The organism is Arthrobacter sp. C152, assembly GCF_054890965.1.
Genome location: NZ_JBTZSU010000038.1, coordinates 1 through 41,133, shown reverse-complemented (window position 1 = coordinate 41,133; position 41,133 = coordinate 1). Strand labels below are relative to the sequence as shown.

Sequence of the window (41,133 nt, the reverse complement as noted above, 5' to 3'; positions counted from 1 at the left end):
TCGCCTTGATCCATTCCGGCTTGCGTTCCACCGGGATCGCAGCGTTGCGCTGCTCGATCCGCAGCATCTTCCGGCCCTCAGGTGCCAATGTCACAGTAGAGCTCCTTCAGGGCTCGAAACCAATGCTTCTTCGTGCTTGCGGAATTCCTCCACAAACCGGTCCACGATATGGGCCGGCTGGATGTCCCGGCCTGTCTCCAGGGACATGGTGGTCACCCCGGCATCGGTGATGCCGCAGGCGATGATCTGCCCGTACGGGGCGAGGTCGTTGCTGCAGTTGATGGCAACGCCATGCATGGTGACCCCGTTCAGGACACGGATGCCGATGGCGGCGATCTTGCGGTCCGGGCCCTTGGCATCAGCCTTGATCCAGACGCCGGCTCGGCCCTTGATGCGTTCAGCCTGAATGCCGTAGTCCGCCATGACGGAGATCATGATCTCTTCGAGCCGCTCGACATAGTCGCGGATGCCCGAGCGGTTCTTCAGTTTCACGATGGGGTAGGCAATCAACTGGCCGGGTCCGTGCCAGGTCAGCTTTCCGCCGCGGTCGACCGGGACGACGGGCGTCCCGTCAAACGGCCTTTCGTGCTCCTCCGTGAGCTTGCCGGCCGTGTAGACGGCGGCGTGCTCCAAAAGCAGGACGGTGCTGGGGGCAACGCCTGCGACGACTTCGTCGTGGAGTTCGCGCTGGGCATCCCAGCCGTCCATGTAATCGACGAAGTCGGGGGCAAGACCCAGCTGTGAAAACTCAAGAGTCATGGCATCCAGCTTAGTCCCCGAAGCCGCACGCTCCCGGTTTAGTGTCCAAGCTCACCGCCGGCACCCGGACGGGGGAGGCGCAGCGCCCCTGTGGATAACTTCTGCAGGCCGGGCGCGTTTCGGCTAGACATGGAGCATGGACGATTCGCAGGCCCCCGGAATTGCCGGTTACGACGTCGGGCGGCTGCTGGGCCGCGGCGGCAGCGCAGACGTGTGGCTGGCCACCGAGCAGCGGACAGGGAAGCGCGTCGCGGTGAAGTGCTTCCGGGCCGGGGCCGATGAAACGGGCAATCCCGCCGTCGGCGAGGAAGAGCTGCGGCGGGAGCTCCGGATCCTGTCGGTCCTGGACCACCCGCACCTCATCAGGGCGCACGACGCGGTCCGCGTGGACGGGCCCGGCAACGGTTTGGCACTGACCATGGATTACGCCGCCGGCGGATCGCTGGCCCAGCTGGTGCGTGCGCGCGGCAGCCTCAGCGTGGGGGAGACCGTCACTGTCCTGACTCCCATTGCCCAGGCACTTGGCTACCTCCACGGGAAGGGCTTCACGCATTCGGATGTCGCCCCCGGGAACGTGCTGTTCACCGGGCAGGGCAAACCGATGCTCTCCGATGTGGGCGTCGCCCGGATGATCGGGGACCCGGGCAGCACACTGCCCCCGGGGACCCGCGGCTTCCTGGACCCGGCGCCGGTGGATGCCGTGCGCGCCGGGCTCCAGCCCGAACGGGATGTTTACGCAGCGGCCGCCCTGGGGTGGTTCTGCCTGACGGGCGCTGCGCCCGGGCGGACCGCTGGACGGCCGCCGCTTTCCCTGCTGGTTCCCGGCGTCCCCAGGGAACTCGCCCTTGCCCTGGAAGCCGGGCTTCATGAGGACTGGCGGCAGCGTCCCACAGCCATGGCCCTGGCCACGGCCGTGTACCGCAGCGCCGCGCCGCTGCCGGTGGACCTGGCCGATGCCGTGCACCCCACAGTCATCCCCGAGCTGCTGACCCGCCGCCGCGATCGCGGGCACGAGGCTGCCGGCGGGCGCAGGGCGAAACTGCGGGGCCTGGTGCGGCGGGCTGCGACCTCCCGCCTGTCCCGGCTGGGACCGCCGGCGCGCAGCATGCCTTTTCCGCAGCCGGAACCGCCGTCTCCGCGGCCCGAAGGCATCGCCCCGGTTCGTGGAAAGCATGCTGTCTCTTACGCCCGGGTCTCCGGCGGGTCCGCAGCGCGTGCCAGGCTCCTCGCCGCCGTGCCCGTCGTGGCCGCGGCCGGGGCTGCGGTGTCGTGGCTCCTCGCGGCGCCCGGCGGTGGACCGGGGTTTCCCGCAGCGGGTCCCGGCCCTGCGCCGGCCACCACACTGGTTGCCGGTCCCGGCGGTGATGGGGAAACAGGCACCCACGGAAGACAGTCAGACGCGGCGCGTACGGATGCCGCCCTGCAGCAGGCCCGCTCGGCTGACCCGCTGCTGGCCGTGGCCGGCCTTGCCGCCCTGCGGGACCAGGCCTTCAGCAGCGGGAAGGCGGAGTTGCTGGACGCCGTGAACGCGGCCGGATCACCGGCAGCGGCGGCGGACCAGCGCATCTCCGCCGGGCTGGACAACGCGGGGCTGCGGCTGGACGGATTCGCCAGTTCGGTTTCGGCGGCAACCGTCGAGGACGGTGCAACCGGCGCCAGGGCAGTGGTCGCGCTGACCTCGGCCACCTCCGGCTACCGGACGCTGGACGCCGACGGCGCCGCCGTGGCCACAGGTGCACCCGGCCCCGCCCAACGGCTCCGGCTGGTCCTGGTGCGGGTGGACGGCCAGTGGTTGATCAGCGAGATCCATCCGGGCGCCTGAGCCGGGCCAGGATCGCCGGCCGCGCCCAGACCGCTAGCCGCGTCCGCCGTGATGCCCGGCCACCCAGCGTGCGCCGTCGTCCAGGCGATGGTGCTGCCACTGGAAACCGGCGGCGGAAAGGACGGCCGGCTCCATGCGCTGGCTGTACAGCAGGAGCTCCTCGGCCAGGCCCGGCAGCACCGTGCGGAGGACGGGGGCGGGAACACGGAACGCGGCGGGCCGGTGCAGGGCCCGGGCCAGCGCCGCCACCGTGGTGTTCACGTCCGCTTGTTCCGGGGCGGACAGGTTGACCGGGCCGGAGACCGCGGAATCGAGCAGGAAGAGGAAGGCGGCTGAAACATCGGGAAGCGTCACCCATGGCCAGAATTGGCGCCCGTTGCCGAACGGACCGCCGACCCCCAACCGCAGCAGTGGCAGCAGCCGTCCCAGGGCACCGCCGGAACGGCTGAAAACGATCCCGGTACGCGGCGTGACAACGCGCACGCCGGCGGGCGCCGCCAGCGCGGCCTGCTCCCACTCGACACAGATCTGCGCGAGGATGCCCGCGCCGGGCGGTGCGTCCTCCCGCAGGACCGTATTGCCGGCGTCACCGTAGTAGCCCGAACCGGACTGGCTGATGAACGTCTTCGGCGGCGAGTCCAGGTGCGCCATGGCCCGCACCAGGGTCCGGGTCGGCCCCAGCCGCGAACTGAACAGCTCCTCAACCCGCCTCCGGGTCCAGGGCCGGTCCCCGATCCCGGCGCCGGAAAGATTCACGACGGCGTCCGCCCCGGCAAGTGCGACCGGGTCCAGGGTTCCGGCCGCCGGGTCCCAGCGGACTTCGGCGGCGTGGGCAGGTGCCCGCCGGACCAGCCTCACCACGGAATGGCCGGCCTCGTGGAAGGCTTTGGACAGGGAACTGCCGATGAGCCCGGAGGCGCCGGCCATGACGATGCGCATGGTCCATCTCACCACGGCCGCGGCGTCCCGGCACCTCCCGCGGCGCGGGGGAGGGGTTGACTATGATCAAACGATGACCTCTTCGAGCTACCTCCGTTTTCCGCATCTGCACGGCGATCTGGTCACCTTCGTGGCCGAGGACGACGTGTGGATTGCGCCCCTGGACGGCGGGCGGGCCTGGCGCGTTTCCTCGCTCCAGCTTCCCGCCCGCAACCCCCGCTTCACCCCTGACGGCAAACGCCTGGTGTGGACAGTGGTGCAGGGAACGGCTCCGGAGGTCGTCTCAGCGCAGGTCGACGGCGGCGGCTACCGGCAGCTGACCTACTTCGGCCACAGCACCACCAGGGTGAAGGGGTTCACCGCGGCCGGCTCGGTGGTGGTCACCAGTGCTTTCCGCCAGGCGGAGAGCCGGCACACCTACGCATACAGCGTGCCGCTCGACGGCGGCTGGGCCCAGGAGCTGCCCTACGGGCCGGTGGAATCGGTGGCTTTCGGGCCGGAGGTGGGCGATGAGCGCCCCGTCGTCCTGGGAAGCGTGCTGTCCCGGGAACCGGCGTGGTGGAAGCGGTACCGCGGCGGCACCGCAGGAAAGCTGTGGATCGACTCTGACGGTAACGGCGAGTTCGAGCGCCTCCTGCCGGACCTTGACGGCAACCTCACCGACCCCCTCTGGGTGGATGGCAGGATCGCCTTCCTGTCCGATCACGAAGGCTACGGCAACCTCTACTCTGTCCTGCCCAGCGGCAAAGACCTGCGCCGCCACACCGACCACCAGGACTTTTACGTGCGGCACGCCGCCACCGACGGCAAACGGATCATCTTCGAAGCCGCGGGTGAACTGTGGGTGCTCCATGACCTCGGCTCCGACGCGGTGAAGCTGGAGATCACCCTCGGCTCTGCCTCGCAGTCCCGCCGCCCCGCGCTCCTCGACGCCGCCAAGCACCTCGGGTCGGTGGTGCCGGACGGCACCGGGGCCGCCAGCGCCGTCGAGTCCCACGGCACCATCCACTGGCTGCGGCACAAGGACGGCCCGTCCCGCATCATCGAGGCTACGCCGGGCGTGCGGGGCCGGCTGCCACGGCCGCTGGGGGACGGGCGCATTGCCTATGTGGCCGACCACGACGGCGTGGAAGCGCTGCACATCAAGGATATCGCGGCCCCTGTCCCTGCCGGCCCTGCAGCCGGCCAAGAGGCACTTGGCCGGGAGCCCGTCCCTGCCGGGACGGACCCTGCGAAGGGACCGGAAACGGTCAGGCTGCCGCAGCCGGTTCCGGCCTCGGGGGCTGCGGTGCTGCCGGGGCATAGCAGCCACGCCCCGACAGACGACGAGCAGCAGGCAGACGTGGCTCCCGAAGCGTCGGCGTCCGTTGCCGAGGCGCAGTCCGGCGCGGCGTCAGGGGGCATCAGCGTGCCCACGCCCGCGCGCGCCAGTTCGCTGGAAGCAAGCCCGGACGGCCGGTGGATAGCCATGGGCACCTCATTCGGCGACGTGCACGTGGTGGACACGCACAGCGGGGACTTCTCGCTCGTTGCGAGCATCGGTGAAGGCAGCATCGCCGAACTGGCATGGTCGGCCGACTCACGCTGGCTCGCCTGGTCGGAGCCGGTGACCTCCTTCGGTTCCCGTAGCCGGCTTCGGCTGGCCACGGTGGACAACCTGGAGGCCGACCCCGTGGACGTCACCGACGGACGGTTCCGCGACGCCTCCCCATCCTTCACCCCGGACGGAAAATTCCTGGCCTTCCTGTCCAACCGCAGCTTCGATCCCGTCTACGACGGCCACTCGTTCGATCTCTCCTTCCCCAGCCCCATCAAGCCTTACCTGGTGGCACTCGCCGCCGGCACGCCGTCGCCCTTTGGCCCGTCGGTGGATCCCGCCGGCGCCGGACCCGCGGCTGAAGCGGAGACCGGCAGCAGCGGCACGGGCGGCAGCCGGGACGACGCCGTACCCGCCGTCCAGGTGGATCCGGAGGGCCTGGCCCACCGCGTGATCACCGTTCCGGTGCCGCAGGGCAACTACAGCTCGCTGAAGACCGCCGACGGAGCCCTCCTGTGGCTCGACTCCGTCCTGGCCGGTGTCACCGGCGACGGCAAAGCCGACCAGGAGGACAAGGATGCGCGCCCCAGCCTGGTGCGCTACGACCTCACACAGCGGAAGAAGGCCACCCTGGTGGACTCGCTGGACAGCTACCGGCTCTCCGGTGACCGCAAAAAAGTGGCCGTGGTCTGCGACAAGCAGGTCACCGTGGTTCCTGCGGACGCCAAGGCCGATGAGGACTCGGGCAAGGTGGTCACGGTGGACCTCGCCCGCATCCGCGTCCTGCTGGACCCGCCCAGCGTCTGGGGCCAGGCGTTCGACGAAGCGTGGCGCCTGCAGCGCGACTTCTTCTGGACCGAGGACATGGCCGGCCAGGACTGGGAATCCATCCACGCCCGCTACCGCCCCCTGGTGGACAGGCTCGGGTCCCATGATGATCTGGTGGACCTGCTGTGGGAACTGCACGGTGAACTGGGAACGTCGCACGCCTACGTCCGCCCGGCCGCCGTGACCGAACGGGGCAGCCGGGGCCAGGGCCGGCTCGGCGCCGACCTCGCGCACACCGCCGCGGGCTGGGAAATCACCCGCATCCTGGCCGGCGAGTCCTCCGACCCCCTGGCGACCTCACCGCTGACCCGGCCGGGCGTCGGTGCCAAGGCGGGGGACATCCTGCTGGCCATCGACGGCGTCCCGCTCTCCGCCGGCGTCACGCCGGCGATGCAGCTGGTCGGCGCCGCCGGCCGCGCCGTGGAACTGACCCTCCTCAACGGCCCGGCACACGGCCCGGCCGCGGGCACCCAGCGCAGGGTCGCCGTCGTGCCCGTTAAGGATGAGGAACGGCTGCGCTACCAGGAGTGGGTGGCCGGCAACCGGCGGACTGTCCGGGAGGCCTCCAACGGCACCTTCGGCTACCTGCACATCCCGGACATGATGGCCAACGGCTGGGCGCAGCTGCACCGTGACCTTGACACAGAGACGGCACTGGACGGCCTCATTGTCGACGTCCGGCGCAACCGCGGGGGCCACACGTCCCAGCTCGTGGCCGAGCTGATCGGCCGGAAAGTGACCGGCTGGAGCATGCCCCGCGGCGAGAAGCCCCGGACGTACCCGCACCACGCACCGCGCGGACCGGTGGTCATCCTTGCCGATGAATTTGCCGGCTCGGACGGGGACATCATCACGCAGGTCTCGAAGCTGCGGGGGATCGGCCCGGTCATCGGCACCCGTACCTGGGGCGGTGTGGTGGGCATCGACAACCGCTTCGCCCTGGCCGACGGCACCGGCGTCACCCAGCCCCGCTACGCCACCTGGTTCGGCGGCGGCGTCGGCTGGAGCGTGGAGAACTACGGCGTGGATCCGGACATCGAGGTGGCGTTCCCGCCGCACGCCTATGCTGCGGGCCGGGACCCCCAGCTGGAGTACGGCATCGGGGCGCTGAAGGAAATGATCCAGGAACTGCCGACTGACCGTCCGCCGGCCCGTGAGGGTTACCGCCGCCTGCGGCCGGCCCCCCTTCCCGCGCGCCGGCAGGGAAACTGACCGGAGGGACCACAAAGGGCCCTGCCGCGCCGGAACGATCCGGCGTGGCAGGGCCCTATCTGCTGCTGACGGGTGCCGGGTCAGGACTCCAGCGTGGCGTCCATCGTGATGTCGATGCTTGCCAGTGCGCCGGAAACCGGGCAGCCCACCTTGGCTTCGCCGGCGATCTTCTGGAATTCGTCCTCCGAAATGCCCGGGACCCTGGCCGAAACGGTCAGGTGGCTGCCCGTGATGCCCGTGCCGGGAACGAACGTGACATCGGCCTTGGCGCGGACTTCCTCAGGGGTGTGCCCTGCCTTGGCGAGCTCGTTGCTGAACGCCATGGAGAAGCACGCCGCGTGGGCGGCCGCGATCAGCTCTTCCGGGCTGGTCTTGCCGTTGGCCGCTTCCGTGCGCGCCTTCCAGGTGACATCAAACGTGCCCAGGCCCGAGGTGGCCAGCGACGTGGTTCCCGCGCCCTCCGTCAGGTTGCCGTTCCATACCGCATTTGCTGAACGGGTTGCTGCCATGTTCACTCCTCACATCGATTGTCCTGGGGCCGCCATTTTCGGCTGACTGCCGGGGCCCCACCGTTGTCCATCCTAGGGATCATGCCCCACCGGCGCACGGGGTGTCCGCTGTCAGAGGATTATGACCGCAGGGATCCGTATTACTGCCAGAGGGTGGCGATGGCGACGTTCACCAGCGCCAGGCCGCCCACACCGTGCGCCAGGCCCGTGGAAACCGGCTGCCCGGTCTTGACCTTGCGGGTTCCGACGACGGCCAGGACTGCCACCACTATGGCGATGACCAGCTTGATGCCCAGCTTCGCGTAGTTGGGGTGTGCATCGGGCAGGAACGGGAGCAGGCCCATCATGGCGACACCCGTCAGGAGCTGCAGGAAGGCACCGTCACGCTGGCGCGGGTGCACGGTGGGTTCGCGCATGGTGGCGATCCAGTAGCCCACGATCATGGCCGCGCCGACGATGTGCAGGAACACCAGGAAATTGAACAGAATAGTCATGTCTCCAGCTTAGCCAGTCAGTTCTACAGCCCGTAGCACAACCACGCGGGCGACAGGACGGCCGGGATGCCTCCCCCACCGCTTAAACCACGACGGCGGCGCGGGCCGCAGGTGGGATTTCCACCGCAGGCCCGCACCGCCGTCGTCGCTGGTGCTTCGCTTAGAGACCGAGGTCCGCTTCGAAGGCGCCTTCTTCAAGGCGTGCCTTCAGGGTCTGGAGGAAGCGGCCCGCGTCCGCGCCGTCAACCAGGCGGTGGTCGTACGTCAGGGACAGGTACATCATTGAGCGGATGGCGATCGAGTCGTCACCGTTTTCGTCGGCAACAACCACTGCGCGCTTGACGATCGCGCCGGTGCCCAGGATGCCTACCTGCGGCTGGTTGATGATCGGGGTGTCGAACAGGGCCCCCACCGAACCGATGTTGGTGATGCTGAAGGTGCCGCCGGACAGTTCGTCCGGGCCGATCTTGCCGTCGCGGGTGCGGGAGGCGACGTCGGCGATCTTGCCAGCCAGGCCGGCCAGGTTCAGGTTGCCTGCGTCGGCGATGACGGGAACCAGGAGGCCCTTGTCGGTGTCGACGGCGATCGCCAGGTGCTCGGCGTTGTGGTAGGTGATCTCCTGCTTGTCCTCGTCGTACGCAGCGTTGAGCTTGGGGTGCTGCTTGAGGGCTTCGGCCACAGCCTTGGCGATGAACGGCAGGAAGGTGAGCTTGACGCCGTTCTGGGCCTGGAAGGAGTTCTTGGCCCGGGCGCGCAGCTTGGCCACCTTGGTCATGTCGACCTCGTGGACCTGGGTCAGCTGGGTGGAGACTTCCAGGGACTCGCGCATGCGGCGGGCGATGACCTGGCGGATGCGGGGAGCCTTCTGGGTGGTGCCTCGCAGCGAGGAGGCAGCCGCGCCGGACGCTGCCGGTGCGGAAGCGGCAGGTGCTGCCGCCGGGGCGGCTGCGGGTGCCGTCTTGGCCTCCGCGGCGGCGATGACGTCCTGCTTGCGGATGCGGCCGCCGACGCCGGTGCCGGAGAGGGAGGAAATGTCCACGCCGTGCTGGTTGGCGAGCTTGCGGACCAGCGGGGTGACGTAACCGGATTCGGAGCCGCCGGCCGGTGCCGCTTCCTGGGCTGCAGGCGCGGCCGGTGCCGCCGCAGGTGCCGGAGCTTCCTGCTTGGGTGCTTCCTGCTTGGGAGCTTCGGGAGCGGCGGCCGGAGCGGGAGCTTCCTGCTTGGGAGCCTCGGGAGCCGGTGCGGCCTTCGGAGCCTCGGCCGGTGCGGCGGCAGCGCCGGAGCCGATGACGGCGAGCACGGAGCCCACCTCAGCGGTTTCGTCCTCGTTGACCCGGATCTCCTGGAGGGTGCCGGCTACGGGGGACGGGATCTCGGTGTCCACCTTGTCGGTGGAAACTTCCAGCAGCGGCTCGTCGACCTCGACCGAGTCGCCGACAGCCTTGAGCCAGCGGGTCACGGTGCCTTCGGTCACGCTCTCGCCCAGTGCAGGCAGGGTGACCTCGTGGCCTTCGCCGCCGCCGGCAGCCGGGGCCTCCTGGGCGGGTGCCTCCTGGGCAGGTGCTTCCTGGGCAGGGGCTGCAGGTGCCTCTTCGGCGGGTGCTCCTTCAGCCTGTGCAGCGGGTGCCTCCTGGGCGGGAGCTGCCTCTTCGGCGGGCGCGGAGCCGCCGCCGGAGCCGTCGCCGATGCGCACCAGGGGCGCGCCGACCTCGGCGGTCTCGTCTTCCGCGACCAGGATTTCCTCAATCACGCCAGCTACAGGAGAGGGGATTTCAGTGTCTACTTTGTCGGTGGAGACTTCGAGCAGCGGCTCGTCCACCTCTACCCGGTCACCCACCTGCTTGAGCCAGCGGGTGACGGTTCCTTCGGTGACGCTCTCACCGAGGGCGGGCAAGTTAACGGATTCAGACATGTCGTCCCCGTTCTCCTTATTGATCTTTAGTGCGAATGAATGCTGCCATGCTGGAAGCCTAGTGCACCCGGTCGAAACGGCCGGGTGCACCGGGCTCGGTAATGCTGCGGGAGGCTAGCCGTGAAGCGGCTTGCCCGCCAGGGCCAGGTGGGCTTCGCCCAGGGACTCGTTCTGCGTGGGGTGGGCGTGCAGCAGCTGTGCCACATCCTCCGGGTAGGCTTCCCAGTTCACGATGAGCTGGGCTTCGCCGACCTGCTCGCCCATGCGGGCGCCGATCATGTGGACGCCCACCACGGGGCCGTCCTTCTGGCGGACCAGCTTGACCAGGCCGGACGTGCCCAGGATGGAGCTCTTGCCGTTGCCCGCAAGGTTGTATTCCTGCGTCTGCACCTGGTCGTCGCCGAACTTTTCCTTGGCAGCCTTCTCGGTGTAGCCCACGGTGGCGATCTCGGGCTCGGAGTAGGTGACCTTGGGGATGTTGATGTCCTCGACGATCACCGGCTTCAGGCCGGCGATTTCCTCGGCCACGAAGATGCCCTGCTGGTAGCCGCGGTGGGCCAGCTGGACGCCGGGGACGATGTCACCGACAGCGTAGATGTTGCCGACGCCGGTGTGCAGGCGTTCGTTGGTGATGACGAAGCCGCGGTCGATGGTGATGCCGGCTTCCTCGTAGCCCAGGTTGGCGGTCACGGGGCCGCGGCCCACGGCGACCAGGAGGAGGTCGGCCTCGAAGGTCTTGCCGTCCACCAGGGTGACCTTGACGCCGTCGTCATTCTGCTCGACGCCCTGGAAGAAGACGCCGGTGGAGAACTTGATGCCGCGCTTCTTGAAGGCCCGCTCGAAGTTCTTGACGATGGTGGCGTCCTCGTTGGGGACCAGCGAGGGCAGGCCTTCGACGATGGTGACGTCCACGCCGAAGGACTTCCACACCGAGGCGAACTCGACGCCGATGACGCCGCCGCCCAGGATGATGGCGCTCTTGGGGATGTAGTCCATGGTGAGGGCCTGGTCGGAAGTGATGACCTTGCCGCCGATTTCCAGGCCCGGAAGGGTGCGGGAGTAGGAGCCGGTGGCCAGGATGATGTTCTTGCCCTTGTAGGCGGTGCCGTTGACCACGACGGTGTCGGTGCCCTGGAGCTTGCCCTCACCCTCGATAACGGTGATGCCCTTGGACTTGATCAGGCCCTGGAGGCCCTTGTACTTGCCGGCGATGATGCCGTCCTTGTACGCGTTAACAGCGTTGATGTCGATGCTGTCGAGGGTGACGTTCACGCCGTACTTGGCGGAGTCACGGGCGTGGTCGGCCAGTTCTGCCGAGTGCAGCAGTGCCTTGGTGGGGATGCAGCCGTTGTGCAGGCAGGTGCCGCCCAGCTTGGCCTTCTCCACGAGGCCGACGGTGAGGCCCAGCTGTACCGCACGCAGCGCCGCAGCGTATCCGCCGCTGCCGCCACCGAGTACCAGGATGTCGAATTCTTGCGCAGTTGCCTGATCGGCCACTAAAACGCTCCCTCGCGTGAACGATGACGCGGTCAGCGCGCATCATCTGGTCTTGGAACTTGCACTGCCGTGATTATGTCAGCAGGGCAACTCTCTTGCATTTGTGACTACCGTGGTTCACCTTAGCGAACCACCTATCCATGCTCCACCTTGTCGCCGCGTTTGTGGAGCGCTTGTGTCCAGTGTCACGCGGCTTTGTGGCGCAGGGAGCACCCGCGCCACAAAGCCGCGCAGCACCGCGGCCGGTGGCCGGTGGCCTGTCCGTCAGGCCGCGGCCAGGATGTCCTCGACGTATGCCACCAGGGTCCGGACAGTGCATCCAGTGCCTTGCTTGTGCGTGTAGCCGTACGGGCTGCCGTTGTTGAAGGACGGTCCCGCGATGTCGATGTGCGCCCAGGGAATCTGTTCGCCCGCTTTGTCCTTACCCACGAACTCGCGCAGGAACACGGCGGCGGTCATCATGCCGCCGTGGCGTTCGCCAATATTGGCGATGTCCGCCACCTGCGAGTCCAGGCTCGGGCGCAGTTCCTCCGGCAGGGGCATGGGCCACACCAGTTCCCCGGCGCGGTCCGCGGCGGCCTTGAGCGCCCCCGTCACACTGTCCGTACCCATGACGCCCGCCGTCCGGTTGCCCAGTGCGATCAGCTGCGCGCCGGTCAGGGTGGCGACGTCGATGATGGCGTCCGGGTATTCGCCGCTGGCGGCAACGATGCCGTCAGCCATTACCAGCCGGCCTTCGGCGTCCGTGTTCAGCACCTCGACGGTCTTTCCCCCGTACATGGTCAGGACATCGGCCGGGCGCGAGGCGGCGCCCGAGGGCATGTTCTCGGCGATGCAGAGCCAGGCGGTCGCCTTCACGGGCAGGCCCAGGCCGGCAAGGGCCAGGACCGTATTAAGGACGACGGCGGCGCCCGCCATGTCGCTCTTCATGTCGCCCATGTGCAGGGCCGGCTTGATGGAGATTCCGCCGGTGTCGAAGGTGATGCCCTTTCCGACGAGCGCGATCTTCCTGGCCGCCTTGGCGGGGGAGTACTCGACCTTGACCAGGCGCGGCTGCCGGGCCGAGCCCTTGCCCACGCCCATGATGCCGCCGAAGCCTTCCTTCTCGAGGCGCTTTTCATCCCAGACCGTCACCTTGACGGGGAGCCCCTTCGCCAGGTCCTTCGCGGCGTCCGCGAACGTCTCCGGATAGAGGTGGCTCGGGGGTGTGTTGACCAGCGAACGGGTGGAGTTTACCGCCTTGGCCACCAGGCCCGCCCGCTTGAGGACGGCGTCAAGGTCCGCATTGGCGGCCACTTCCGTGAAGATCACCGCATTGCGGACCGGGTCCTTCAGCCCGTCGCTCGAGGAGCGGAACTCGGTGAAGGAGTAGGCGCCCATCGCAGCGCCTTCGGCGACCGCCGCCACGTCCTGGACGGAGGCAGTGGGAAACGCGAGCGTGACTGTAGCCAGGCCGGCGAGCTGCCGTACGGCCGATCCCGCTGCGCGGCGCAGCGTTTCGCCGGTGAGCGGCTGGCCCGCGGACACCTTGCCCACCCCGGCGAGGACCAGGATGCCGGACCCGGTTTCGGGCAGGCCGGGGAGGCGGACCAGCTGGTCGGCGGCACCCGTAACTCCGAGCGGCTTCAGGGAATCGGCCAATGCCTCGGCGGACTTGGCCGTCAGCGGGTTGTCCAGCAGGACGGGCCCGTCGGTTCCCTGCCCCACCCCGATGACCACGGCGTCGCTGGCCCCCTTCAGGCCCCGCGAGACGGTACTAAGGTTGATTTCAGTATTCTTGACCACAGGGATGAGTCCTCAATTCTCGACAACGTTCGGGCAGGGATGCATGGTGGGCGCTCTGCCATGGTGGCCCGGATCCGGCTGTTCCGGAGGCGGCCCGCGTACGTGCAGGCCCGGCTGCCAGGCCAGTTCCGATCGTAGCCCGTCACCGGCGCGGCGGGGGTATTTCCTGAGAGGTGCGCCACACCCGCTGCCGGAATGCCTGCCCGGCCGGCCGCGTTATACCTGTTGACCGCCCCTACCTCTGAAAGGAATGTGCCGTGCTTGAACGGATTTCCGGCTCGCTGCTGGACCCGGACGCGTTGTACGCGAGCAACATTGAGCTGTTCCACAGCCCGGAGCTTCGCGGGCTGAACCTGGTCATGGGGTTCACGGGCTTTGCCGACGCCGGGCACGTAGTGAAGCAGATCAACGCCGAGTTGCTGGATACGCTGGATGCCAAACCCGTCGCCGTGTTCGACGCCGACCAGCTGATCGACTACCGCTCCCGCCGCCCCCACCTCACCTTCGTCGAGGACCACCTCCAGGACTACCAGGAACCCCGCCTGGCGCTGTACCGGCTCGTGGACGGCCTCGGCAAACCCTTCCTGCTGCTGGCAGGCTTCGAGCCGGACCTGCAGTGGGAACGGTTCGCCCGCGCCGTCGTGAACATCGTCGAGCAGCTCGACGTCAACCTGGTCACCTGGATCCATTCGATCCCCATGCCGGTGCCCCATACCCGGCCCGTCGGCGTGACCGTGCACGGCAACCGGCCGGAGCTCATTGAAGGCATCTCCGTCTGGAAGCCCACCGTGGAAGTCCCCGCCGCCGTCGGCCACATCCTGGAACTGCGCCTCGTTGAAGCCGGACGCAACGTGGCCGGCTACGTCATCCACGTCCCGCACTACCTGGCCGAAGCCGAATACCCCACGGCTGCGGTCGCGGGGCTTGAATATCTTGGGGCGGCCACCTCACTGATGCTCCCCACCGACAGGCTGCGCGAGTCCGGCCGCGAAGTCAGCCGCCAGATCGCTGAGCAGATCGAGGCTTCCGAGGAAGTCCAGCAGGTGGTGTCCCGCCTGGAGACCAGGTACGACGAGAAGGCCGACGGCATGGTGCGCCGCTCGCTGCTGGCCAACGAGAACGACGAGCTTCCCGATGCCGACGTGCTTGGCGCTGCCGTAGAGGCCTACCTGGCCCGGGAGAACCCAGGGCAGTAGCTTCGGTCACAGCTCCGCGGGAATCGGGCTGCTGCCCGGCATAATGACAATGTGACTGCACCCCGCGCCTGGCTGATTTGGACCATCGGAATATTCGGATACCTGGTGGCCGTGGCGCAAAGGACGTCCTTCGGTGTAGTGGGGCTCGAGGCGACCGAGCGGTTCCACGCCACGGCGTCGGCGATCTCCTTCTTTACGGTCCTCCAGCTGCTCGTCTACGCCGGCCTCCAGATCCCCGTCGGTTTGCTCGTGGACCGGTTCGGGTCGCGCGCCATGATCGCCGGCGGCGCAATCCTCATGGGCCTCGGCCAGCTGCAGCTCGCCTTCGCCGACAGCATCCCCGGGGGTGTGGCCGGCCGTGTACTCGTCGGTGCCGGCGACGCCATGACCTTCATCTCCGTGATCCGGCTCATCCCGTTGTGGTTCGCACCCGGACGGGTGCCCCTCGTGACCCAGCTGACCGGCATGTCCGGCCAGCTGGGCCAACTGTTCAGCGTCCTGCCCTTCGCGTTCGTGCTGCACACCTCGGGCTGGACCCCGGCGTTCCTGATGCTGGCCGGAATGTCCGCGCTCGCCGTCGTGCTGGTGGTGCTGCTCCTGCAGGACGTTCCGCCGGGCACCGAACGCCCGCATGCACGGCAGGGGCTCCGGGCCACTGGTGCCTCGCTGGCCCGGGCCTGGCGACAGCCCGGAACACGGCTGGGGATGTGGAGCCACTTCACCATCCAGTTCAGCGGCACCGTGTTCGCCATGACCTGGGGTTACCCGTTCCTGATTTCCGGCCAGGGCCTGGACGCCGGAACGGTGGCGGCCCTGATGGCGCTGTACGTTGCCGCGGCCATGGCGGTGGGCCCCTTCATCGGCCGCTTCGTCTCCCGCCACCCGCTGCGCCGCTCCACCATGGTGCTGCTGATCGCCGGCGCCACCGCTGCGGCGTGGGCAGCGGTCCTGCTTCTGCCCGGCCGCGCCCCGCTGTGGCTGCTGGCCGGCCTGGTGGTGGTGCTCGCCGTCGGCGGCCCCGGGTCCATGATCGGCTTCGACTTTGCCCGGACCTTCAACCCCGCGCACCGGATCGGCACAGCCACCGGCATCGTGAACGTCGGCGGCTTCATCGCGGCACTGGTTTCGATCTTCCTGATCGGCCTGGTCCTCGACGTCCTCCACGCCACCGGATTCTCCCAGGGGGTGCTGTACGGCCTGGAGCCCTTCCGCCTGGCCCTCAGCGTCCAGTTCCTGGTGCTCGGCGCCGGCGCCGCGGCAATCGTGGCTTCCCGGCGCAAAGTGCGCCGGCAGATGGCCGCCCAAGGGATCGTGGTACCTCCGCTTCGGGCCGCCCTGGCCCGGCAGCGCCGCGAGAACCTCGCCCGCCGGCGTGAAGCTGAGCCAAGCGGGGACTGAGCCATCTCCGGCAGTATCCTGCCGGGCACGGGCACTGGTCCTCCACCGGTTCCTGTTTCCACATAGCCGAAATTCCTGCTGCCGGTGTCGGCCGTGGCCGCGGATGCTGGAGCCATGACAGCTCCTGAACGACTGACAGTCCGTGGGCCGGAGGACATTCTCGGCTTCATTCCGCATTCCCTGGGCTACTGGCCGGCATCGAGCCTGGTGGCCATGACGCTGCACGGAACCAGGCTCGGGGCAACGCTGCGCCTCGACCTGCCGGGACCGCAGGCACGGGCAGACCCCGGAGCCTATGCGCGCGCCGTCCGCCGCTACCTGGAGTCAGACCCGGAGGCGGACGGGTCGCTGCTGGCCCTTTTCGGCGGTGACTCCGGAACGGCAGTGCCGTCCGGCTACCGGCCGCTGCTGTCACGGGTGCGCTCGGTCCTGGACCGGGCCGGGATGCCGGTGCGCGATGCCTGGTATGTGGGCGACCAATACTGGCGTGACGCCTTCTGCACCGACCCATCCTGCTGCCCTTTTCCCGGCCGGCCCGTGCAGCAGATCCGCGACAGTACGCTCAATACCGAGATGGTTTACCGGGGAAGCAGCGTGGGTCCGGCGCCGCGTGCCGGACAAGCCGCTGTTCCCGCCGTTCCGGCGCTTCACCTGGCAGCAGTGCATCAGGCGGAGGCAGCATGGGAATTGGAACTTGGCAGCCGCACAGCCGACAGGACACAGTTCAACGCTGTGCTGGACTGCTGGGAGGCGCTGCTCGGGATGCCCGAAACCGAGCCATGGCTGCCGGAGGTGGAACGTGACGCGTTCCTGCGGGCCACGCTGGTGTCCACGGTCTGGCGGGACGCGGTCCTCATCCTGGCGGCGGCGGGCAGGCGGGCCGCGGAGGCCGGCGCGGAACAGTTCGGCCTGCTTGCCGACGGATCAACCGGGGGAACGGATGGACACGCCAGGTTGCCGGCTGTCCGGCCCCCGGCGGCCGGTCCTCCGCCCGGCGGGTCGATCCGGACACTGCCGGCCGGCAGGGTACCCGGCCCAGGGGAAGGGGTTGCGCGCCATACGGCCAACGCGGCCGTCCCTGGATACGGCGAGGTCCTTATGGGTGTCGCCCCGCAACTGCCCGACTGGTCCGGTCTCGACCGCCTGGACCGGATCCTGGAACACCTCGCTGCACCGGGCGGGCGTCCCGCAGCCGCGGCGTTCACCGGCCGGGGCTGGATTGCCTGGTGCCGGGGCCGGGGCTCCTACGCAGCGGCGTATCTCGGCCAGGCCTTGGAGCTTGAGCCGCAATACCGGCTGGCGGAACTGTTGCTGGAACTGGTGTCCCGCGGGGTCGTCTGCGGCTGGGCCGCACGGAAGGAGGCTGCCTGGCAGAAATTCCGGGAAGGGCCGGCCCCACAGGGATAGGGACCAGGCGCGGCCGGGTACCCGGCGGAACCACTGGCGTCGATGGCGGACTCCTGTAACGGATGGCGATGGGGGAGGCGGGATCCTGCCAAATCATGAGACAATGGATGCCGAGACCCGGTTGGGTCCGTGTATCGAGTGCCGGTAATGCATCCCGGAAGGGAACATTACAGCCGCTCCGGCAGTTGTCTTAAGTGACTCTGACGGCCGTGGTGGCGCTTGGTTTCCACCACGGACTTGACAGGGTCATAGTGGTGTTGCCCGCATGGTGATTCCACAGACCACCGCTAGAAAGGTTTTCTGTGACCCCGTCTTCCACGAAGAAGGACCCCGCCGCCCAGGACGAACTGTCCGCTGAGGACAAGGCTGCGGCCCCCGCAAAGCGGGCAGCCTCCAAGGCTGCAACGGACGGCAAGCGCGAGCCCAAGAAGCGCGGGCCCAAGCCCGGTGCCAAGGCTGCCGCCGAGGCCGCCAACAAGGCTTCCGCCGGTGACGCTGACCCGGACGAGGCCGACGACGTCGAAGAGGAATTCGACGAAAGTGCCCTCGATGGACCCGACGCGGTCGAGGACGCCGACGCGGAGACCGACACCGATGAGGAACCTGCCAAGGCCGCTGCCGGATCCGGCAAGGGCTTCGTCTACTCCGACGCCGATGACGACGACGCCCCCGTCCAGCAGGTCATGTCCGCTGGTGCCACGGCGGACCCCGTCAAGGACTATCTGAAGCAGATCGGTAAGGTCGCGCTGCTCAACGCCGAGCAGGAAGTTGACCTTGCGCTCCGGATCGAAGCGGGACTCTTCGCCGAAGAGAAGATCGCCGCCGACGACGGCTCCATGGACCCGAAGTACAAGCGCGAACTCGAATTCATCATCCACGACGGCAAGCGCGCCAAGAACCACCTGCTGGAGGCCAACCTCCGCCTCGTGGTGTCGTTGGCCAAGCGCTACACCGGCCGCGGCATGCTGTTCCTGGACCTGATCCAGGAAGGCAACCTTGGCCTGATCCGTGCCGTGGAGAAGTTCGACTACACCAAGGGCTTCAAGTTCTCCACGTACGCCACCTGGTGGATCCGCCAGGCCATCACCCGCGCCATGGCCGACCAGGCCCGCACCATCCGTATCCCGGTGCACATGGTGGAAGTCATCAACAAGCTGGCGCGTGTCCAGCGGCAGATGCTGCAGGACCTGGGCCGCGAACCCACGCCCGAGGAACTGGCCCTCGAGCTGGACATGACCCCGGAAAAGGTCGTCGAGGTCCAGAAGTACGGGCGCGAGCCGATCTCGTTGCACACGCCGCTGGGTGAGGACGGCGACTCCGAGTTCGGCGACCTGATCGAGGACTCGGAAGCCGTGGTTCCCGCGGACGCCGTGAGCTTCACCCTGCTGCAGGAGCAGCTGCACTCCGTCCTGGACACCCTGTCCGAACGGGAGGCCGGGGTCGTGGCCATGCGCTTTGGCCTGACCGACGGACAGCCGAAGACTTTAGACGAAATCGGCAAGGTCTACGGCGTGACCCGCGAACGCATCCGCCAGATCGAATCCAAGACCATGTCCAAGCTCCGCCACCCGTCCCGGTCGCAGGTGCTCCGGGACTACCTGGACTAAGTCTCCAGCGCAACGAACCAGGCCGTCCCGAACCCGCGGTGGGTCCGGGACGGCCTGGCCGTTTAACCCGTAGGTTTCACGGGCGGTGCCGTTAACGCCGGTGGGGCCCTTCCATGACGGAAGGGCCCCACCGGGTTCGGTCTTGCCGATGCCTCATCTAGTCGATCTCAACGGCAGCTTTCTCGTGAAGCTTTCCCGTTTCGTCGTGCCAGTCCGAGCTCAACGGCTTCAGCGTTGCCTCGACTGCACGCGCGTGGTGGCCGCAGAACAGCAGCTCACCGCCGGAGGACTCGAGTACAACCCGGACATACGCCTGAGCTCCGCAACGGTCGCACCGGTCCAGTGCGTTGAGTGTGCGATCTGCCACTGCTGTTGTCATATCGGCCTCCTTAGTAGATCTGTACATCTATATAACCAGCATTCGTATCCAAACCAGCGCAAGGATGGGGCAAGTTCGCTGTGCGCGTATCCACAAGGTTCGGTCAAGAATTGCCCATCCATGCCCGGCCGCGGCGGCCGTGGCGCGCTGCACACCCGCTTCCGGGTGTGGCTGGCGGCCGTGCCACGTGCCGGCGACTACCCTAGAAGGAGCGGTTTTCAGCTCCCGCTTCCACATCCCCGAAGGAGTTCAGCACCAGTGGCACCAAGCTCTGAGTACACTGCCCGGCACCTCTCCGTGCTGGAGGGCCTCGAAGCCGTCCGCAAGCGCCCGGGCATGTACATCGGCTCGACCGACTCGCGCGGCCTCATGCACTGCCTCTGGGAAATCATCGACAACTCCGTGGACGAGGCCCTGGCCGGGTTTGGCCACGACATCCGGATCATCCTGCACGCCGACAACTCCGTGGAGATCCACGACGACGGCCGCGGCATCCCGATCGACAAGGAACCCAAGACCGGGCTCACCGGCGTCGAGGTGGTCTTCACCAAGCTGCACGCCGGCGGCAAGTTCGGCGGCGGTTCCTACACCGCCTCCGGCGGCCTGCACGGCGTCGGCGCGTCCGTGGTGAATGCCCTCTCGTCGCGGCTCGACGTCGAAGTTGACCGCGGCGGCAAGACCTACCGGATGTCCTTCCGCCGGGGTGAACCGGGCAGGTTCAAGGACGCCGGCTCCCGCCTGGACCCCGCCGCGCCCTTCACTCCGTTCGTCGAGGACTCCGTCCTGGACGTCGTCGGCAAGGCCAAGCGGGGCGTCACCGGAACCCGCATCCGGTACTGGGCCGACCGGCAGATCTTCACCCCGGACGCCAAGTTCTCCTACGACGACCTCGTGGCGCGGGCCCGGCAAACCTCCTTCCTGGTGCCGGGCCTGAAACTCACCGTCCGTGATGAGCGCCGGCTTCCGGGCACCCCCGGTGAGGGCGGCCCGCATGAGGAGGTCTTCCACCACGACGGCGGCATCTCGGAGTTCGTCGAGTTCCTGGCGGCCGATCCTGCCGTCACCGACGTCTGGCGGCTCCACGGTTCGGGCAAGTTCAAAGAAACGGTCCCCGTCCTGGACGAGCGCGGGCAAAGCCAGCTCGCCGAAGTGGAGCGCGACTGCGAGGTGGATGTGGCGCTGCGCTGGGGCATCGGCTATGACAGCACGGTCCGGAGCTTCGTCAACATCATCGCCACCCCCAAGGGCGGCACCCACCAGTCCGGCTTCGAGCAGGCCCTGGTGAAGACGTTCCGCAAGGCGGTGGAAAGCAACGCCCGCAAGCTCAAGGCCGGCAATGACAAGATCGAGAAGGACGACATCTTCGCCGGCCTCACGGCGGTCCTGACCGTCCGCCTCGCCGAGCCGCAGTTCGAGGGGCAGACGAAGGAAATCCTGGGCACCTCCGCGGTCCGCGCCATCGTCGCCAAGGTGGTGGAGCGTGAAATCGCCGCCAAGCTCGGCTCGTCCAACAAGAACGACAAAGCCCAGTCCTCGCTCCTCCTGGAAAAAATCGTCAACGAGATGAAGTCGCGCATCTCGGCGCGCGTGCACAAGGAGACCCAGCGCCGCAAGAATGCGCTCGAAACCTCCTCGATGCCCACCAAGCTCGCCGACTGCCGGACGGACGACGTCGAACGTTCCGAACTGTTCATCGTGGAAGGTGACTCCGCGCTCGGAACCGCAAAGCTGGCCCGCTCCTCCGACTTCCAGGCGCTGCTGCCGATCCGCGGCAAGATCCTCAACGTCCAGAAGGCGTCGGTGGGGGACATGCTCTCCAACGCCGAGTGCGCTGCCCTGATCCAGGTGGTGGGCGCCGGATCGGGCCGGAGCTTCGACATCGGCGCCGCCCGGTACGGCAAGGTCATCCTCATGACCGACGCCGATGTGGACGGCGCGCACATCCGCACCCTGCTCCTGACGCTGTTCTTCCGGTACATGCGGCCCATGATCCTCGAGGGCAGGGTGTTCGCCGCGGTCCCGCCGCTGCACCGGGTGGAGGTCATCAACGCCGGCCAGAAGGCCAACGAGATGATCTACACGTATTCGGAGGCCGAACTGCACGTGCTCCTGGCCCGCCTGGCCAAGGAAGGCAAGCGGTACAAGGAACCCATCCAGCGGTACAAGGGCCTCGGTGAAATGGATGCCGAGCAGCTGGCCGAGACCACCATGGATCCGCGCCACCGCACCCTGCGGAAGGTGGGGATCGAAAACGCCCAGCAGGCGGAGGAAATCTTCGACCTGCTGATGGGTTCCGACGTGAGCCCGCGCAAGGACTTCATCATCGCCGGGGCCTCCAGCCTGGACCGGGAGCGTATCGACGCTTGACGGCGTAGGTCGGAACAGCGTACGACGGCGGAAGTTCAGTCGAGCAGGCCGGGAACCACCAGCAGGGCAGTAGGCAGCGCCAGCAGCAGGATGGAGCAGGCGAGCACGAGGCTGCGGACGGCGGCAGGGAGCGGAGGCTGGGGGGACAGCAGGCGGCTGACCCGCGAAGCCGTGGTCCGGACGGCGTCCGCACCCGGACCGCCCGGCCCGGGCTCAAGGCCCGACAGGGCAAGCCCGGGAGAGGCCGGCCGGAGTTCGGCAGCGGCATTACCTGCGGAACCGCTGGCGACGATGGCGATGGCCTTGATGAGCGTTGCCTTGCTCTCGGTCTTCAAGGCGACGTCGTCGGCCAGCATCTCAATCAGGGAGTTGACGGATTCCTGCGCCAGCCGGGTGGTGGGAAGCCACGGCAGCGCCTGCCGCCAGGCCGCGAAGGCCCAGAGGAGCAGGTGGTGCCGCTGGCTGAGGTGGGCGTTTTCGTGGCTGAGGACGGCCCGCAGTTCCGCCGGTTCGAGGGCTGCCATGAGTCCATCGGACAGGACAGTCACGGAGCGGGCGCCGCCGGGGAGGCAGTAGGCCACGGGGGAGTCGTGGCTGATGACCAGCGTTCCCGCGTCCTGGCCGGCCGGCGAAGCGAGCAGGGCAAGCAGTTCGCGGTGCCGCCGGCGCTGCCGCTGGATCTTGTAGTAGGTCAGCAGCAGGGTAAAGACGAGGTGGGCTGTCAGCAGGGCCGCGGCTGACAGAGCGAAGATATGCCAAAACCCGAGCGCGGTGGTGGGGGCGTTGAAGAGCACCATGGCCGCCAGGGCCCGGAGCCCGGCGATCAGGTTGTCCCCGACCGGTTCCAGGCCGTAGACCAGCATGGCGCCGATCATGGACAACCCGCCGGCGAGTGCAATTGCCTGCCAGAGGAGCATCGCCGTAAAGGGCGACCGCGCGGGCCACTGTGCACGCGACAGGAGAACCGGGACCGGCCAGGCCAGGATTATTGCAAGGACCGCCAGCAGGTATGAGGCCCAGAACATGGTCCGCTACGCGTGGCCAAGCAGTTTGCGCAGTGTTTCGGCCTCACCCTCGGAGACGGATCCAATGAAGCGCGCCAGCACGGCTTCACGGTCGGGGGCGGAGCCCAGGACCTCGTGCATGAGTTCGGCGGTGTGGTCCGCCCGGCTGGACACGGCCTGGTACCGGTGCGGCCGGGTGCCGCGTTCGCGCTCCACCAGGCCCTTCTTTTCCAGCCGCGAGAGCACGGTCAGCACGGTGGTGACGGCCAGTTCCTTGCCCTCGTGGCCGGAGCCGCCCTGCGCCGCCGACGTCCGGGCCAGCTGGTCCCTCAGGGTGTTGGCTGTAGCCGCTTCCTGGGCCGCCCAGAGCAGGTCCATTACTGCCCGTTCCAGTTCACCAAGACTAGCCATCGCACTTTTCCTTTGTATCCCCGCACCGGACGCCTTCCAGCGCCGGTGACTTCACGCGGTTGTTCAACTACACAACTAAATTTACCCGGAAACCGTCCGACTTTCTACACCGGGTAGAACATATGGCGCGTTGCGGCCGGAAGCGCCATCCTTGGAAGGGGGCCAGGTTTGCCGCCCGGCCATCGTGTTCTACACTTTGTAGAAGTTAGAGTTCTACAAAACGTAGAAGAACTGCGTTGCCTAACAGTAGGGACTGCCTTGGACGCCTTGGAAATCGCACGCTGGCAATTCGGCATCACCACCGTCTACCACTTCATGATGGTGCCGCTGACCATTGGACTCGGCCTGGTGGTCGCCGTGATCCAGACCGCCTGGTACCGCACCGGCAAGCCCGAATACCTCCGCATGACCAAGTTCTGGGGGAAGCTGTTCCTCATCAACTTCATCATGGGCGTGGCCACCGGCATCGTCCAGGAGTTCCAGTTCGGCATGGCGTGGAGCGAATACAGCCGCTTCGTCGGCGACGTCTTCGGCGCGCCGCTTGCCCTCGAGGCGCTGCTGGCCTTCTTCGTCGAATCCACGTTCCTGGGGCTGTGGATCTTCGGCTGGAAGCAGCTCAAGCCCGCCATCCACCTGGCCTGCCTCTGGGTCGCCGTCATAGGCTCCGCGCTCTCTGCCTACTTCATCATCGTCGCCAACAGCTGGATGCAGCACCCGGTGGGCGTGGAGATGGTCAACGGACGTCCGGTGATGACCGACGCCTGGGCCGTCTTCACCAACAACACCGCCCTCGTTGCGGTTCCCCACACGCTGTTCGGCGCCCTGGCCGTTGCCGGCGGGTTCCTGCTGGGCATCGCCTGGTACCACCTGTGGCGGCGGAGGCACGACGGCGTCGACACGGTAGGTGCCGATGGCCGCGCCGTCCCCGGTGCGGACACCGGCATCCCGGGCCGTGACCGTACCGACTACAACGTATGGATTCGCTCCCTGCGGATCGGCGCCGTGGTGGCCATGATCTCCTTTGCCGGCACCGCCGTCACCGGCGACCTCCAGGGCAAGCTGATGTTCCAGCAGCAGCCCATGAAGATGGCCGCCGCGGAGGCCGCCTGCCACGACGGCACCGGCTTCTCCGTCCTGAGCGTGGGCAACGTGGGGTCGAAGAACTGCGACGACGTGGTGGCCGTCATCGAGGTCCCCGGCATCCTGTCCTTCCTGGCCAAGGGTGACTTCACCACCGAGGTCAAGGGCGTCAACAGCCTGCTGCCCGAGTACCAGGCCAATTACGGGACGAACCTGCCGGACAACCCGATCTACGGCGATCGCGCGGGCCAGGAAATCCAGTATGTGCCGGTGATGGAGGTGACCTACTGGGGCTTCCGCATGATGATCGGCTTCGGCGCACTCGCCGCGCTGGCCGCGCTGGTTGCGCTGTGGCTCACCCGCAAGGGCACCGTGCCGGAATCCCGGTGGCTCATGCGGCTTGCCGTCTTCGGCATCCTGGCACCCTTCGGCGCCAACGCCGCCGGCTGGATCTTTACCGAGATGGGCCGCCAGCCCTTCGTGGTGGCACCCAACCCGGATCCCAGCGGCATCGACCAGGTGTTCATGTTCACCGCCGCCGCCGTGTCGCCGGGCGTCTCCGCCGGGGAACTGATCGCGTCTTTGGTGGCATTGACCGCGGTCTACGCCGTGCTCCTGGTGGTGGAAGTGAAGCTGCTGGTGAAGTACATCCGCGGCGGCGTGGTCTCCGCGATGCCCGAACTGGGACACGTACCGGTGGACGAGAACGAGGACGCCACTCCGGGCGGCCCCGGCGGCGCCAAACCCGCCGACGACGTCCTGGCCTTCGCCTACTAGCAGAGGAATCGAACGATGGAACTGCTTCCCACCGTATGGTTCATTGCCATCGCAGTGCTGTGGACCGGCTACCTCTTCCTGGAGGGCTTCGACCTGGGCGTCGGCATGCTGATGAAGGCCTTCGCCCGCAACAACACCGAACGCCGCGTGCTGCTGAACACCATCGGGCCGGTGTGGGACGGGAATGAGGTGTGGCTCCTCACCGCCGGCGGCGCCACCTTCGCCGCCTTCCCGCTCTGGTATGCCTCGCTGTTTTCAGCCCTGTACCTGCCACTGCTGGTCGTGCTGCTTGCCCTGATCTTCCGCGCCGTGGCCTTCGAGTACCGCGGCAAGGTGGACACCGACAGCTGGCGCAACCGGTGGGACTGGGCCATCGCCCTGGGATCCCTCTTCGCCGCCTTCGGCGTGGGTGCCGCGCTGGCACTGACCACCACCGGGCTGCCGCTGAACGCGAACGGCGACCGCGAGGGCGGCCCCCTGGCCTGGTTCAGCGGCTACGCGGTGCTGGGCGGCCTGGCCGTGGTGGGTTTCTCCCTGCTGCACGCCCTGGCCTTCCTCGCCCTCAAGACTGACGGCGAGGTCCGGCACCGCGCCCGGCAGTGGTTCGTCCGCCTCCTGCCGGTCCTGCTCGTGCCCATCGCAGCATGGGCGCTCAGCATCCAGTTCCTGGACGGAAAGCCCTGGACCTGGGTGGCCGTGGTCCTCGCAGTGGCCGCAGCGGCAACTGCCTGGCTGCTGGCACGCAACGGATCCGAAGGGAGGGCCTTCCTGGCGCTCGGCGCCTTCCTGGTCCTGGGCACCGCCTCCATCTTCGGCGCCGTGTTCCCGGTGGTGCTGCCCTCCACGGTGGACAGTGCCTTCGACCTCACCATCTCCAACGCGTCCTCCTCGGACTACACCCTGGGGCTGATGAGCGTAGTGGCTGCCTTCGGCCTGCCCCTGGTGATCGCCTACCAGGCCTGGACCTACTGGGTCTTCCGCCGCCGGGTCAGCGCCGCCTCCATCCCCGAGGCGCACAGCTTCCTCCCGGCCATCGCCGCCAAGGCATTCACCACCAAGGGCTGACGTGCGGTCAACCTTCCCTTCCGGTCCCGCAACCCGTTCGGCACTCTACTGGCTGGGACTCCTGGCGGCGCTCAAAGCCTTCTCCCTGGTCCTCGTGGGCCAGGCGGTGGCAGCCATCCTCGCCGGACTGGTTGCCGGGAACCCGGACTGGGAAGGGCAGCTGGCGGCCGGGGCCGCCGGCGTCGTCCTGCGGTCCCTCACGGTCTGGGGACAGGCTGTGGCGGCCCGCCGCGCAGCCCTCGGCGTCAAGGAGGAACTCCGCGCCGGGCTGCTCGGGCACGCGCTGGGCACTGGAGTACGCAGCGCGGGACCCGCCGACGGCGGCCTGGCCGTACTCGCCACCCGCGGACTCGATGCCCTGGACAGCTACTACACCCAGTTCCTCCCCGCCCTGGTCAACTGCGCCGCCATCCCGCTGCTGCTGGGAGCGCGGATCCTCTTCGCCGACTGGGTCAGCGCCGTCGTCATCGTCCTGACCGTACCCCTGATCCCGGTCTTCATGGTGCTGATCGGCCGGTACACGGAGGACAGCGTCCGCGAGGCGCAGGCGTCGCTGGCCAGGCTCTCCGCCCACATGCTCGAACTCGCCAAGGGCCTGCCGGTCCTCGTGGGGCTGGGCCGTGCCACCGCCCAGCGCAAGGCCCTGGAGGAGATCTCCGAGGAATACCGCACCCGCACCATGGGCACCCTCCGTACCGCCTTCCTCTCCGCCCTGGCCCTGGAACTCATCGCCACCATCTCCGTAGCTGTCGTGGCGGTGTTCATCGGCGTCCGGCTGGTCCACGGCGACATGCCGCTGGAAGCGGGACTGCTGGCCCTGCTCCTGGCGCCCGACTGCTACCTTCCGCTGCGGGAACTGGGCACCGCCCACCACGCCAGCGACGACGGCCGTGCCGCGCTCGCGGAAACCACCGCGGTGATGGGGGACGGCGCGCACACGCCATTGCCCGCCGCCAAGGCGGGCAGGCCCGCGGCCCCCCTCGAGGTCGATGCGCTGTCGGTGGCGTACGGCGGCAGGTCCGGCGCCGCCGTCGGGCCGCTCACGTTCACCGCCCCGCAGGGGAGGATCACCGCCCTGGACGGTCCCAGCGGTGCTGGGAAGAGCACGGTGCTGGGCGTGCTGGCGGGAACAGTGGGTAACGGCGGCGGGACCCGCATCACCGGAGCCATCCGGAACCTGGACCGCCACGCCGTGGCCTGGGTGCCGCAACATCCGGCCATGGTGGCCGACACCGTCCTCGACGAAGTCCTGCTCTACCTCACTCCCGACTCCGGACGCGGCACCGCCCGCTCCGCGGTCGGAGCGGCAGAACGCTGCCTGGCGCGCGCCGGAGCCGGCCACCTGGCCGGAAAGCACCAGGCCGAACTGAGCCCCGGCGAGCTGCGCCGGGTGGCGCTGGCCCGGGGACTCGCCAGGATCGAAACAGGGGCCAGCCTCCTGCTGCTCGATGAACCCACGGCCCACCTCGACGAAGCGTCCGCGGCCATCGTCGAGGACGCGATCCGCGGGCTCCGCGGGCAGGTCACCGTCATCCTGGTGGCGCACAACGAACGCACCCGGTACCTCGCCGACCAGCTGGTTCCCGTCCACCCGGCCGGGCTGCCGGAGCCGGGCGCGGAGGAACGCACGGGCGCAGCCGGCGCGGTGCTGCCCGCACAGCACACCAGCGCACCCGCCGGGCAGGGAACGACACCGGTGGACGCGGCGGACAACGCAGGCCAGGACAGTGCAGTGCCCGACAGCGCAGGACGAGACAGCGCAGGACGGAATGTCCCCGCCGCGGCCGGACCAGCCCCGGCCGTTTCGGGAGCCGTCCGGCTCCTTGCCGCCATCCTGTCGCCCGTCCGGGGCAAGTTCGCCGCCGCGGCCCTGGTCGGCATCATGGCGGCCGTGTTCGCCGTCGCGCTGTCCGGCCTGTCCGGCTGGCTGATCATCCGCGCAAGCGAACAGCCGCCCATCCTGTACCTCCTGACGGCCATCGTGGGCGTCCGGTTCTTTGGCATCGGCCGCGCCGTCTTCCGCTACTGGGAGCGGCTCCTGCTGCACGACGCCGTCTTCGCCGCCCTGACCCGGCTGCGCGGCAGGCTTTGGGAAACGCTGAGCCGGCGGGCGCTGTCGTTGCGGCGGCTGCTCCAGGGCGGCAACGTACTGGGTACGGTGATTGACGACGTCGACACCATCCGCGACCTCCTGCCGCGCGTCATCCTGCCGCCGCTCACAGCGCTTGCCGTGTCGGCGCTGGCCCTGGCCACCACCGGCATCCTGGTGCCGGCAGCGCTTCCGGCGGTCATCGCGGCGGCGAGTGCCGGCCTGCTGCTGGCGCCGGCCGCCGCCCTCTGGGCCGACCACCGGTCTGCCGTGCGCGAGCAGGCCCTGCGTTCCGGGGTCCTGCGGCGCGTCGCGGCGGCGCTCGACGCCCGGGCGGAACTGCGCGCCAACGGGGTGGCGGCGCGGGTGCTCGAGGACATCAGGGCAGAAGACCGGCAAGCCACCCGGGCATCCCAGCGCTCCGCCTGGGCTGACGGCCTGGGCCACGCGGTCGCCACCGCCGGCTGCGGTGCGGCGGCGCTCGCCGCCGCGTGGCTGGCGGCCCCGGACGTCCAGGCGGCACGCCTTGCCCCTGCCACCGCGGCCGTGGTGGTCCTGCTGCTCCTTGCGCTGGTGGAACCGTACGCGGCCATGACGACGGCGGTGCGCCAGTTCCCGGCCCTGCGCACCGTGGTGCGCCGCGTGGGGGCATCCGGCGCGCTGGACGGGGTTCCGGATGGGGTGCAGCCGGCGGACCAGGCCGGAGGCGCCACGGGCCTGCAGCCGGTCCCGGCCAGGAACGGCCGTGCGCCGGGGGTCGAATTGGCGGCCCTGTCCGCAGCGTGGCCCGGCGGCACCCCGGTCTTCGCGGGACTGGACGCCGCAGCGGAGCCGGGACGCTGGCTGGCGGTCACCGGCCCGTCGGGTTCCGGAAAGTCCACTCTGCTGTCGGTCCTGCTCGGCTTCCTGCCCGTCGCCGACGGCGAGGCCAGGGTCACGGGCCAGGCGGCCTGGTGCCCGCAGGAAGCCCACCTCTTCGACTCGACCATCCGGGGCAACCTGCTGCTGGGACGGCCCGGCCGGGACGGTGCTGCGGACACGGCCGTGGACAGCGAACTGCAGGCGGTGCTGGCCGCCGTCGGACTGGCGCCGCTGGTGCGCCGGCTGCCCGCAGGCCTGGACACGCGGATCGGCCCGGGCGGAGCCTTCCTCAGCGGCGGTGAGCGCCAGCGCCTGGCCGTCGCCCGGACCCTGATGACCGGTGCGCCCGTAATCCTGCTGGATGAGCCCACGGCGCACCTGGATGCGCAGTCCGCCGCGGCTATGCTGGCCGACCTCCGCGCAGGGCTGAAGGACCGCACCGTGGTGCTGGTCACGCACAATCCCGCCGACATCCAGCCCGGGGACACGCGGCTTGACCTGGCGGCCGCCTCCGGCCGGCCGGCAGGAACGCTGGCCGGTTCCCGCTAGCGGTCCAAAGCGCCGGGACCGTCCGCCGCTACCCGTCGACGTCGTGCAGGTGGTGGACGACGTCGTGCAGGAAGTACCGGGAAAGGGTCAGCACGGTGAATTCCGAACCGTTGCTGCGCAGGCCCTTCCGCGGCCAGTCCTCCTCCCGGACGGCGGCAAATGACTCGGCCGCCTGCTCGCCCTCGGCGGCCAGCTCGGCACTGACCTCGGCGGGGTCGGCGCCTGCGTAGTCCTTTTCCACGGCCGTCCGGTCCTGGTCCCAGTCATCGAACCGCGCGTCCTCCGAGGCCAGCATCAGGTTCAGCCGCTGGTCGAACAAGGTGAAGACGTCACGGACATGGCAGGCGTACTCCAGCGGCGACCAGGTCTGGTCATCGGGGCGCTCCGCCACGTCCGGCCGGCGCAGCACCGCCCGCCACCGGGGGAGCATGCTCAGGATGCTCCCCGGAACCGTCGCCGGCGTCACGGTGGAGGCATCGAACGAGCATTCCGGGCAGGTGCGGGAGAGGACCCAGGTCCAGTCCTTTTCATCGGGAATGATAGGCATGAGAGCAGTCTAGGCGGGAAGCGCCGGATCCGTCGGCCGGGTCCGTTTGCGGCCGTGCCGCCGCGGGACGAACGACTCTGGAACGCCCCGGCCGCCGCGCCTAGCCTTGCCATATGAGCGAGGAAGATATGGTGCGGCTCGCAGGGCTGACGAAGCGCTTCGGCCGGACAATGGCGCTCGACGACGTCAGCCTCACCATCGGGCCCGGCGAAGTGTTCGGGTACCTGGGACCGAACGGGGCGGGAAAGACCACCACCATCCGGTTGCTGATGGGCCTGCTGCGGCCCACTGCCGGCACCGCGCAGGTGCTGGGCCTTGACGCGTGGCGGCAGTCCCGCGAGGTCCACCGGCTGGTGGGCTACGTACCCGGCGAGCCGGCACTCTACGACCGGCTGACCGGCCACCAGCACATTGCCTACTGCGCCCACCTGCGGCACCGGGACGACAACGCACTGGCGGCCAGGACCGCGTCCCGGCTGGACCTGGACCTTGGCCGGCCAGCCCGCACCCTGTCCCGCGGCAACCGGCAAAAGCTCGCCGTGGTCCTGGCTGTGATGTCCCGGCCGCGGCTGCTGGTCCTGGACGAACCGACCAGCGGCATCGACCCGCTGGTGCAGCAGGTCTTCCACGCGGTCCTGCTCGAACACACGGCCGCCGGGGGTTCTGCACTGTTCTCCTCCCACGTCCTGGGCGAGGTGGAGCGCGTCGCCGACCGGATCGGCGTGGTGCGGGCGGGGAAACTCGTGGCGGTGGAGCGGCTGCAGGACCTTGCCGCCCGGTCACTGCACCGGGTCCGCGCCCGCTTCGCCGGGGACGTGCCCGCGGAGGATTTCGCCGGGGTTCCGGGTGTGCGCGACCTGCGGGTGGACGGCCGCTCGCTGACCTGCAGCGCCCCGCAGGCAGCCCTCGACGCGCTGCTGAAGCGCATCAGCGCCTGGCAGGTGGAGGACTTCGAGTGTTCCGAAGCGCCGCTGGAGGAAACGTTCCTGGGCTACTACGGCATGGACGCCAACGGCGTTTCCACGTCCCCCGCGCCGGGCCCCGCACTGCCAGGCAACGCGGCGCCAGGCCATTCAGCGCCCGGGGAAACGGCGGCCCGGCATGCTCGCTAACATCCTCCTGAAGACGCTCCGGGACCAGGGCAGGACACTGCTGGCCTGGGCGGTGTCGCTGGCACTGATCGTGGCAACGTACGCGGCAATCTGGCCCTCGATCAAGTCCCAGCCCTCATTCAGCGATTTCATCGACCAGATGCCCGAAGCCTTCCGCTCCCTGTTCGCCACCTCCAGCGCAGACATGTCCACCCCTGCCGGGTACATCCAGGTGGAACTGCTGTCCTTCATGGGGCCGATCGCGGTGCTGATCTATGCCGTCAGTGCCGGTGCGGGCGCCATCGGCGGGGAGGAGGACCGGCACACCATGGACCTGCTGCTGTCCAACCCGGTTGGCCGCGGCAGGGTGGTGGTGGACAAATTCCTGGCGATGGTCGTGGGCACGTTCGTCCTGGCGGCTGTGATGGGTGTGTCCCTGGTGCTGGAAGGCAACATGGTGGACATGGTCCTTCCGCCGGACAAGGTGGCGGCGGCCATGCTGCACCTGGCGCTGCTCGGCGTCGTGTTCGGTTCGCTGGCGCTGGCGCTGTCGGCGGGCACCGGACACACCGGGCTCAGCCGGGGACTGCCGGCCGTGCTGGCTGTACTTGCGTACATCGTGAACGCGCTGGCGCCGCTGGTGGACGTCTTTGACCGGATCCAGAAGGCGTCCCCGTTCTTCCAGTACATTGCCCACGATCCGCTGCGGCAGGGAGTCGCGTGGGACAGCGTGCTGGTGGCCGCCGGCACGGCCGCGGTGCTGCTGGCGCTCGCCGTCGTCGGATTCCGGCGCCGGGACGTGGCGGCGTAGCACCGGAACCCCGCGTTTAGCGTTCCGCCGCCGGTTCCACGGCCCAGGCCATGGCCGGGCCCACCGCGTCCACGGCCTGTGACAGCGGGACGCCCGAGCCGTCGCGCCGGCCGTGCTCCTGCGGCAGCGACCTGGCCACCCCCGCCGCGGAGGAAGCCTTCGCCGGGCCATGCCCGGCCCAGGCCAGGAGCAGCACGTCCTCGCCCTTCAGGAACCGGTGCGACCGGACGCCCGCTGTGGCACGCCCCTTCGCCGGGTACTCGGAGAAGGCCGTGACCTTGGCCGTGCCCGGGGCGGTGCCGGGGAGGGCGCCGTTGGTGCCGGCGATGGTCACCACGACGGCGGCCTCGTCCTTGGGCTGCACGGCCCCGAAGAAGATCACCTGGTCTCCGGCGGCCAGTTTGATCCCCGCCATGCCGCCGGCGGTCCGCCCCTGGGGACGGACGGCGGACGCGGGGAATTTCAGCAGCTGGGCCTCCCGGGTGAGGAACACCAGGTCGGCGTCCTCAGCGGCGGCCGGAGCCACGCCCACCACGAAGTCCTTGTCCTTGAGCGTGATCACCTCCCAGTCCTCCCGGTTCAGCGGGTAGTCCGGCTGCACGCGCTTCACCACGCCCTGGGCGGTTCCGATGGCCAGGACCTCGTCCAGGCGCACGAAGGCCACCAGGGACTCGCCCTTCACCAATGTCAGGAATTCCTTGGCGGGAACACCTCCGGCGAGGTTGGGCAGCCCGGCCATGGGCGGCAGCACCGGCATGTCCATGACCTGCAGGCGCAGCATGCGGCCAAGGGAGGTGACGGCGGCGATTTCGCCGCGTGCCGACGTCTTCACCACCGAGGTGTACACATCGTGCTTGCCGCGCGGGCCGGCCTCGGCCAGCGGCTCCTGGTTGCTGGTCCGGGCCACTTGCCCGGAGGCGGTGAGGATGGCCCAGCAGGGGTCATCGGCGATCTCCAGCGCCAGCGGTGCGGGCTTGCCTTTCTTGCCGTTGGGGCCAGCCAGTTCGGCGGCGACGGTGGGGGAGACGGCCTCGGACTCCAGCAGGACCGTCCGGCGCGGGGTGCCGTGCTCCTCGGCGATGGCCCCCAGCTCGTCGGACACCACGGTACGGAGCAGTTCCTCGGAGTCCAGGATGGCCTGCAGTTCAGCGATCTCGCGCCGCAGCTCGTCCTGCTCCTTCTCCAGCTCGATCCTCGAGTACTTGGTGAGCTGGCGCAGGCGAAGTTCCAGGATGTAGTTGGCCTGGATCTCGGTGAGGTCGTAGATGGACATCAGCCGCTCGCGGGCCGCCGCGGCCTCATCGGAAGACCGGATGATCTGGATGACCTCGTCGATGTCCACGATGGCGATGAGGAGGCCCTCCACCAGGTGCAGGCGGTCCTTCTTCTTCCCCAGCCGGAAGACGGTCCGGCGGCGGACCACGTTGATGCGGTGGTTGACGTAGACGCCCAGCAGGTCCACCAGGCCGAGGGTCTGCGGCTGGCCGTCCACCAGGGTGACGTTGTTGATGCCGAAGGAGTCCTCCATCGGCGTGTACCGGTAGAGCTGCTGCAGCACCGCGGTGGGGTTGAAGCCGTTCTTGAGCTCGATGACCAGCCGGAGGCCGTGCTTGCGGTCCGTGAGGTCGACGATGTCGCTGATGCCGGTCAGCTTCTTGGCGTTGACCGCATCCTTGATCTTCTCGATCACCTTCTCCGGGCCCACCATGTACGGCAGTTCCGTGACCACCAGGCCGGTGCGGCGCGCCGACAACTGTTCGATCTCCACCTTGGCGCGGGTCTTGAAGGAGCCCCGGCCGGTGGCATAGGCGTCCCGGATGCCGTCCAGGCCCACGATCCGGCCGCCGCTGGGCAGGTCCGGGCCCGGGACGAACCTCATCAGGTCATCCAGCGTGGCATCGGGGTTGGCGATCAGGTGCCGGGCCGCCGAGATGACCTCCACCAGGTTGTGCGGGGCCATGTTGGTGGCCATGCCGACCGCGATGCCGGTGGCGCCGTTGACCAGCAGGTTGGGGAACGCGGCGGGGAGGACGTCCGGCTGGGTGAGCTGGTTGTCGTAGTTGGGGACGAAGTCCACCACGTCTTCGTCGAGGTGGTTGGTCAGTGTGAGGGCGGCCGCCGCGAGCCGGGCCTCGGTGTACCGCGGTGCTGCCGGGCCGTCGTCGAGCGAGCCGAAGTTGCCGTGCCCGTCAATCAGCGGCAGGCGCAGCGAGAAGTCCTGCGCCATGCGCACCATGGCGTCGTAGATGGCGGCGTCGCCGTGCGGGTGCAGCTTGCCCATGACCTCGCCCACCACGCGGGCGCTCTTGACGTGGCCTCGGTCGGGGCGCAGCCCCATGTCGCTCATCATGTACAGGATGCGGCGCTGCACCGGCTTCAGGCCGTCCCGGGCGTCCGGAAGGGCGCGGGAGTAGATCACCGAGTACGCGTACTCCAGGAAGGAGCCCTGCATTTCGGAGGTGACGTCGATATCGACGATGTTTTCCGTGTAGTTGTCGTCGGCGATCGGGGCTGGGCTTTGGCGGCGGGCCATGGGGCTGGTAAATCCTTCTGGGTCACTGCGCAGCAGACGGGGCGTGCTGCGATAGTTTTTGGCTAGGCTAAGCCTATGGTGGATCAGCCCGGGGACGGCGAATATCCGGAACATTGGGAAGCCGATGTCGTCCTGCGTGACGGCGGGACAGCGCACCTGCGGCCCATCCACCCCTCGGACGCGGACGCCGTGCAGGCCTTCCACACCGGGCAGTCGCAGGATTCAATCTACATGCGCTTCTTCGCGTTCAAGGCCAGGCTGTCGGCCAAGGAGCTGAAGCGGTTTACCGAGGTGGACTACAAGGACCGGGTGGCGTTCGTCATTACCATCCACGGCGAAATCATCGGGATCGGGCGCTACGACCGGCTGCCGGACCCCACCCAGGCGGAGGTGGCGTTCAACATCGCCGACGCCCACCAGGGGCGGGGCATCGGCTCCATCCTGCTGGAGCACCTCGCCGCGGCCGCGCACGAGAACGGCATCCGGAAATTCACCGCGGAGGTGCTGCCGGAGAACCGCAAGATGCTGATGGTCTTCTCGGACGCCGGCTACGACGTCAAGCGGCACTTCGACGACGGCGTCGTGAGCCTCGAGTTCAACATCGACCCCACCGAAAAATCCCGCGCGGTGATGGAATCCCGAGAACACCGTGCGGAGGCGAGGAGCGTCCGGGACCTGCTGACGCCGTCGTCCGTTGCCGTCATCGGGGCCAGCCGCAGGTGGGGCACCGTGGGCTACCAGCTGCTGGAACACATCATCGAGGGCGGCTTCCACGGGCACGTCTACGCCATCAACCCCGAAGCGCTGGAACTTGCCGGCATGATCTCCTACGGCAGGCTCTCCGAGGTTCCCGAGCCGGTCCAGCTGGCCATCATCGCGGTGCCGTACGAGGAAGTCAGCGGCGTCGTGGCCGAGTGCGCGGCCGCCGGCGTCAAGGGGCTGGTGATCGCCTCCGCGGGCTTCGCGGACGACGGCGAACGCGGCCTGCTGCGCCAGCGCGCCCTGGTGCGCCAGGCCAGGGCGAACGGGATGCGGGTGATCGGGCCAGCGTCGCTGGGAATCGTCAACACCCACCCGGACGTGTCCCTGAACGCCTCCATGGCGCCCACCCTTCCGCTGCGGGGCGGCCTCGGCCTGTTCAGCCAGTCGGCGGCGATCGGCGTCGCGCTGTACGCCGCCTCCAGCCGGCGCCGCCTGGGCCTGTCCACCCTCCTGTCCGCCGGGAACCGGGCGGACGTCTCGGGCAACGACATGATGCAGTACTGGGAGGACGACGCCGACACGTCCGCGGTGGGCCTCTACCTTGAGTCGGTGGGCAACCCGCGCAAGTTCTCCCGCATCGCCCGGCGCCTGGCACGCACCAAACCTGTCATCGTGGCGAAGTCGGACACGATGGGCCTGCGGCTGCCGCCCGGACACGCCGTCCGCACCACGCAGGCGCCGGCGGGTGCCCTGGACGCGATGCTCCGCCAGTCCGGGGTAATCCGCGTCGAGACAGTGGAGCAGCTGGTGGACGTGGCGCAGGTCGTGTCTGGCCAGCCGCTCCCCACCGGGGCCGACGTCGCCATCCTCAGCAACTCCCAGGCCCTCGGCAGCGTCGTCGCGGACAGTGCGGCCGCCCATGGACTGGGCGTGACGCAGGTTGTCGCCGGGCTCGACCTGGACGCCGGCCAGTCGGTGGCCCTGCCGGCCCTGCGGGCCGCTGTGCTCGAGGCACTCGTTCCGGACACCGTGCACGCCGCCGTCGCCGCCCTGCTCCCGGCCCGCGGCCTTGACCCGGAGGCGATCGCGGCGGTCCTGGCAGAATGCTCGGCAGCGGCCGGCAAACCCGTGGTGGCGGTGTTCACCGGCATCCTGGACCCCGGCGTCAACGTGGAGGGGATGGTGGGGAGCGCGGAGTGCACCCTTCCATGCTTCTCCAACCCCGGCGCAGCCGTCGCGGCGCTCGCGGCCGTGGTCCGGTACGCCGAATGGGCGTCCCGCGATCAGGGGCACTTTGTGGAGCCCGGCGGCTGCGACCCCCGGCGGGCGGACGCCCTGCTCGAGGAACTGCTGGCGGACGTCACGGGCGAGCAGCTCAAACAGCTGGATCCGGCCGACGCCGCCACCCTCCTGGGCCACTACGGCATCCCGGTCCTGCCGTCGGCCGGCTTCACCACGCCGGATGAAGCCGTCCAGGCAGCCGAGGGCCTGGGCTGGCCCGTCGTCCTGAAAACCACCGATCCCGCGCTGCGGCACCGGCTGGACCTTGGCGGCGTGCGGCTGGGCATCGAGGACGCCGAATCGCTGCGGCAGAACGTGCTGCAGATGCGCAGGGCGCTCGCCGCCTACGGTGACCCGGCACTGGAGGTCCAGACGATGGCCCCCGTGGGGCAGGCATGCACCTTCCGGGCCATCGAGGACCCGCTGCTGGGACCTGTCATTTCCTTCGGCCTGGCCGGGGACGCCGTCAACCTCCTGGACGACTGGGCGCACCGGGTCCCGCCGCTCTCCGCGGCGGACGTGCATGACTTCATCCGCTCCCCGCGGGCGTCCCGGAAGCTGTTCGGCTACCAGGGCCTGCCTGCGGTGGATGTAGCGGCGCTGGAGGACCTCGCCGGGAGGCTGGCCTGGATGAAGGACAACCACCCCGAAATCGCGCTGGTGGAGTTCAACCCCGTCCTGTGCGGGACCTCCGGCGCCACGATCCTTGCCGCGGATGTCCGGATCGGCAACGCCGCCCAGCGCACGGACAGTGCGCGCCGGGCCATGCTGGGCTGACGCGGTTCGCAAGTTTGCCGCGCGATCTGTGAAAATAGGACCATGAGCTTTCCGCCTCCCGCGTCCGCACCCGAAACGCCCGGCAACGAAAACCAGGCAGTCCGCCAGCACAGCTCACACAGCCACGGTGTCCAGGGCCGCAGCCTTGAGGATGCGCTGCAGAAGGCCGGGTTCTACCCCCGCCTCGTCTCGGATGTCGTGGATGACGCCCTGGACGGCCGCGAGTGCGTAGCCCACCTGGTGCACCTCGAAACCCACTTCGACCGCGCCGAGGTACGCCGCCACATCACAGTGCTGGTGCTGACCTCCGACATGCTGGTCATCACCCACGTGGACGACCAGCAGCTGGACGAGGCCGGGGAGCAGATCGTCGCCCAGATCTCCACCGAGTCCGTTCCCGTGGCCCAAATCCGGTCGGTGGTGTTGAGCTACATGTACGCCCAGCCGCAGAACTACAAACCGTCCGATCCCGTGCGCGAACTCACGCTGTCCATCGCCTGGTCCGGCGGCCAGCGCCTGGACATGGGTCCGGCCAGCTGCGGCGACCCCCAGTGCGAAGCGGACCACGGCTACACCGGAACCATCGCCCAGGAAGACATCGTCCTGCGGATCAGTGCCGAAGCGGACGGGCTCCAGGCGGTCCAGGATGCCAAGCTGTTCGCCCGTGCCCTGCGGGCCGTGAACACCGGTTCCCCGGCGCCCGTGTCCCACGTCCAGTCCATGGCGCCGAGGCCGCGCTCCGGGGTGTTCGGCAACCGGCTCAGCCGTGGGCACCAGCAGCGCTGAGATGCCGGACGACAGCCACCACGCCGTACCAGCCCCCGCAGTCACCAGCCGCGTTCCCGACCTGCCGCCGCCGCCCGCCTATGGGCGCCGCTCCGTAGCTGAGGTCCTGACCAGCGCCGCCGCCAGCCTGGGCGTGGAAGGTTTCAGCAACACCCTTGGCCTTCCTGCCGCCAGCCGCGTCTGCGTGGTGCTGGCCGATGGCCTGGGCAGGAACCTGCTCAAGCAGAAGACCGCGCACACACCCTTCCTGCGCTCGGTCATCCAGGCAGGGCAGGGTGATGTTCCCGTCTGGCTGGATTCCGCCTTCCCCTCCACCACCGCGGCGGCGCTGGCCAGCTTCGGCACCGGCCTGGCCGCTGGCCAGCACGGCATGGTGGGTTACGACGTCCTGGACCCTGGCCAGGACAAGGTGGTGAACCTGCTGGGGAACTGGGATGCCGGCGTCGACCCGTCCACCTGGCAGCCGTTCCCCACAGTCTTCGAGCGGGTGGCCGGTGAACTGGACGTCAGCACCGTCAGCCTTTCGCAGTTCGACGGCTCGCCCATGACGCGGGCCGCCCTCCGCGGCGGCAGGTTCATTTCCGGTACCACGGCACACGCCCGGACGGCAGCAGCGGCCGAAGCCATGGCGGCCGCAGGCCCGTCCCTGATGTACTTCTACGTGAACGAGCTGGACAAGGCCGGCCACCGGTACGGCTGCCAGTCCGAACAGTGGGAACACCAGCTCGAGGAACTCGATGCCACGGTGAAGCGGCTCAACGCCTCGCTGCCGGCCGGCACCACCATCCTCCTGACCGCGGACCACGGCATGCTGGACGTGCCCGGGCCGCAGCGCATCGACTTCTCCACCGACCCTGCCCTGGTGGAGGGCGTCCGCCACACTGCCGGTGAACCGCGCATGGTGCACCTGTACCTGGAGGACCGCCACACCGGGCACGGCCGCGGGGACGCCGCGGAACGCCTGCTGGAGGCCTGGAAGGCGCGCTTTGGCACCCGGGTCTGGGCCTTTACCCGTGACGACGCCATTGCCGGGGGACTGTTCGGTGAAGTGCGTCCCGCCGTCGAACGCCGGATCGGTGACGTGATGATCGCTGCCCGCGACGCCCTTGCCCTGTACGATGGCCGGCGGATGCGGCCCACGGCCATGGAAGTGGTGGGCCAGCACGGTTCCCTGACGAAGGCCGAGCGGGAAGTTCCGCTGCTCTGCTTCCAGGCTGAGGGAAAGGGCCGCCGGCGTGGCTGAACTGATCTTCTTCTCGGGAACCATGGACTGCGGGAAGTCGACGCTTGCCCTGCAGATGGACTACAACCACCGGGCCCGGGGCCGCGGCGGCGTGCGGTTCAGCCGCAACGACCGCGCCGGCGAGTCCCGGATCTCCAGCCGCCTCGGCCTGGAAACGGACGCCGTGGAGGTGCTGGACAGCACCGACTTCTGGGAGGAAGTCATGCTCCGCCGCACCCGGGGCCAGCGGGTGGACTACCTGATCTGCGATGAAGCCCAGTTCTACACCCCGGAGCAGGTGGAGCAGCTGGCCAAAGTGGTGGACGAGATCGACGTCGACGTCTTTGCGTTCGGCATCACCGCCGACTTCCGGACCCGGCTGTTCCCGGGGTCCCAGCGGCTGATTGAGCTGGCGGACCGCGTCCAGGTGCTGCAGGTTGAGGCGCTGTGCTGGTGCGGCCGCCGTGCCACGCACAACGCCAGGACGGTCGACGGCGTCATGGTCACCGAGGGTGCCCAGGTGGTGGTGGGCGACGTGGACATGGTGGTGGACGCCGCCGCTGCCTCCGAAGCGGAGCACGTTCCGGTGGTGGGGTACGAGACGCTGTGCCGACGGCACTTCATGCGACGGGTGAGCGCGCACGGCGCCAGGCTGATGGCCCAGCAGGACCAGTTGCTGCCATTCGACGTCGATGCCTGCCTGTGGCGGGGGACCGGTGGCCCCGGCGAGGGGCGCGGGGCCTGACGGCCCGGTTGTCTTTGCAGCCGGCACTCAGCTCCTGGTTTCGTACCTGGTAAGGACCACACCGCCGGGGAACGTCCGCGTCTCCAGCAGGTTCAGGTGCACCCAGTTGTCCAGAGCGGTGAAGAACGGGGTTCCGCCGCCCACCAGGACGGGATGGGTGACGAGAAGGTACTCGTCGATCAGCCCGGCCCGCATGGCGGCCGCCGCGAGTGTTGCACCGCCGATGTCCATGGGGCCGCCGTCGCCGGCCTTGAGCCGGGCGATCTCGGTGACCGCGTCGCCGCTGACCAGCCGGGTGTTCCAGTCGACCGTGCTGATCGTTGAGGAGAACACCATCTTCGGCATATCCCTCCACCGGCGGGCGAACTCGATCTGTGCCGGTGTGGCGCCGGGTTGCTGGTCGGCGGTTGGCCAGGCCGAACTCATCGTCTCCCACAGCCTGCGCCCGTACAGCGCCAGCCCCGTCGTCCCCACCCGGTCGGACCACCACTGGAACAGCTCGTCGCCCGGCGCGCTCCAGCCGAGGTCGTTGCCGGGCGCGGCGATATAGCCGTCCACGCTCAGGTTCATGCCGAACGTCAGTTTGCGCATGGCGCCAGTCTCGCGTGCGTCGGTATTTGTTGTACAGGCCTGCACGACGCGGAAGAAGTGATTATGTGGCTCTTCGGCTTTGTCCGGGTCGGGCATGCCGTCATGCTGCCCGGCCACGGTTCTGGAGCGGCCCCGCCAATTACGCCGGGATCAAGGCCTTGAGCCGGACCGGTGCTACGGCAGGTAATGCTTGCCGATGATCCTTATACACTGCCGGCCGGAATGTCGTACCCCCTTGTCATGATGGGTTTACGGGAATGGCGGCGGTTTCGAGGGCGTTTGCGGATATCCGTGCTGCCCTTGCCGTGCTCAATGCGGAGGCGGATGGGACCGGCTCCGAGCCGTTTTTGGGGGCTGATCCGTTGGCGGGGTTGGCGGATGGCTGCCTGGATATTCTTGCCGGTGCGCGGGAGGTGGAGGCCGGGTTCGCCGGGTTGAAGGCGAAGGCTGCAGTGACGTACGCGGACAGCGCCCATGCTGTTGCGGGGCCTGATGTGCCGGTGCGGGCGCAGGAGATGGCGGTCGCGGCGGAGATCGGGTGCGTCATGGCTTTGGGGCCGCGG

29 protein-coding genes and 1 pseudogene are annotated in these 41,133 nt (G+C 68.9%); 17 read left to right on the top strand and 13 right to left on the bottom strand.

Features of this window, described 5'->3' with window-relative positions; translation table 11 throughout:
- Positions 1 to 90: 90 nt before the first annotated feature.
- The gene (gene lipB, locus ACYSM9_RS18855; RefSeq protein WP_461858488.1) at positions 91 to 768 is read right to left on the bottom strand and encodes a lipoyl(octanoyl) transferase LipB; all 678 of its coding nucleotides are present in this window, start codon (positions 766 to 768) and stop codon (positions 91 to 93) included.
- 127 nt (positions 769 to 895) lie between these two features.
- Here lipB and ACYSM9_RS18850 point away from each other — a divergent pair, with 127 nt between their 5' ends.
- Positions 896 to 2,581: a serine/threonine-protein kinase gene (locus ACYSM9_RS18850; RefSeq protein WP_461858486.1), complete on the top strand. Its 1,686-nt coding sequence runs from the start codon at positions 896 to 898 to the stop codon at positions 2,579 to 2,581.
- A 33-nt stretch (positions 2,582 to 2,614) separates the two neighbouring features.
- Here ACYSM9_RS18850 and ACYSM9_RS18845 read toward each other — a convergent pair whose 3' ends face one another.
- Positions 2,615 to 3,520 carry a TIGR01777 family oxidoreductase gene (locus ACYSM9_RS18845; RefSeq protein ID WP_461858485.1) on the bottom strand — a complete coding sequence of 302 codons (906 nt, stop codon included), beginning with the start codon at positions 3,518 to 3,520 and terminating at the stop codon, positions 2,615 to 2,617.
- A 73-nt stretch (positions 3,521 to 3,593) separates the two neighbouring features.
- On the opposite strand from ACYSM9_RS18845, the gene ACYSM9_RS18840 reads away from it, so the two are divergent.
- Positions 3,594 to 7,097, top strand: coding sequence for a S41 family peptidase (locus ACYSM9_RS18840; RefSeq protein WP_461858484.1), 3,504 nt, complete (start codon positions 3,594 to 3,596; stop codon positions 7,095 to 7,097).
- 80 nt (positions 7,098 to 7,177) lie between these two features.
- On the opposite strand, the gene ACYSM9_RS18835 is transcribed toward ACYSM9_RS18840, so the two are convergent.
- From ACYSM9_RS18835 to ACYSM9_RS18815, 5 genes are all read right to left on the bottom strand, one after another.
- Positions 7,178 to 7,606, bottom strand: a complete 429-nt coding sequence (locus tag ACYSM9_RS18835; protein WP_221387530.1) for an OsmC family protein — start codon at positions 7,604 to 7,606, stop codon at positions 7,178 to 7,180.
- Between the two features lie 140 nt (positions 7,607 to 7,746).
- Positions 7,747 to 8,100, bottom strand: a complete 354-nt coding sequence (locus ACYSM9_RS18830; RefSeq protein ID WP_461858483.1) for a hypothetical protein — start codon at positions 8,098 to 8,100, stop codon at positions 7,747 to 7,749.
- A 160-nt stretch (positions 8,101 to 8,260) separates the two neighbouring features.
- Entirely contained in the window at positions 8,261 to 10,012 is a 1,752-nt protein-coding gene (sucB, locus tag ACYSM9_RS18825) for a 2-oxoglutarate dehydrogenase, E2 component, dihydrolipoamide succinyltransferase (protein WP_461858482.1), read from the bottom strand.
- Positions 10,013 to 10,126: 114 nt separating this feature from the next.
- Positions 10,127 to 11,509: a dihydrolipoyl dehydrogenase gene (gene lpdA / locus ACYSM9_RS18820; RefSeq protein ID WP_461858481.1), complete on the bottom strand. Its 1,383-nt coding sequence runs from the start codon at positions 11,507 to 11,509 to the stop codon at positions 10,127 to 10,129.
- A 264-nt stretch (positions 11,510 to 11,773) separates the two neighbouring features.
- Complete coding sequence (locus ACYSM9_RS18815) at positions 11,774 to 13,294, bottom strand: leucyl aminopeptidase (RefSeq protein ID WP_461858480.1); 1,521 nt, start codon at positions 13,292 to 13,294, stop codon at positions 11,774 to 11,776.
- A 257-nt stretch (positions 13,295 to 13,551) separates the two neighbouring features.
- Here ACYSM9_RS18815 and ACYSM9_RS18810 point away from each other — a divergent pair, with 257 nt between their 5' ends.
- From ACYSM9_RS18810 to ACYSM9_RS18795, 4 genes are all read left to right on the top strand, one after another.
- Complete coding sequence (locus ACYSM9_RS18810) at positions 13,552 to 14,490, top strand: proteasome assembly chaperone family protein (protein WP_461858479.1); 939 nt, start codon at positions 13,552 to 13,554, stop codon at positions 14,488 to 14,490.
- A 51-nt stretch (positions 14,491 to 14,541) separates the two neighbouring features.
- A complete protein-coding gene (locus ACYSM9_RS18805) occupies positions 14,542 to 15,888 on the top strand; it encodes an MFS transporter (RefSeq protein WP_461858478.1) in 1,347 nt (448 codons plus the stop codon).
- Between the two features lie 114 nt (positions 15,889 to 16,002).
- Positions 16,003 to 17,295: a DUF4192 family protein gene (locus ACYSM9_RS18800; RefSeq protein WP_461858477.1), complete on the top strand. Its 1,293-nt coding sequence runs from the start codon at positions 16,003 to 16,005 to the stop codon at positions 17,293 to 17,295.
- A gap of 302 nt (positions 17,296 to 17,597) precedes the next feature.
- Positions 17,598 to 18,902, top strand: a complete 1,305-nt coding sequence (locus tag ACYSM9_RS18795) for an RNA polymerase sigma factor (RefSeq protein WP_461858476.1) — start codon at positions 17,598 to 17,600, stop codon at positions 18,900 to 18,902.
- 157 nt (positions 18,903 to 19,059) lie between these two features.
- Here the strand turns inward: ACYSM9_RS18795 and ACYSM9_RS18790 are convergent, their stop codons facing one another.
- Entirely contained in the window at positions 19,060 to 19,281 is a 222-nt protein-coding gene (locus ACYSM9_RS18790) for a DUF7455 domain-containing protein (protein ID WP_013600696.1), read from the bottom strand.
- 258 nt (positions 19,282 to 19,539) lie between these two features.
- Here ACYSM9_RS18790 and ACYSM9_RS18785 point away from each other — a divergent pair, with 258 nt between their 5' ends.
- Positions 19,540 to 21,648: a DNA gyrase/topoisomerase IV subunit B gene (locus tag ACYSM9_RS18785; RefSeq protein ID WP_461858475.1), complete on the top strand. Its 2,109-nt coding sequence runs from the start codon at positions 19,540 to 19,542 to the stop codon at positions 21,646 to 21,648.
- 35 nt (positions 21,649 to 21,683) lie between these two features.
- Here the strand turns inward: ACYSM9_RS18785 and ACYSM9_RS18780 are convergent, their stop codons facing one another.
- Together ACYSM9_RS18780 and ACYSM9_RS18775 are read right to left on the bottom strand one after the other, a co-directional pair.
- Complete coding sequence (locus ACYSM9_RS18780) at positions 21,684 to 22,673, bottom strand: M56 family metallopeptidase (protein ID WP_461858474.1); 990 nt, start codon at positions 22,671 to 22,673, stop codon at positions 21,684 to 21,686.
- A gap of 6 nt (positions 22,674 to 22,679) precedes the next feature.
- Complete coding sequence (locus ACYSM9_RS18775; RefSeq protein WP_461858473.1) at positions 22,680 to 23,063, bottom strand: BlaI/MecI/CopY family transcriptional regulator; 384 nt, start codon at positions 23,061 to 23,063, stop codon at positions 22,680 to 22,682.
- Positions 23,064 to 23,321: 258 nt separating this feature from the next.
- Between ACYSM9_RS18775 and ACYSM9_RS18770 the strand changes: the two genes are divergently transcribed.
- Genes ACYSM9_RS18770 through cydD form a run of 3 tightly spaced genes read left to right on the top strand, consistent with a single transcriptional unit; the run spans position 23,322 to position 29,484 of the window.
- Complete coding sequence (locus ACYSM9_RS18770) at positions 23,322 to 24,920, top strand: cytochrome ubiquinol oxidase subunit I (RefSeq protein WP_461858472.1); 1,599 nt, start codon at positions 23,322 to 23,324, stop codon at positions 24,918 to 24,920.
- A 15-nt stretch (positions 24,921 to 24,935) separates the two neighbouring features.
- Positions 24,936 to 25,985 carry a cytochrome d ubiquinol oxidase subunit II gene (gene cydB / locus ACYSM9_RS18765; protein ID WP_461858471.1) on the top strand — a complete coding sequence of 350 codons (1,050 nt, stop codon included), beginning with the start codon at positions 24,936 to 24,938 and terminating at the stop codon, positions 25,983 to 25,985.
- Between the two features lies 1 nt (position 25,986).
- Complete coding sequence (cydD, locus tag ACYSM9_RS18760) at positions 25,987 to 29,484, top strand: thiol reductant ABC exporter subunit CydD (RefSeq protein WP_461858470.1); 3,498 nt, start codon at positions 25,987 to 25,989, stop codon at positions 29,482 to 29,484.
- Positions 29,485 to 29,512: 28 nt separating this feature from the next.
- Here the strand turns inward: cydD and ACYSM9_RS18755 are convergent, their stop codons facing one another.
- The gene (locus ACYSM9_RS18755; RefSeq protein WP_461858469.1) at positions 29,513 to 30,031 is read right to left on the bottom strand and encodes a DinB family protein; all 519 of its coding nucleotides are present in this window, start codon (positions 30,029 to 30,031) and stop codon (positions 29,513 to 29,515) included.
- 113 nt (positions 30,032 to 30,144) lie between these two features.
- Here ACYSM9_RS18755 and ACYSM9_RS18750 point away from each other — a divergent pair, with 113 nt between their 5' ends.
- Both ACYSM9_RS18750 and ACYSM9_RS18745 read left to right on the top strand, forming a co-directional pair.
- Complete coding sequence (locus ACYSM9_RS18750; RefSeq protein WP_461858468.1) at positions 30,145 to 31,143, top strand: ABC transporter ATP-binding protein; 999 nt, start codon at positions 30,145 to 30,147, stop codon at positions 31,141 to 31,143.
- A complete protein-coding gene (locus ACYSM9_RS18745; protein WP_461858467.1) occupies positions 31,133 to 31,933 on the top strand; it encodes an ABC transporter permease subunit in 801 nt (266 codons plus the stop codon). The genes ACYSM9_RS18750 and ACYSM9_RS18745 overlap by 11 nt, the downstream gene beginning before the upstream one ends.
- 16 nt (positions 31,934 to 31,949) lie before the next feature.
- Here the strand turns inward: ACYSM9_RS18745 and ACYSM9_RS18740 are convergent, their stop codons facing one another.
- Positions 31,950 to 34,466: a DNA gyrase/topoisomerase IV subunit A gene (locus tag ACYSM9_RS18740; RefSeq protein ID WP_461858466.1), complete on the bottom strand. Its 2,517-nt coding sequence runs from the start codon at positions 34,464 to 34,466 to the stop codon at positions 31,950 to 31,952.
- A gap of 75 nt (positions 34,467 to 34,541) precedes the next feature.
- Here ACYSM9_RS18740 and ACYSM9_RS18735 point away from each other — a divergent pair, with 75 nt between their 5' ends.
- The 4 genes from ACYSM9_RS18735 to ACYSM9_RS18720 are packed head-to-tail and all read left to right on the top strand — an operon-like array spanning position 34,542 to position 39,979.
- Complete coding sequence (locus ACYSM9_RS18735) at positions 34,542 to 37,226, top strand: bifunctional acetate--CoA ligase family protein/GNAT family N-acetyltransferase (RefSeq protein WP_461858465.1); 2,685 nt, start codon at positions 34,542 to 34,544, stop codon at positions 37,224 to 37,226.
- A 42-nt stretch (positions 37,227 to 37,268) separates the two neighbouring features.
- Positions 37,269 to 38,012 carry a DUF5998 family protein gene (locus tag ACYSM9_RS18730; RefSeq protein ID WP_461858464.1) on the top strand — a complete coding sequence of 248 codons (744 nt, stop codon included), beginning with the start codon at positions 37,269 to 37,271 and terminating at the stop codon, positions 38,010 to 38,012.
- 1 nt (position 38,013) lies between these two features.
- Positions 38,014 to 39,255: an alkaline phosphatase family protein gene (locus ACYSM9_RS18725; RefSeq protein WP_461858487.1), complete on the top strand. Its 1,242-nt coding sequence runs from the start codon at positions 38,014 to 38,016 to the stop codon at positions 39,253 to 39,255.
- On the top strand, positions 39,248 to 39,979 hold the full coding sequence (locus ACYSM9_RS18720; protein WP_461858463.1) for a thymidine kinase: 732 nt from the start codon (positions 39,248 to 39,250) through the stop codon (positions 39,977 to 39,979). The genes ACYSM9_RS18725 and ACYSM9_RS18720 overlap by 8 nt, the downstream gene beginning before the upstream one ends.
- Before the next feature lie 27 nt (positions 39,980 to 40,006).
- On the opposite strand, the gene ACYSM9_RS18715 is transcribed toward ACYSM9_RS18720, so the two are convergent.
- Positions 40,007 to 40,570, bottom strand: coding sequence for a dihydrofolate reductase family protein (locus ACYSM9_RS18715; protein ID WP_461858462.1), 564 nt, complete (start codon positions 40,568 to 40,570; stop codon positions 40,007 to 40,009).
- Between the two features lie 257 nt (positions 40,571 to 40,827).
- Here ACYSM9_RS18715 and ACYSM9_RS18710 point away from each other — a divergent pair.
- Positions 40,828 to 41,133 (top strand): annotated as a pseudogene (locus ACYSM9_RS18710) (HNH endonuclease signature motif containing protein); the annotation flags it as partial.

Excerpts from the sequence above, each read along its gene's own strand:
- ACYSM9_RS18850 (WP_461858486.1), top strand. The coding sequence starts at position 896 with ATGGACGATTCGCAGGCCCCCGGAATTGCCGGTTACGACGTCGGGCGG.
- ACYSM9_RS18845 (WP_461858485.1), bottom strand. The coding sequence starts at position 3,520 with ATGCGCATCGTCATGGCCGGCGCCTCCGGGCTCATCGGCAGTTCCCTG.
- ACYSM9_RS18840 (WP_461858484.1), top strand. The coding sequence starts at position 3,594 with ATGACCTCTTCGAGCTACCTCCGTTTTCCGCATCTGCACGGCGATCTG.
- ACYSM9_RS18835 (WP_221387530.1), bottom strand. The coding sequence starts at position 7,606 with ATGGCAGCAACCCGTTCAGCAAATGCGGTATGGAACGGCAACCTGACG.
- ACYSM9_RS18830 (WP_461858483.1), bottom strand. The coding sequence starts at position 8,100 with ATGACTATTCTGTTCAATTTCCTGGTGTTCCTGCACATCGTCGGCGCG.
- sucB (WP_461858482.1), bottom strand. The coding sequence starts at position 10,012 with ATGTCTGAATCCGTTAACTTGCCCGCCCTCGGTGAGAGCGTCACCGAA.
- ACYSM9_RS18800 (WP_461858477.1), top strand. The coding sequence starts at position 16,003 with ATGACAGCTCCTGAACGACTGACAGTCCGTGGGCCGGAGGACATTCTC.
- ACYSM9_RS18790 (WP_013600696.1), bottom strand. The coding sequence starts at position 19,281 with ATGACAACAGCAGTGGCAGATCGCACACTCAACGCACTGGACCGGTGC.
- ACYSM9_RS18780 (WP_461858474.1), bottom strand. The coding sequence starts at position 22,673 with ATGTTCTGGGCCTCATACCTGCTGGCGGTCCTTGCAATAATCCTGGCC.
- ACYSM9_RS18775 (WP_461858473.1), bottom strand. The coding sequence starts at position 23,063 with ATGGCTAGTCTTGGTGAACTGGAACGGGCAGTAATGGACCTGCTCTGG.
- cydB (WP_461858471.1), top strand. The coding sequence starts at position 24,936 with ATGGAACTGCTTCCCACCGTATGGTTCATTGCCATCGCAGTGCTGTGG.
- ACYSM9_RS18755 (WP_461858469.1), bottom strand. The coding sequence starts at position 30,031 with ATGCCTATCATTCCCGATGAAAAGGACTGGACCTGGGTCCTCTCCCGC.
- ACYSM9_RS18750 (WP_461858468.1), top strand. The coding sequence starts at position 30,145 with ATGAGCGAGGAAGATATGGTGCGGCTCGCAGGGCTGACGAAGCGCTTC.
- ACYSM9_RS18745 (WP_461858467.1), top strand. The coding sequence starts at position 31,133 with ATGCTCGCTAACATCCTCCTGAAGACGCTCCGGGACCAGGGCAGGACA.
- ACYSM9_RS18740 (WP_461858466.1), bottom strand. The coding sequence starts at position 34,466 with ATGGCCCGCCGCCAAAGCCCAGCCCCGATCGCCGACGACAACTACACG.
- ACYSM9_RS18735 (WP_461858465.1), top strand. The coding sequence starts at position 34,542 with ATGGTGGATCAGCCCGGGGACGGCGAATATCCGGAACATTGGGAAGCC.
- ACYSM9_RS18730 (WP_461858464.1), top strand. The coding sequence starts at position 37,269 with ATGAGCTTTCCGCCTCCCGCGTCCGCACCCGAAACGCCCGGCAACGAA.
- ACYSM9_RS18725 (WP_461858487.1), top strand. The coding sequence starts at position 38,014 with ATGCCGGACGACAGCCACCACGCCGTACCAGCCCCCGCAGTCACCAGC.
- ACYSM9_RS18715 (WP_461858462.1), bottom strand. The coding sequence starts at position 40,570 with ATGCGCAAACTGACGTTCGGCATGAACCTGAGCGTGGACGGCTATATC.